This is a genomic window from Frankia sp. CeD (genome assembly GCF_000732115.1).
In the GTDB taxonomy this organism is placed as follows: Bacteria; Actinomycetota; Actinomycetes; order Frankiales; family Frankiaceae; genus Frankia; species Frankia casuarinae.
The window spans coordinates 63,828-121,498 of record NZ_JPGU01000001.1 but is presented as its reverse complement, the minus strand read 5'-3'; the positions used below and the strand labels follow the sequence as shown (position 1 = coordinate 121,498).

At 72.0% G+C, this 57,671-nt stretch carries 30 protein-coding genes and 2 pseudogenes; 20 read left to right on the top strand and 12 right to left on the bottom strand.

Annotated features, from left to right (window positions below):
* The first annotated feature begins 1,078 nt into the window (after positions 1 to 1,078).
* The 7 genes from CED_RS00395 (at position 1,079) to CED_RS00365 (ending at position 20,652) form a co-directional block, all read left to right on the top strand.
* Positions 1,079 to 1,972 (top strand): LuxR C-terminal-related transcriptional regulator, encoded by an 894-nt coding sequence (locus tag CED_RS00395; RefSeq protein WP_035908273.1) that lies wholly within the window; start codon positions 1,079 to 1,081, stop codon positions 1,970 to 1,972.
* A gap of 1,476 nt (positions 1,973 to 3,448) precedes the next feature.
* Positions 3,449 to 10,987: a type I polyketide synthase gene (locus tag CED_RS00390; RefSeq protein ID WP_035908269.1), complete on the top strand. Its 7,539-nt coding sequence runs from the start codon at positions 3,449 to 3,451 to the stop codon at positions 10,985 to 10,987.
* Positions 10,980 to 16,187 (top strand): type I polyketide synthase, encoded by a 5,208-nt coding sequence (locus tag CED_RS00385; protein WP_051868604.1) that lies wholly within the window; start codon positions 10,980 to 10,982, stop codon positions 16,185 to 16,187. Before CED_RS00390 ends, CED_RS00385 begins: the two co-directional genes overlap by 8 nt.
* A 2-nt stretch (positions 16,188 to 16,189) precedes the next feature.
* Entirely contained in the window at positions 16,190 to 16,567 is a 378-nt protein-coding gene (locus CED_RS00380) for an acyl carrier protein (RefSeq protein ID WP_235186826.1), read from the top strand.
* A gap of 6 nt (positions 16,568 to 16,573) precedes the next feature.
* Positions 16,574 to 17,527, top strand: coding sequence for an alpha/beta fold hydrolase (locus CED_RS00375; RefSeq protein ID WP_011435381.1), 954 nt, complete (start codon positions 16,574 to 16,576; stop codon positions 17,525 to 17,527).
* 10 nt (positions 17,528 to 17,537) lie between these two features.
* Positions 17,538 to 18,728 carry a glycosyltransferase gene (locus CED_RS00370; RefSeq protein ID WP_035908265.1) on the top strand — a complete coding sequence of 397 codons (1,191 nt, stop codon included), beginning with the start codon at positions 17,538 to 17,540 and terminating at the stop codon, positions 18,726 to 18,728.
* 61 nt (positions 18,729 to 18,789) lie between these two features.
* Entirely contained in the window at positions 18,790 to 20,652 is a 1,863-nt protein-coding gene (locus CED_RS00365; protein WP_011435383.1) for a class I SAM-dependent methyltransferase, read from the top strand.
* Between the two features lie 77 nt (positions 20,653 to 20,729).
* Here CED_RS00365 and CED_RS00360 read toward each other — a convergent pair whose 3' ends face one another.
* The 3 genes from CED_RS00360 to CED_RS00350 all read right to left on the bottom strand — a co-directional run bounded on the left by CED_RS00360 (position 20,730) and on the right by CED_RS00350 (position 27,648).
* Positions 20,730 to 21,653 carry a type IV toxin-antitoxin system AbiEi family antitoxin domain-containing protein gene (locus CED_RS00360; RefSeq protein WP_235186825.1) on the bottom strand — a complete coding sequence of 308 codons (924 nt, stop codon included), beginning with the start codon at positions 21,651 to 21,653 and terminating at the stop codon, positions 20,730 to 20,732.
* 101 nt (positions 21,654 to 21,754) lie between these two features.
* A complete protein-coding gene (locus tag CED_RS00355; protein ID WP_035908093.1) occupies positions 21,755 to 24,118 on the bottom strand; it encodes a hypothetical protein in 2,364 nt (787 codons plus the stop codon).
* Positions 24,119 to 24,372: 254 nt separating this feature from the next.
* Positions 24,373 to 27,648: an ATP-binding protein gene (locus tag CED_RS00350; protein WP_035908091.1), complete on the bottom strand. Its 3,276-nt coding sequence runs from the start codon at positions 27,646 to 27,648 to the stop codon at positions 24,373 to 24,375.
* Between the two features lie 852 nt (positions 27,649 to 28,500).
* Here CED_RS00350 and CED_RS00345 point away from each other — a divergent pair.
* Complete coding sequence (locus CED_RS00345) at positions 28,501 to 29,154, top strand: L,D-transpeptidase family protein (RefSeq protein ID WP_232234970.1); 654 nt, start codon at positions 28,501 to 28,503, stop codon at positions 29,152 to 29,154.
* 74 nt (positions 29,155 to 29,228) lie between these two features.
* On the opposite strand, the gene gnd is transcribed toward CED_RS00345, so the two are convergent.
* The gene (gene gnd, locus CED_RS00340; protein WP_035908260.1) at positions 29,229 to 30,245 is read right to left on the bottom strand and encodes a phosphogluconate dehydrogenase (NAD(+)-dependent, decarboxylating); all 1,017 of its coding nucleotides are present in this window, start codon (positions 30,243 to 30,245) and stop codon (positions 29,229 to 29,231) included.
* A 294-nt stretch (positions 30,246 to 30,539) separates the two neighbouring features.
* Here gnd and CED_RS00335 point away from each other — a divergent pair, with 294 nt between their 5' ends.
* Positions 30,540 to 32,021 (top strand): NAD(P)/FAD-dependent oxidoreductase, encoded by a 1,482-nt coding sequence (locus tag CED_RS00335; protein ID WP_011435389.1) that lies wholly within the window; start codon positions 30,540 to 30,542, stop codon positions 32,019 to 32,021.
* A 79-nt stretch (positions 32,022 to 32,100) separates the two neighbouring features.
* Here the strand turns inward: CED_RS00335 and CED_RS00330 are convergent, their stop codons facing one another.
* The gene (locus CED_RS00330) at positions 32,101 to 33,888 is read right to left on the bottom strand and encodes a glycerol-3-phosphate dehydrogenase/oxidase (RefSeq protein ID WP_011435390.1); all 1,788 of its coding nucleotides are present in this window, start codon (positions 33,886 to 33,888) and stop codon (positions 32,101 to 32,103) included.
* 261 nt (positions 33,889 to 34,149) lie between these two features.
* Between CED_RS00330 and CED_RS00325 the strand changes: the two genes are divergently transcribed.
* A complete protein-coding gene (locus CED_RS00325) occupies positions 34,150 to 35,328 on the top strand; it encodes an acyl-CoA dehydrogenase family protein (protein WP_011435391.1) in 1,179 nt (392 codons plus the stop codon).
* Between the two features lie 87 nt (positions 35,329 to 35,415).
* The gene (locus tag CED_RS00320) at positions 35,416 to 36,525 is read left to right on the top strand and encodes an acyl-CoA dehydrogenase family protein (protein WP_011435392.1); all 1,110 of its coding nucleotides are present in this window, start codon (positions 35,416 to 35,418) and stop codon (positions 36,523 to 36,525) included.
* Between the two features lie 39 nt (positions 36,526 to 36,564).
* Here the strand turns inward: CED_RS00320 and CED_RS00315 are convergent, their stop codons facing one another.
* Entirely contained in the window at positions 36,565 to 38,232 is a 1,668-nt protein-coding gene (locus CED_RS00315; protein WP_035908089.1) for a glycerol-3-phosphate dehydrogenase/oxidase, read from the bottom strand.
* Positions 38,229 to 38,855 carry a TetR/AcrR family transcriptional regulator gene (locus CED_RS00310; RefSeq protein ID WP_011435394.1) on the bottom strand — a complete coding sequence of 209 codons (627 nt, stop codon included), beginning with the start codon at positions 38,853 to 38,855 and terminating at the stop codon, positions 38,229 to 38,231. Before CED_RS00310 ends, CED_RS00315 begins: the two co-directional genes overlap by 4 nt.
* Positions 38,856 to 39,024: 169 nt before the next feature.
* Between CED_RS00310 and CED_RS00305 the strand changes: the two genes are divergently transcribed.
* From CED_RS00305 to CED_RS00290, 5 genes are all read left to right on the top strand, one after another.
* Positions 39,025 to 40,662, top strand: a complete 1,638-nt coding sequence (locus CED_RS00305; RefSeq protein WP_035908088.1) for an FAD-binding oxidoreductase — start codon at positions 39,025 to 39,027, stop codon at positions 40,660 to 40,662.
* 65 nt (positions 40,663 to 40,727) lie between these two features.
* Complete coding sequence (locus CED_RS24550; protein WP_023841015.1) at positions 40,728 to 40,883, top strand: hypothetical protein; 156 nt, start codon at positions 40,728 to 40,730, stop codon at positions 40,881 to 40,883.
* Positions 40,884 to 40,996: 113 nt separating this feature from the next.
* Positions 40,997 to 41,803, top strand: a complete 807-nt coding sequence (locus tag CED_RS00300; RefSeq protein ID WP_035908259.1) for an SDR family oxidoreductase — start codon at positions 40,997 to 40,999, stop codon at positions 41,801 to 41,803.
* 253 nt (positions 41,804 to 42,056) lie between these two features.
* Positions 42,057 to 43,226, top strand: a complete 1,170-nt coding sequence (locus CED_RS00295; protein ID WP_035908087.1) for a DUF2993 domain-containing protein — start codon at positions 42,057 to 42,059, stop codon at positions 43,224 to 43,226.
* An 810-nt stretch (positions 43,227 to 44,036) separates the two neighbouring features.
* Positions 44,037 to 46,592, top strand: a complete 2,556-nt coding sequence (locus CED_RS00290; RefSeq protein WP_035908086.1) for an ATP-binding cassette domain-containing protein — start codon at positions 44,037 to 44,039, stop codon at positions 46,590 to 46,592.
* A gap of 703 nt (positions 46,593 to 47,295) precedes the next feature.
* Here CED_RS00290 and CED_RS00285 read toward each other — a convergent pair.
* Positions 47,296 to 49,500 carry a protein kinase gene (locus CED_RS00285; protein ID WP_011435400.1) on the bottom strand — a complete coding sequence of 735 codons (2,205 nt, stop codon included), beginning with the start codon at positions 49,498 to 49,500 and terminating at the stop codon, positions 47,296 to 47,298.
* A gap of 643 nt (positions 49,501 to 50,143) precedes the next feature.
* Positions 50,144 to 51,184 (bottom strand): nitroreductase family protein, encoded by a 1,041-nt coding sequence (locus CED_RS00280; protein WP_011435401.1) that lies wholly within the window; start codon positions 51,182 to 51,184, stop codon positions 50,144 to 50,146.
* A 242-nt stretch (positions 51,185 to 51,426) separates the two neighbouring features.
* Between CED_RS00280 and CED_RS00275 the strand changes: the two genes are divergently transcribed.
* The 3 genes from CED_RS00275 to CED_RS00265 all read left to right on the top strand — a co-directional run bounded on the left by CED_RS00275 (position 51,427) and on the right by CED_RS00265 (position 55,664).
* The gene (locus tag CED_RS00275; RefSeq protein ID WP_011435402.1) at positions 51,427 to 52,086 is read left to right on the top strand and encodes a hypothetical protein; all 660 of its coding nucleotides are present in this window, start codon (positions 51,427 to 51,429) and stop codon (positions 52,084 to 52,086) included.
* An 88-nt stretch (positions 52,087 to 52,174) separates the two neighbouring features.
* Complete coding sequence (locus CED_RS00270) at positions 52,175 to 52,744, top strand: type 1 glutamine amidotransferase domain-containing protein (RefSeq protein WP_011435403.1); 570 nt, start codon at positions 52,175 to 52,177, stop codon at positions 52,742 to 52,744.
* Between the two features lie 430 nt (positions 52,745 to 53,174).
* Positions 53,175 to 55,664, top strand: coding sequence for an ATP-binding domain-containing protein (locus tag CED_RS00265; RefSeq protein ID WP_011435404.1), 2,490 nt, complete (start codon positions 53,175 to 53,177; stop codon positions 55,662 to 55,664).
* 73 nt (positions 55,665 to 55,737) lie between these two features.
* Here the strand turns inward: CED_RS00265 and CED_RS24545 are convergent, their stop codons facing one another.
* From CED_RS24545 to CED_RS00255, 3 genes and pseudogenes are all read right to left on the bottom strand, one after another.
* Complete coding sequence (locus tag CED_RS24545) at positions 55,738 to 56,268, bottom strand: IS630 family transposase (protein ID WP_134351426.1); 531 nt, start codon at positions 56,266 to 56,268, stop codon at positions 55,738 to 55,740.
* Positions 56,269 to 56,344: 76 nt separating this feature from the next.
* Positions 56,345 to 56,527, bottom strand: a pseudogene (locus CED_RS25925) (helix-turn-helix domain-containing protein); the annotation flags it as partial.
* Between the two features lie 131 nt (positions 56,528 to 56,658).
* Positions 56,659 to 56,850, bottom strand: coding sequence for a hypothetical protein (locus tag CED_RS00255; RefSeq protein ID WP_035908072.1), 192 nt, complete (start codon positions 56,848 to 56,850; stop codon positions 56,659 to 56,661).
* A gap of 76 nt (positions 56,851 to 56,926) precedes the next feature.
* On the opposite strand from CED_RS00255, the pseudogene CED_RS21960 reads away from it, so the two are divergent.
* Positions 56,927 to 57,671: pseudogene (locus CED_RS21960) on the top strand (hypothetical protein); the annotation flags it as partial.

The window sequence follows — 57,671 nt, the reverse complement described above, 5'->3', positions numbered from 1 at the left end:
AGGCAGATCATCGATGTCACGATCCCCGTGATCATCAGGATCAGACCCAGAACCTGGAGATCCACTCCGGTGGTGTGCCAGGTGAGCGCGTAGCGCAGGATGGCACCCACCACGACCAGGAAGACCGACCGCCCCAAGGTCATCGCCTTCGTACCTCCGCCTCTCTCCTACCGTGGCTTTGGTCTCCTGCTGTGGCTTCGACCTGTGGCTTCGGCCGGTCGATGATCGGTGCATGGCCACATCGCGCCCCGGCCGCGCTCGATGGTGTCCGCGCTCGATGTGTCGTCGTCGTGGAGCGGCACCATGGGATGGGTGGTCCGTGCGGGGAGCGGAGAACTCCACCCCTCCGGGGCGGGCCGCGGACCGCTGGCGAAACCGTGCACTGCCGCCGTGGATACCCTGCGTGACCAATGTTCATGCTGTCGATGTCGGTCGGGATCCAGGGCTCACCCGCGCCGGAGGACGTTTTCCGGCTTCTTTCGCGGCCGCGATCGAGGCCGGGGGAGCCAATCTCGTACTTGTGAGGTAGCCCCGACGGGCGGTGCCAGCGGGAGGGAAAAATCACCTCGAGCCACTGCCGGGGGGCCGCCGGACGCCGTCATCCCAAACGTTTACGTGCGTTAAGGTCGCGTTTTCCCCGGCTGAGCCGAAGATGCGGGGTGAGTGTGATCGGGGGGGCGTGGGCGACTGCTGGCGTAGCGAGGGAGGTGGGCCCTACGCTTGCCGAACCTGTCCAACTTCGCCGGAAATCAACCTGGCGGCATCGTCCCTAGCGGACGAGGCCTGGCGTCGGTTCTGAGTTCTGACCCCCCCGGAGGCACGTGTGACCGACCGAGTTTCCCGCCCGCATGATGTTATCGGTGAGGACGCACTACATCGGCCGCGAATTGGCGTGACCGTCGACACATCCGCCGAGGCCGCTGCGGCGGGCCGGGTCGCGAGGCGTGTCTCCGCGAGCNCNCCCNCNCCGCTGNCCCCGCCGCACCGCTCGCCGGCCACCCGGCATTCCGCCGCCACCGGCGCCGGTGCGGGGCGACCGCTGCACCAGCGCTCCGGCCCGCCGGGGAGCGGCGTGCCGATGGGCGGCTCGCCGATGGGCCGCGGCGACGTGCCGAGCGCCACCGGCCGCGCGGTCCCGGCCGGTGGCCCGCCCGTCCGGTCCGCTCCGGTGGCGCGTACCGCGCCGATGCCGCGGGACCTGGCTCTCGGCGCGGCCGAGCTGCGCGGCATCCTGCGCGTGGTGGAGGACTGCGAGCGGGCGTCGTCGCTGGCATCCTTCCGCGAGCTCGCCCTGGACGGCATGGCCCGGCATCTCGGTTACCGGCATTCCGCCTTCTTCCTGGGCTCCTCGCTCGAGACCGCCTTCCAGGACGCCCGGCCCACCGGTCGCGGGCTGGCGCTTCGACTCGCGGGCCCCTACCTGGAGCGTTACCGGGAGCTGGAGGCCCTCAGCAATCCGGACAGCCTGCGTTCGGTCCGCGAGCGGGGGCTCGCCACCCTTGACGATCTCGGCGTCCCGGAACGCCCGGAGGTGCGGATGCGCCTGGAGCGGTTTCTGNGGGCACACGGCATCCACGCGAAGCTGCTCATCCGCCTGTTCGGTCCGTCGAACGTGGGCGCCGTGGTGTCCCTGCTGGATTCTCGGCCGGGCGCGTTCGGACCGCGGGACCGCGCCGTCGGGGCAGTTCTCGGGCGGCATCTCGGTAATCTCCTGCGTTTCTACATCCGGNCGGACCCGGGCCCGTCGGTCGCGGGCAAGCTGTCGGCGCGCGAGCGCGACGTCGTCCGTCTCGTCGCCGANGGCCGTTCCAACCGCCAGGTCGCCGAGGCGCTGTGCATCAGCATCGACACGGTCAAGCACCATCTCACCCATGCGCTCGTGGCGACGGGGTGCACGAACCGGACCCAGCTGGCGATCGCGTGGCAGCGGGAGACGAGCGCGTTCGCGGCCCCCGGCAACCCGCGGCCCTGAAACTGTGACGTCATAAGGTCATGAGGCCGCTGCCGTGGATGTTCGATCGGTGGGATCCGTGGGATCCGCGGCGGTGCCGATGATCTACGACCTCAGATTCGAGCCGCGAACCCCGGTGCGCCACCGCGCGGGACGCGGTCGCCGGCACCTGATCCTCCGATGACGGCGATCATGATCGACCTCTCCATCGGGGCCGCCGGCATTTCGGCGCGAAGGGATGAGGCGAGAGGCCGGTCCCGATGATCGAGCAGTGGCGGGAACGGACACCCTGCGTGTCCGTTCCCGGTGCCGACGGCCGCGTGCCGATGATCCCACCCGGGTGACAAAGCCGGTCCGTGGTAATCGATCTGGCCTCGCCTGACCGGTCCCGAGGGTCATGTCCTGCACGCCCCGCGACGACTGTCGCTTATTGTGGCTGAAATGTTGCCATTGGCATCCCTATTGAGGTCGTTGCCGGAAAGTTGATCGGATAAGCTTGCGATCGACGGCGCGCTGTGACTAGGTTGGCCGATGTCCCTTCTGGTCCGCATGGGGTCTGAAGGAGTCAGTCTCCGTCCGTCAGCGCCTGACCCGGCCGGCGGCGACCACGATCGATTTTCAGGACGGTGTCCGCCCGTGGTTCCATACCTCCCGGGGCGTCGTCCTCGCATCCGATTTCTCCAGGCCCTGCGCGTGCGGGCGTGTGTTGCCGGAAAGTAGCCACATCTGTTCATCGCCGCATTAGATGATCGATTCTGAAGAGAAACCGCCGCGACCGGCGACCGGGATAGCGACCTGCGTGATACTCATTCGTAACCTCCATCGATGGCCGCAGCGATTGATGACGTCGCCCGGTGCACACCCCTGCGGGCTCTGTGTAATCCCGATCCGCGACATCGTCATCGATGTCCGGCGGTGGGCGAGCCGGCGACTGGATGTCGTCCGAACCTGGTCACGGCGACCGCGCCAGTGGTCCGATGGGCCCACGATCACCGCTGTGGTCCGGCACCGCGCAATGATCCCAACCGAGCCGGCTAGTATTCCGCGCACGTTGGCAATCCCGTGTCGGCTAATCGGATGCGGCCGCCGTGGGACCGGGGGACACCAGTTCCGCGACAGCCTGTTGGGGGTTGGTTCGTTTTTCGCATACTCAGGGCGGATGCGGCTTCCCGGATGTCTGCCGTCCCGACGGCACTGACCAGGAGGTCTGGATGGTGCGGGCGGTCCTGTCGTCCGAAACAAGTCGATCATGCTGGTTCGGTGGGTGAGTTCCATGGCCTCGATGCGCCGCCGCGACGATCGTGCGGCAGCGGACGCGCTGCCGGCCACGGGTCTGCCGGCTGCCCGCCTGCCCTTGAGGTGCCCGCCCACGCGGACCAGCGATTACCCGCCCATCCGGACCAGCGATTGCCCGCCCATGCGGACCAGCACAGCTCCCTCAGCCTCTGCCCCCTCAGCGCCCTGCCTCAGGCGGGGACCGGTCGGGAGGACCAGCCGATGACCACTGCACCCAGCGCGTCACCCGTGGCCTCGCCGGCCAATCCCGCCGACCGCGATCCGCTCGACGCCCGCGAGCTGGTCGTGGTGATCACGCCGTTCGCCGAACCGTCCGCGTCCCTGGTCGCCGCGGTGCAGCGGGCCGGAGGGCTCGGGGTGCTGGATCTCGGGCTGCTGGCCGGACCGGCGCGTGATGCGCTGCGGGACGCCGCGCGGTGGGCGCCGGGCCGGTTCGGGGTGCGGGCTGCCCCCGGCTGCCCCCTCGATCCCGACGAGCTGCCCGCGAGCGTCGGGACCGTCGTACTCGTCGCCCGATCCGGTCCGGATCCCCGATCCGGCCCCGTCGCGTGGGCGGATGCCGGGCCGGGCCCGGGGAGCCGCTGGGACATCGGCGCGCTGACGAGCCGGTGGCGGACGAGCGGGCCGCGTGGAGAGGCGCGGCGCCGGGTCTGGGCGGAGGTCACCTCGGTTGCGCAGGCGCGCGACGCGGTGGCGGCGGGGGTCGAGGGACTGATCGCGCGAGGCAACGAGTCCGGGGGGCCTGTGGGCGACCTCACCACCTTCACCCTCCTGCAACATCTGCTCGCGCAGGCGTTCGTCACCACCGAGGGCGCGCCGCTGCCCGTGTTTGCCGCTGGCGGGATCGGTCCGGCCACCGCGGCGGCCGCGGTGGCCGGCGGCGCGGCCGGTGTGGTCCTGGACTCCCAGCTCGCCCTGGTGCGTGAGATGGAGCTGCCGGCACAGGTCGCGGCGGCGATCCGCGCGATGGACGGCAGCGAGACCACCCNCCTCGCCGGCTNCNGGGTGTACNCCCGCCCCGATCTGCCCGTCGCCGCCATGACGGGCGCCGCCATGGCCGGCGCTGCCACGGCGATCCCGTTCCGGCTGGGTGCGCGTGATCTGCGTAACCAGTTTCTCCCGGTCGGCCAGGACGGAGCGTTCGCCGCCGATCTCGCCGACCGCCACGTGACCGCGGGCGGTGTCGTACGGGCCGTGCGTCAGGGCATCCGCGAGGGCATCGCTGCCGCCGCCCGTACCCGTCCCCTCGCCCCCGGTGCGCCCTTCGCCGCTGCCCGCGGCCTGCGCCACCCGGTCGCGCAGGGACCGATGACGCGGGTCAGCGACCGGGCGGCGTTCGCTCATGCCGTCGCCGACGAGGGCGGGCTGCCTTTCCTCGCCCTGGCGCTGATGAGCGGCGAGGACAGCCGCGCCCTGCTGGAGGAGACCGCGGACCTGCTCGGGGACGCGCCCTGGGGGGTCGGGGTCCTCGGGTTCGCCCCGGCGCCGCTGCGGGCCGCCCAACTCGCCGCCGTGCATGACGTGCGTCCTGCCTGCGCGATCGTCGCCGGAGGTCGCCCGGCACAGGCGGCCCCGCTGGAGGCCGCCGGCATCGACACGTTCCTGCATGTCCCGTCCCCGGGGCTGCTGAACCGTTTCCTGGCCGACGGCGCGCGCAAGTTCGTCTTCGAGGGGCGTGAATGCGGCGGGCACGTCGGGCCGCGGGCGAGCTTCCCGCTGTGGGAGGCGCAGATCGCCGGCCTGCTGGAGTTCGGCACGACCGATCAGGCCGGTCCGGACTTCTTCGCGGGCCTGCATCTGCTGTTCGCCGGGGGCGTGCATGACGCCCGTTCCGCTGCGATGGTCGCCGCGGCGGCCGGGCCGCTCGCCGAGCGGGGCGCGAGCGTCGGCGTGCTGATGGGCACCGCGTACCTGTTCACCGCCGAGGCCGTCGCGTCCGGGGCGATCCTGCCGGGTTTCCAGCAGGCCGCTCTCGACTGCGAGCGCACCGTGCTGCTCGAGACCTCTCCCGGTCATGCCACCCGGTGCGTGGAGTCCGCGTACGTCCACACCTTTCTGGGCCGTCGCCGTGAGCTGATCGCCGCCGGCAACTCCCGCCAGCAGATGTGGGAGGAGCTCGAGGCGCTCAACCTCGGCCGGCTGCGGGTCGCGAGCAAGGGCCTGCGCCGTGAGGGCAGCGAGGTCGTCACGGTCGATCCCGCGACCCAGGCCCGGGACGGCATGTACATGATCGGACAGGTCGCCGCCCTGCGTTCGCGGCGGACGAGCATCGCCGAGCTGCATGACGAGGTCACCGCGCAGGCCACGGCCGGGCTCGCCGCCCGCTCCGCCGAGCTGCGCTCCGCCGAGCCGCGGCCCGCCGACAGGAGCGCGGCGCCCGGCCGCCCGGCCGCCCGGCCGCTCGACATCGCGATCGTCGGGATGTCCGCGATCTTCCCGGACGCCCCGGACCTGGCCAGCTTCTGGGCGAACATCGTCGCCGGCAACGACGCCATCCGCGAGGTCCCGGCCGATCGCTGGGATGCCGAGGTCTACTACCACCCGGACGCGGTGCTCAGGGACGCTGGCCGCAGGACGCCGTCGAGATGGGGCGGTTTCCTCCCGCAGGTGCCGTTCGACGCGCTGGCCTACGGTATCCCGCCGAAGTCGCTGCGCAGTATCGAGACCAGCCAGCTCCTCGCGCTGGAGGTCGCCGCCCGCGCGCTGAGCGGCGCCGGGTACGACGCGGGCCAGAAGGACGTGGGCCAGAAGACCGCCGGCGAGAGTCGGGCGTTCGACCGCTCCCGCACGTCGGTGGTCTTCGGCACGGAGGCCGGGACGGATCTCTCCGGTGCCTACAGCTTCCGCTCCCTGTGGCCGGCGCTGCTCGGGGACCTGCCGGCCGAGCTGGAGGAGTTCCTGCCGGAGCTGGACGAGGACTCGTTCCCGGGCATGCTCGCGAACGTCATCGCTGGCCGGGTCGCCAACCGGCTGGACCTCGGCGGGGTGAACTTCACCGTGGACGCGGCCTGCGCGTCGTCGCTCGCCGCCCTCGACGCCGCCTGCAAGGAGCTCGTCGCGGGCACCTCGGACATGGTGCTGTGCGGCGGCGTGGACACCCACGCGGGCGCCCACGACTTTCTGCTGTTCTCCTCCGTCCATGCGCTGTCTCCGGGCGGTCGGTGCCGCAGCTTCGACGCGGGCGCCGACGGCACCAGCCTCGGTGAGGGGGNGGCCGTCGTCGTGCTCAAGCGGCTCGCGGACGCCGAACGGGACGGCGACCGGATCCACGCCGTCATCCGGGCCGTCGCCGGTTCCTCCGACGGGCGGGCCCTGGGGCTGACCGCGCCGCGCAAGGCCGGCCAGGTGCTCTCCCTGGAACGGGCCTACGGGCGGGCGGGGATCTCGCCCAGCGAGATCGGTCTGCTGGAGGCGCACGCGACCGGAACGGTCGTGGGGGACCGCACCGAGCTCGCCACCCTCACCGAGGTCTTCACCAACCACGGTGCGACGCCGGGCCAGTGCGCGGTGGGTTCGGTGAAGTCGCAGATCGGGCACACGAAGTGTGCGGCGGGCCTGGCCNGTCTGATCAAAATGGCCAAGGCCGTCGAGACCGGGGTACGGCCGCCGACCCTGCACATCGACACGCCGAACGCCTATTGGGACGCCGAGAGCAGCCCGTTCTACTTTGACGACGTCGCCAAGCCGTGGGTTGCCCCGGCCGAGCGGCGCCACGCCGGCGTGTCGGCCTTCGGATTCGGCGGCACCAACTTCCACGTCGTGCTGTCCGCCTATGACGGCGGGCCCGAGCCCGCCCACGGCCTCGACAGCTGGCCCGCGGAGTTGTTCGTCGTCCGCGGCACCGACCGGGTGGCGGCCACCCGGGCGCTGGACCGGCTGGCCGAGCTGATCGTCGCGAACGACGCGGCCGGACGGCCGTTCCGTCTGCGTGACCTCGCCTCCACCGTCTGCGCGGAACGCGGCGGCCCGGTCCAGCTCGCGTTCGTCGCCGGCGACCTCGACGCGCTGCCCACCGCCATCGACCAGGCGCGCACGTTCACGTCGAACCCTCGGGCGGGTCTGTTCGTCCGGGACCAGGACGCGGATCCGGGTGCCACCGCGTTCCTCTTCCCCGGTCAGGGCAGTCAGCGGCCCGGCATGCTCGCCGACCTGTTCATCGCCTTCCCACGGCTGCGGTCCGTGCTGGACCTCGCCCCCCGGTGGGCGGACACGATGTTCCCGCCGGCGGCCTTCTCCCGGGAGCAGAAGGCCGCCCAGGCGGCCGCGATCACCGACACCCGTGCGGCCCAGCCGACGCTGGGGCTCGCCGGGCTTGCCGTCCACGACCTGCTGACCAGCCTCGGGGTGCGCCCGGACCACGTCGCCGGGCACTCCTACGGCGAACTGGTCGCGCTGTGCGCCGCCGGGGCGCTGGACCGGCGGGACCTCATCGGCCTGAGCGAGGCCCGTGCCGCGGCGATCCTGGCAGCCGCTGGCGACGACCCGGGCACGATGGCGGCGGTCTCCGCGTCGGTCGAGCAGGTCCGCGCCGCGCTCGACGGGGCCGTTACGGGTGGGGAGGCCGGACCGGGCCGGGTCGTCGTGGCCAACCACAACGCCCCGCGGCAGAGCGTGATCTCCGGGCCGACGGACGCCGTTGCCGCCGCCGTGGCGGCTCTCGGCCGGGCCGGCATCAGCGCCAAGCCGATCCCGGTCGCGTGCGCCTTCCACAGCCCGGTGGTGACGGAAGCGGCGACGGCGCTGGCCGCCCGGCTCGATGAGGTCGAGGTCGAGGCGCCGACCCTGCCGGTCTGGTCCAACACGACCGCCGGGCCCTACCCCGGCAGCCCGGACGAGGTGCGGGCGACGCTCGCCGGTCAGGTGGCGGCGCCGGTCAGGTTCGTCGAGCAGATCGAGGCGATGTACGCCGCGGGGGTGCGGACCTTCGTCGAGGCCGGGCCCGGCCGCGTCTTGGCGCAACTCGTCGGCAGAATTCTGGCCGGTCGACCGCACCGGGTGGTGGCCACCGACGTCGCCGGCGAGCCGGGGCTGCGCCGGTTGCTGCTGGCCCTCGCCGAGCTCGCCGCCGTCGGTGTCGAGCTCGACCCCTCCGCGCTGTTCACCGGCCGCGACGCCCGGGTGGTCAGCGCGACGGACCTGCCGCGCCGTCCCGGCTGGCTCATCGACGGGGCCTATGTGCGCACGCCCGACGGCCGGTTCCTTCCTGGTGGGCTGCGGCCGCCGACCCGGCTGACGGTGCGGACGACGTCACCCGGGGTCGCCTCCGTGCCCGGGGCCGCATCCGTGCCCGAGATCGTCGGCGTGCGCGGGTTCGTCGAGGACACCGTGGCGCCGGCTCCCCCGTTCGACCGCGCCGGCGTGACCGACCACAGCGAGACGACCGACGACCCTGCGGCGGGGCCCGCCGGACTGGCCGAACTTGGAGGNGACGGACCGGNGGACGCCGTGGNGCTGGAGTTTCTGCGAACCACCCGGGAACTGGTCGCGGCGCAACGTGACGTCGTACTGGGCTACCTGGGCATCGACCCGACCGGCCTGGCCCGGCCCGGCCAGCTCCCCGAGGGGCGGCCGGCGGACCTTGTGCGGCCGCGGCCGGGGGTCGTGTCTGACGACGTGCCGGGCTTCGTGCCGCCGCGGCCGGGGGTCGTGTCTGACGACGTGCCGGGCTTCGTGCCGCCGCGGCCGGGGGTCGTGTCTGACGACGTGCCGGACATGGCTGCCGCGAGTCGGGTGGTGCTGGACCGGGCCGCGGTGTCGGCCGCGGTGGTGGGGGTGATCGGGGAACAGACGGGTTATCCGGTGGAGATGCTGGAGCCCGATCTGGATCTTGAGGCCGACCTGTCGATCGACTCGATCAAGCGGACGGAGATTCTGGGGGAGCTGGCGCAGCGGCTGGGTCTGGTGGATGCCGGGTCGGGGGAGCTGGGCGAGGAGGNCGTCGAGGAGCTGGCGGCGATCAAGACTGTCCGCGGCATCGTCGACTGGATCGNCGCGTCGGTGGATCCGGATGCCGCCGGCGCGACCGAACCGGCCGAGCCCACCGGGCCCGGTCGGTCCGCCGGAGTCGCGAAGTCCGGGGGGGCCGGCTCGACAGCCGCGATCCCGCTACGGCGGTTCGTTGTCGAACCGGAGATCGTCCCCGTGCCCTCGACCCCGGAGCCGGTCGGACGTGCCGGGTCGCTGGCCGGGGCCCGCTTCCTTCTCGNCGAGGGNGGTCTCGGGGTCGGACTCGAGCTCGCCACGTTGCTGGAGCAGGCGGGTGCCGAGGCCCGCATCCTCGCTGCCGNCGACCGGGGCCTGGTCGGTCAGGTTCGAGCCGGCGCCGGCGCGGACGGCCTGGTGTGGATCGCCTCGATCGATCCCGGTGCCGGCGACCACGCCGTTCTTCCTGCCGCGTTCGCGGCACTGCGGGCCGCGGCCCTCGGCGGCAGCCGGCGGATGCTCGTCGCGACCGGGCACGGCGGGCGCTTCGGTCGCCCGTCGCCCCACGGCACCGGAGCGCTCGCCCCGGGCGACGCCGGGGACGAGGGGATCCAGCTGACCCCGGGGATGGGCCTCGCCGGCCTGGTGCGCACGATCGCCTGGGAGGTTCCCGACATCGCGGTCCGCCTCGTCGACGTCGAACCGAAGGACGAACCGCGTCGGATCGCCGAGAGCCTGCTCGTCGAGCTGCTCACCCCCGGCGGGCCGTCCGTGGTGGGTTACCGTGACGGGGTCCGCGCGACCCCGCGGATCCGGCCGGTGGAGCTGGGCGTCGCGGGCGACGTCGGCGACGTGGGTGCGGCGGGCTATGCGGGCGAACTGCCCGCCGAGCTCGGTCCCTCCTCGGTGGTGCTGCTCACCGGTGGCGCGCGGGGTATCACGGCGGCCGTCGCCGTGGAGCTCGCCCGGCGCAGCGGCTGCGCCATCGAGCTGATCGGGCGTACCCCACCGCCCACCGGACCGGAGGATCCGGTGACGGCGGATGCGCTCGACGCCCCGGCGCTGCGCCGCGCGCTTGTCGCCACCGGCGTCCGCCGGCCGGCCGAGATCGAGTCCCAGGTGGCCCGGTTGCTCGCCGAGCGGGAGGTGCGCACCACGCTGGAGGTCCTTGGTCGGCTGGCCTCGTCGGTGCGTTACCACGCGATGGACGTGCGTGACGGCGCCGCCGTTGCCTCGGTCGTGGCCGACGTCTACGCCCGCCACGGTCGCCTCGACGGCGTGGTGCACGGTGCGGGCATCCTGGCGGACCGACTCCTGCGGGACAAGACGCCCGAGTCGTTCGACCAGGTGTACCGAACGAAGATCGACGGTGCCCGGGCGCTGCTGGCGGCGCTGCGGGACGACGTCGGCTTCGTCGCCCTGTTCGGGAGTGTCGCGGGCGTCTTCGGCAACCGCGGCCAGGTCGACTACGCCGCCGCGAACGACGCCCTGGACACGCTCGCCGGTGCCTGTGCGGGCCGCTTCGCCGGCCGGGTGGTCAGCGTCGACTGGGGTCCCTGGGGATCCGCGCGGGACTTCGTGGCACGGGCCGGCGGACCGGCCCCCGCGGTGACCGGGGGCGCGGTGGCCGGTGCGGCCGGTGTGACCGGCGGTGGGATGGTCTCCCCGGAGCTTGCCCGGGAGTACGCGCGCCGTGGCATCGGCCTGATCGATCCCGCCGACGGGGTGGCCGCCCTGCTGCGGGAGCTGGCCGCTCCGGCGGGCACGCCCGCGCAGGTCGTCTACATGTGCGCCTCGGTGGAGTCGTTCGATGCCTGAGCCCGGTGCCGGGCCGGGGGGGCGGTCGGCGTCGGGATCCCGGTCCGCGTCCGGGGGCGGCGCCCCACCCATCGCCCTGGTCGGGATGGCGGCGCTGTTCCCCGGCGCCGGCGACCTCGGCACCTTCTGGGGCAACATCGTCGGGGGTGTCGACGCGATCCGGGAGGTGTCGCCGGAGCGTTTCGACGTTGACGACTACTTCCGCCCCGACCTGTTTCGCCCCGACCCGCCCCGCGGTGACCGTCCCGGCGCCGGACCGGGCGGTGTCGGCAGACCCGGCGGTGTGGGCAGCCCCGGCGGTGCCAGCGACGCCTTCTACTGCCGGCGTGGCGGTTTNGTCGAGGAGTTCGCGTCGTTCGATCCGGCCNCGTTCGGCATCATGCCGCTGGCCGTCGACTGGGCCGAACCCGACCAGCTGCTGTCCCTGCGGCTCGCCGCCGAGGCGATCACGGACGCCGGCGGTCCCGAGCGGTTGGGGGACGCCGAGCGTGTCGGGGTGGTGCTCGGCCGCGGCGGCTACGTCGGTCCCGGGGTCGCCAAGCTCGAACAGCGGGTGCGCACCTCCCGCCAGATTGTCACGACGCTGCGCGAGATCCTGCCCGACCTGCCGGCCGAGGCCGTCGAACGGGTCCGGGAGGCGTTCGTCGCCCAGCTCGGACCGCAGCGCCCCGAGGCGTCCATCGGGCTGGTGCCGANCCTCGCCGCCTCCCGCATCGCCAACCGGCTCGACCTGCGCGGACCCGCCTACACCGTGGACGGGGCCTGCGCGTCATCGCTCATCGCCGTCGACATGGCGATGCGTGACCTCGGGTCCGGCCGGACCGACGCGATGATCGTCGGTGGCGCCCACATCGTGCACGAGGCGTCGTTCTGGAGCGTCTTCACCCTGCTGCGGGCGTTGTCCCCGAGTGAGATCATCCGTCCCTTCGACCGGCGGGCCGACGGCATTCTCATCGGCGAGGGCGTCGGCATGGTCGTCCTCAAGCGGCTTGCCGACGCCGAGCGCGACGGCGATCGGATCTACGCGGTGCTGCGGGGATCGGGCACGTCCAGTGACGGCCGGTCCGCCTCGCTGATGGCCCCGGCCGTCGAAGGCCAGACGCTCGCCGTCCGCCGGGCCTGGGCGGATGCCGGGCTCGACCCGACGGCGCCGGGTGCGATCGGCCTCGTCGAGGCGCACGGCACGGCCACCCCCACCGGCGACGCTGTGGAGCTCGCCACCCTCAGCCGGATCTTTGGCACCGCGTCGGGCGGACCGGCCGGGCCGGGTCGGGCGGACATCGGGATCGGTTCCGTCAAGTCCATGATCGGTCACGCGATNCCGGCCGCGGGCGCGGCCGCTCTGATCAAGACCGCGCTGGCGCTGCACCACCGGGTCCTGCCGCCCACGCTGCACTGCGACGAGCCGCATCCGGCGTTCGTGGGCAGCCGGTTCGCGCCGGTGCGCGCCGTCGTCGAGTGGGACGCCCCGGCCGGCGGCGGTCCCCGCCGAGCGGGGGTCAACGCCTTCGGGTTCGGCGGCATCAACGCCCATCTGGTGCTGGAGGAGGCGCCGGCACCCGCGGCGGTGACGGCGGCCCGTACGTTCGCCGCCCCGGCGGTGNCCACGGTGGACCGGGCAGCCGACCCGGACGTCGGTCCGGACGTCGAACCGGTGCTGCTGTTCGCCGGGGCCGACGCGGCTGACCTGCTGGCCCAGCTCGACGTCCCGGACGCGGAACTGCTCGCCCGCGACGACGCCGCGACCCCGCCGACCGGTGGGCCGTGGCGGCTGGCCCTGGTCGCGCCGACCGCCCGTCGGCTGGCGCTCGCCCGCACCGTCGTCGAGCGCGGCACCCCCTGGCGGGGACGCAACGACCTGTGGTTCACCCCGGCAGGGATGTTCGCCCCCGCGCGGGCGGGTGGGGACTCCCCGGCGCAGACCGCTTTCCTGTTCTGCGGCTTGGAGGACAAGTTCACCCCGCGGATCGACGATGTCTGCGAACACTTCGGGCTGACGAAGCCGACCCTCGACGACACCGGGATGCTCGGCCGGCATGGCGTCGCGAGCGTTGAGGTCGGCCGGATCCTCGATGTGGCGCTGCGGCGGCTCGGGATCATCCCGGACCTCGTCGGCGGCCACAGCATCGGCGAGTGGAACGCGATGATCTCCTGCGGGCTGATCACCGACGAGTACACCGACGACTTCCTCGCCGGCTTCGACCCGACAGCCCTGGAGGTGCCGGGGGTCGTCTTCGGCGCGCTCGGCTGCGGCGCGCAGCGCGCGACGGAGGTCATCGCCGGGCTCGACGAGGTCGTCGTCTCCCACGACAACTGCCCGCATCAGTCGATCATCTGTGGGCGGGAGGACAGCGTGCGTACCACGCTGGACCGGCTGCGCCGCGACGGCGTGCTGGGCCAGATCCTGCCGTTCCGGTCAGGGTTCCACTCCCCGTTCCTCGAACCGTACCTGGACCCGATGCGGGCGCGGCTCGCCCGCACCACGTTCGTCGAGGCGAGCGTGCCGATCTGGTCGGCGACCACGGTGGCGCCCTACCCGAGCGACCACGACGCCATCCGCGCGCTCGCTCTTCGACACCTGGTCGAACCGGTACGCTTCCGCCAGCTCGTCGAGCGGCTGCGCGAGCGCGGGGTGCGTGCCTTCATCCAGGTCGGAGTGGGCAGCGTCGCGGGATTCGTCGACGACACCCTGCCCGGCAACGACCATCTCTCGTTGGTCACGAATACCGTGAAGCGTCCCGGGCTGGACCAGCTGCGGCGGGTCGCGGCGGCGATGTGGGCGGAAGGCGCCGCGCCCCGGATGGACCTGCTGCCCTGCCGGTCGCGACCCGCGCCGGCGGTGCCGCCGCTCCCCCGGGCGGCCAACGGACCGCACCGCGTCGGCGCCCCGGTGCGGTTGAGCCTCGGCACCCCCCTGATCCGCCTCGGCGGCGGGGCCGGCGACCTGCTCAACCCGGGCAGTGCCGATCGGACCCACCGGAACCCGCCGGCCTGGGCCGAAGGTGACGTGCCGACGCATCCGGTGATTGCCGAGCTGCGGGCCGCGCTCGCCGAGGCGGACGCGGTGATGTCCACCGTGGTCGACCGCTGGTCGCATGGGGCGACGCCGGCTCGGGTCCCCCCGCCCGGATCGGGGGGCAGGGCGATCCCGGGCGATGCGATCCCGGGCGGCGTGCGGTCGGGCGGCGTGCGCGGTGGTGCTCGGTTCCGCGCCGACGATGCTCCCCGGGGCGGTGGCACGTCCGGCGGTGCCGGCGGAAACGGCGACGCGGGTTCGACGGGCGTCCCTCCTCGCCGCGGCGCGAGCGCGGCCGACGGCGGGGCGGCCGGTCGGGGCACGGGCGCCGATCGGACGTCCGCGGTGGGCTGGGTACCCGTGCCCCGTGACAGTCCCGAACCCGGGCCGCGGATGTTCCGGCGACGGCTGTCGCTGGCGTCGATGCCGCACATCGTCGACCACTGCTTCTACCGTCAGCCGCCGGGCTGGGCGGACATATCCGATCTGTTCCCGGTCGTGCCGATGACCGAGGTCCTCGAGCTCATGATCGGCGAGGCCGCCGCGCTGCTGCCGGGCCGGGTGCCGGTCGGTGTCCGAGACGTCCGGGCGTTGCGCTGGCTCGCGATCGAGCCGGCGGTGGAGGTGTCCATTGCGCTCGCCCCCGCGGGGCCGGACGCGGTGCGGGTGACCGTGGACGGCTACGCCCGCGGCACGGTGCTGTTCGCGGCGGNCCNCCTGCCGCCGCCCGAGTCAACCGCGATCACCGCCGATCTGTCCGTGGGCCGGACGGGCCCGACGCTGCCCGTCGAGCGGCCCCCGCGGCATCGTGGCAGGGATCTCTACGGGGCCCGGTTCCTCTTCCACGGTCCCGGCTACCAGGGCATCCATCGGATCGAGGCGATCGCCCCGACCGGTATCCGGGGGCGTCTGCGGGTGCCGTCGGCGTCCGGCGCCCTGCTCGACAACGTGGGCCAGCTCTTCGGCTACTGGGCGATGGAGCATCTGTCCGACGACTCCCTCCTGCTCCCGCAGTCCCTGGCCGACGTGCAGTTCCACGGCCCGGCACCGGTGGAGGGCGACCTGGTGGACTGCGTCGTACGGATCCGGCAGGTGGCCGAGCGCACGGTGACCGCGGACATGGAGGTGCGGCGGGCCGACGGACGTGTCTGGGCGGTCATCACCGGGTGGACCGACCGCCGGTTCGCCAACGACGACGTGCTCTGGGCGATGGTGCGTGCGCCGGAGTTGAACACGGTGGCCCAGCCCTCCGGTGAGGGCTGGGTGGTCGCCGTGGACCGCTGGCCCGACGCGGCCTCGCGGGAACTGATCGTGCGCCACTACGCCGATGCCGCCGAGCGTGCCCGGCTCGCCGCGCTCAACCCCAGGGCGGCACGCGGCCGGCTGTTGGGACGGATCGCCGCCCAGGACGCAGTCCGGCGATGGCTGTGGGAACGGGGAGCGGGGCCCGTCTGGGGGATCGAGGTCGGGATCCGTAACGACGACGTGGGTGCCCCGGTCATCACCTCCCTGCCGGCGCGGCCGGGTGTCCCAGCGTTCGACCCCCCGGGGGTGTCGCTCGCCCACAAGCCGGAGCTCGCCGTGGCCTTGGTCGCCGCGGACGGGGAGGTTGGCATCGATCTTGAGCGGATCGTGTCCCGCGCCGCCGGGGTCGAGAAGGCGGCCCTGGCGCCCACCGAACTGCGCCTGCTCGACCGGGTCGCCGGCACCGATCCTCACCGGCGGGCCGTGTGGTTCACCCGGCTGTGGGCGGCGAAGGAGGCGGCGGCGAAGGCCGACGGAACGGGCCTCGCTGGCCGTCCACGTCGGTTCGTCGTGGACGGCCCCCATCCCTTCCCGGGGAAGGCCCATTCCCCGGGAAGGGATGGGCTCGCGTCCTCCCCGGTGGGGGGCACCCCGCCCGACCTGGTCCGGGTCACCGTCTACGGGGATGGTCCCGACGGGTCGGTGCCGGAGCGGACCCGGTGGGTGGCGTTGCGTACGGTGGACGCCGCCGGCCGGATTCAGCCGGAACCGACCGGCCCGGCGCCCCGCGAGGGCGGGGTATCGCCGTCGCGGCGTCAGGACGCTGTGGGCGATGACGTCTCCACCGGAAGAGTCGATATCGCTACCGTCAGTTATGTAGTCGCCTGGACCTCCCCCGAGGTCGAGGCGCATGGTCTCCAGAGCCAGAAGGAGTGTTGATGATGTCTGCGCAGAGCACGACGAGGCAGGGTCCTCCCGGCCCGGATCCGGACGACCGCACCGACGCCGTCACGCGGGCCGAGGCCGAGGCCCGGATCCTCGGCGAGGTCACGGAGCTCCTGCGGGAGGTGATCGGGGAGGAGTACGTCGTGGACATGGAGATCACGATGGCCACCTCGTTCAATCAGGATCTCGAGCTGGAGAGCATCGAGTTCGTGGCGCTGGCCGACCGGCTGCGTGGGCGCTACGGCGAGGCGGTGGACTTCGTCGGCCTCCTTGCCGACATGGACGTCGACCAGGTGATCAACATGCGGGTCGGCGAGGTCGTCCACTTCATCGTCGACAGCCTCCCGACGCTGGCGCCGGCGGGATCGGCCTGAAGGCCCGTGGCTGAGATCATCGCGAACGGGATCCGGCTGCACGTGCAGCGACTGGCGCCCAGGGGCGGAGCGTCCACGGACTCGCCGGTCGTCGTGATGGTGCACGGCATGGTGATGGACAACATCTCCAGCTTCTACTTCACGCTGGGCAACTGCCTCGCCGATGCCGGCTGCGACGTCATCTGCTACGACCTGCGCGGCCATGGGCGCAGCGAGCGGACCCGCGGCGGCTACGAGCTGGCGGACTCGATGGCCGATCTGCTCGGGCTGCTCGACGAGCTCGGGGTGGATCGCCCGGTGCACCTGGTGGGTAACAGTTACGGCGCCACGATGGCGCTGGCTTTCGGGCTGGAGTTCACCTCCCGGGTGGCGAGCCTGACGCTGATCGAGCCGCCGTTCCTGATCGAGGGTCTTGGCGAGGAGATGGCCCGATCGCTGACCCAGATCCTCGTCGCGATGACCGACGAGGAGGTCCAGGAGTGGTTGGACAACGGCGCCGGACGCGTGGCCAGCCGCGCCACCCGGGCCGCGCAGCGGCTGCTGCAGGAGACGACGATCGCCACCGACATGCTGGCGACTCCGCCGTTCTCCACCGAGGCGCTGGCCGCGCTGAACGTCCCGGTGCTCGCGGTGTACGGGGAGAACTCCGACATCATCGGGCAGGCTGCGGGCCTGGCCGCGCTGGTGCCCGAGTGCACCCTGATCGTCCTGGAGCACCACACGCACATGGTGCTGCGGGAGGCCGCGCACTACCTGCGGGACCTGCTGCGGTGGTGGTTGTTCCGCCGCCAGACGCCGCCGCCGCCCTACGTGCGCGCGAACGGCCGGCGCTTCGCCACCCCGGACTGGGTGACGCAGCGGGTGCCGCCGCCCGATCTCAACGCCGAGCGCCGGCCGGCCCCGATCTCGGCCGACGCGGCAGTTGCGGCCGGCGAGGGGCGTGAGGGGCGAGGGGCGTGAGAAGAGTCTGATGAGCCGCGTGCTGTTCGTGGTGCCGCCCCTGACCGGGCATGTCAACCCGGCGGTCGGGGTCGCCGCCGAGCTGGCCGCCCGTGGTCACGAGGTGGCGCTCGCCGGGTACGCGGGCGTCATCGGATCGTTGATCCCGCCGGAGCTGGCCCTGCTGGCGTTACCCGAGGCGGGCCTGGGCGAGAAGTGGTCCCGGATCCAGGACGCGTCTCGGGCGCTGCGGGGGCCGGCGTCGCTGAAGTTCCTGTGGGAGGACTTCCTGCTCCCGCTCGGCTCGATGATGGCCCCGGCGATCGACAGGATCATCGACGACTTCCAGCCCGACCTGCTCGTCATCGACCAGCAGGCGGTGGGCGCCGCGCTCGTCGCCCGTCGCCGGGGCCTGCGCTGGGCGACCCTCGCGGCGACCTCCGCCGAGTTCGACAATCCTTACGGGGTGCTCGCGGGCCTGGGGCAGTGGGTCGTCGACCGCCTGCGGGAGTTCCAGACCGGGCACGGAGTGCCGCCCGACGAGGCTGCCATCGGGGACCTGCGCTTCTCCGAGGCGTTGACCCTCGTCTTCTCCGTCCGGGAAATGCTGCACAATCCCGGGATCCCGGACTACGCGGTCTTCGTCGGCAGCGCGGTCGGGAAACGGGCCGGGGCGGGCGAGTTCCCCTGGGACTGGCTCGNCCCGGCCCGCCGGGCGGTGCTCGTCTCCCTCGGCACGGTGACCCGGGAGGCCGGCGGTCGGTTTCTGCGGGCGGCGGCCGAGGGGCTGCTCGGCCTGCCCGAGCGGGTACAGGCGATCGTCGTCGCCACACCCGGGCTCGTTGACGACCTCGCCGCCGCGGCGCCCGACGATCTGCTGGTCGCGCCGTTCGTGCCGCAGGTCGCGTTACTTCCGCGGTTGTCGGCGGTGGTGTGCCACGCCGGCAACAACACCGTCTGTGAGTCGCTGTCACACGGGGTTCCGCTGGTGGTCGCCCCGGTTCGCGACGATCAGCCGATCATCGGCGAGCAGGTCGTCCGTAACGGGGCCGGGGTGCGCGTCAAGTTCGGTCGGGCCGGACCCACCGCCGTGCGTTCCGCGGTGACGGCCGTGCTGGACGATCCGTCGTACCGGGCCGCCGCCGCCCGGATGCGGGCCGCCTTCGCCGCGGCCGGCGGGGTGGCCGCCGCCGCCGATCACCTTGAGAAGCTGGCGGTCTGATGCTCGGTCTGGCGGTCCGGTGATCGGTCTCGTGGTCTGATGCTCGAACGGTTCTGACGTCGTGCTGACATGGTTGCCGATCCTGGTGTGTGCCGGTCTGGCGATCAACGGTGTGCGGCTGCGCGGTCGGCTGCGTCGTCTCGACACCCTGCCGGCCTCCGGTCGCCCGGTGGACCCCGCGCATGAGTTCCTCGTCGCGACCGGGGTCCGCCTCTCCGACAGCGGCCGACGGGCGGCCAGTTACCACGCCAGCCGGGACCGGCTCGACGTGCTCGACCTCGTCCCGGCGGACCTGACGGCCGAACGGGCGCTCGACCTCGCCCGGATGGTCGACACCCGCACCTACCGGGCCGACCGCTGCGTGCCCGGCCGCGGCGCCTTCCAGGCGCTGCTGGTCCACTCCGAGATTCTCCAGCGGGCTGGGATCACCCGCCGGGACGGTTTCGACCCGGTGGAGCTCGTCGACATCACCGAGCGGCTGAAGACCTTCGCCTCCGGCTCGACGGATCTGGCGGTGCTGCCGGGGCTGCGTGCCGCCCGGGACGACGCGGCGATGCGTGTCCGCGTCCAGCAGCGGGCCTACCGGTTCACCCGGCAGAACCAGCTCTTCCCGTTCGTACCCCAGATCGCCACCGCGATCGGCTTCCATGTGAACCAGCCGTTCGGCCTCGCGGCCATGGCGCTGTTCTGGTTCCAGCCGTTCTTCGTCTGCGCCGGCCGGGTGCCGCTGTCCCCGCGCGATCTCATTCGTTCTCCCATCGTGCGCATCCTCGGCGGGGTGCTGTTCGTGGTCGACTCCGTGCGGGCCGGCCGGGCGCAGGCCGTGAAGGCGGCTGAGGCGAAGGCCGCCGGGCTTCCTCCGGACCCGGTCAAGCATGCGGCCAGGCAGGAGACCGCCGCCAGCCGCGCCTCCTACTCCCAGGACGTCCAGGCCGGCCTCGACCGGTTCCTGCGCCACGACCGGGCCGACTGCCCCTGGTGCGGATCGGTCGAGCTCGCCACCCGGGTGGAGTCGCCGGACCTGCTCCTGCGCAAGCCCGGTTCCTTCCGGCTGGACGGCTGCGAGCGCTGCGGGCATGTCTTCCTCAACCCGTCGTTGAGCCCGGCCGGGCGTGAGTTCTACGACCGGGACCGCTACGACGGCCTGCGCACCGATGTCGCCGAGCAGGTCCTGGCCGCGATCGCCCGCGAGCGGCGCGAGCAGGCTGCCGCCGTCCGACCGTTCGTGGTGCCACGGACCTGGCTGGACGTGGGGGCCCGGTACGGTCACTTCGCCAACGCGGCCCGAGAGGTGTGGCCGAGGACGGTGTTTGACGGGCTCGACACCTTTCCCGGCCTGGCCAAGGGCCTGGCGCGCGGCTGGATCGACCACGCCCACTACGGCCGTTTCTCCGACGTCGTCGACAGCCTCGCCGGCCGGTACGACGTCATCAGCATGTTCGACTACCTGGAACGCCGCGACGACCCGTCGGCGGAGCTCGACGCCGTCGCGAAGGCGTTGCCGCCTGGCGGGCACGTCGTCTGCGAGCTGGCCAACGCCGACTGCCGGCAGGCCCGCTGGCTCGGCCGGTTCTGGCCCGGCTGGGCGGTCCCCGAGCGCGCCCACTTCATCCCCGCGGAGAACCTGATCGCCGCGCTGGAGGACCGGGGGCTGCGGCCGGTCGCGGTGCGCTTCGCCGCGGCGCGCCGTCCCGGTGGGCTGACCGGCGCCCTGCTGCTCGCCGTGGCCATGATCGCGCCACGCCCCATGCCGTGGCTGCCCCAGCAGGCCGGCCCGGTCGGCGCGGCCGGCCGCGTCCTGGTGATGCTTGTGGCCAGCCCCCTACTGGGACTGGCCCGCCTCCTCGACCGCCTTGCCGGCCGGTACGCGCACGACGCCCGGTACGCCGGCACCTACCTGATGATCGCCCGCAAGGAGCTCTGACCTCGGCGGACCGGTNGACCGGAATGTGCGGCGCGGCACAGGGATACGGGACGCGACGAACGAATGTCCCGCGGAGCTCAGGAGGCCAGCGCCCGCGGAGCGCGCGGCACCGACGCCGACCAGCCGCGGTCACGCAGCGCCCCGCCTACGAGGGAAGCCACCTCGGCCGGGGCGTCCCGCGCCAGGCGTGCCGGCAGACGGATGAGGAGCTGGCCGGTCGGCTCGGCGACGACCGTCGGCCCAGGGACCGTCGCCTGGATCTCCACCCGCACGCGCCACGGCTCGTACCAGACGTCGAGGCGCGCCATCGGCTCGTCCGCGGGCCCGTTGACACTCGGGGNCCCTACCGGCAACCCCCACTGGGCCTCGATGCGACGGTACATGATCTCGGTGAGGCGCGGCGCGTCCCGGCCCAGGTCGTCCAACGTCTCGGTGATCAGCGTCCGGCGGCTGATCGGACCACGCCGGGCCAGCGCGATCCGCAGGCTCGCGACGGTGACGAAACGTTGACGGACAGCGTCAACGAGCAGGCCCTGCGCGTCCGCGCGGGTAGCCGCCCACTCGGCCATGTCGATGACGGACCGGGCGGGGGCCGTCCGCCGGGGCAGGCGGAGGGGATCGATCTCGGTGATGTCGAGCCGAGCGCTGTGCCGCAGAAGCACGCCCGGTGGCGCGGCGATCCGGCGTTCGGTGGGCAGGAGAACCGTCACCGGGCCGGTGCCGTAGCCGTCCAGACCCGCGAGCCCCGCCGCGCAGGCGCCCGCGAGCACCGCGTCCGGGCCGACGGCCTGCAGGGCCCCCCACAGCTCCTGCATCCTCGTCACGGGTGTGGCGGTTGTGATCAGCACGCCGCGGAAGGGTTGCTGCCAGCGACCGTCGTTCAACCGTCGGCGGATCTCGTCGCGGGTGATGCCGGCGTTGATCGCATCGCGTATCGTGATCACGCCGGCCTGCATGGTGGCGATCTCCTGCCAGGAGAGTCGGCCAGGGTTATGGGCCATGAGAAGACGATGACGGTTGTCTGTCTGTTGGGCCAGAACCTTTTTCGGGCTGTGGATAACTTTCGGCTGTCTCCTTCCTGACGGCCGCGTTCCGGACCGGGTCAGCCATGCCCCGGGTGGTGGTCCCCGACGCCGGGAACCCATCCCCGCGCCCCCGGGTGAGTGCTCTGGCCGCCGGGACCGCCGGGACTGCCGGGGCCGCTGGGACGCGCCTTGGGCGGGACGAGCCGGTAGACCTCCTCGTCGGCCGGCGGTTGCTGGCCGATGCCCGGAAACCCGACGGGCGGGGCAGGCTCGATCCGACGCTGTTCCTCCGCGCCGGTCCGCGCAGGGCCGGCCTGGTCCGTACCGGCCTGGATCACGTCGGCTCCGGCGGTTCCGACGTGGTGACCCGCCAGGGGCGTGGCGGCCGCGTCAGGTACGGACCAGCGGTCGGCCGCGGAGACCCCAGGCAGCAGGACGGTGCCCGGATTGCAGTCCCCCGGCACCACCCGTCCCGCCCCATCGACCGGGTTGACCAGCAGGAACGCGGTCGCCGGCAGGGTCTGGACGGTGGTCGGCTCCACGGTGAACTCGTATACCCGCTGGGAGGTCGTGCCGTCGGTTGTCGAGTCGCTCACCGACGAGTTTGTCGTGCGCTGCCAGGTCTGCGATCGCGACGCCGTCACCGACTCCTGCCATCCGGCGTTCTTCGACGTGTTCTGCAACCAGGGCAGCAGCCGGGTGCCGTCGTAGGTCCGGCCGGTTCCGCCGCTGGTGCCGGTCGTCTCCGAGGTGCCGTCCTGGTAACCGACGCTGTCGCTGTCGCCGGCCGTGAAACTGCGCCCCACCTGGGCCGTCACCTGAGACATGACGAAGCGGTAACCACGCCCGATGAATTCCGCCGCGGTCGCGGCGTCCTTACCGTTCCCCAATCGCATGATGATCGTCGAGCCTCCCTGGCTGCCCAGCACCCGTTCGGCGTCGTCGGCGAGCCGTTCGAAGAGCAGCACGAGCCGCACCCCGGCGAGCTCGGCGTGGCGGGTCAGCCCGGTCAGGACCGCTCGGCCGAGATGGTCCGCCCCGGCGACGACCAGCATGTCCCGGCCGGTCGGCCCGCCCCGCTGGCGGCAACGGAGCTGGTGGAGCACGGTCTGGACGAGGAGCCGGTCCGTGAGTTCCTTGCGGTGGGCGGACGAGTCCCGGCTCGACGTGGCGAGAACCCGCAGCCCGGGTACCGGCCACCAGGCCGTCAGTGGACGGGGCGCGCTGTCGACCCTGGTCGTCGGCATCCTGGCCGTCGGCATCCTGGCCGTCGGCATCCTGGCCGTCGGCATCCTGGCCGTCGACATATCGGCGGCGGCCGCCAACATATGGGCCTCGACCGTCGCGGCCGGTGCCGTCGCGGCCGGTGCCGTCGCGGCCGTGGCTGGTGGTGGCGGGCTGAGCGCCTCCAGCGAGGAACGCAGGTAGCGCAGCTCGTCGGCGATCCGGTCACCGCGGCCGAACGCGTCCATGTGCGCGGTGAGCTCCCCGGCCTCGGCCGTCGACAGCGACGTGGCCGCGCTGCCGTCGTCGAGACCTTCGAGGACGCGCAGGCCCTCGGCGAGACGGCGAATGCTGAGCCGTTCGTACAGAACGACGGCGACGGTGGTGACCAGGTCCGCGTGCAGGGCGCGTCGGTGCGGATCATCGCCGCTCTCCTGGGACATGCCGAACGCGTCGGCGACGAGCTCGCCGGCCTCCCGCGGCCCGAGGCCGTCGAGGAGCGCCACCTCGTCGAGCTGGCGGGGCAGGTCCCAGGACTCCACCGGCCAGCGCGCCTGGCCGGCGAGGCGTGCCAACCCCCCGCCCACCGCCCGCTCGCTGAGATCGACGAGCAGGATGCCGGTGCCGCCGGTGAGCACCGAGCAGCCCGCGGTGGCCAGCAGGCTCGCCCATCCGTCGCCGGTTCCGCCGAACACGTCGATCCTGGGGGTCGCCGCGGGGGCCGAGACGGGATAGAAGACGGCGGTGGCCTCTCGGCGTCGCAGCTCGGCCCGGTCGTGCGCGTCGACCTCGGTCTGCCAGGACGTCAACGCCTGCAGGTGGCGGGTGTATCCGTCGGCCCGGGCCGACGCGGCCCGGGATCGTGTCCGGCCCAGCCGGTAGTGCAGGATCAGNGGAGGCAGGCACGCGACCACGGCGAGCGCGAGTCCCGCCGGGACGAAGAAGAATCCCCCCTCGCCCGCGAGCAGCATGCCGAACACCACGAAGGCCATCGGCAGGACGAGCCTGGTCAGCAGGGCGCGGACGGCATGGTTTCGCCGGGCCGTGAGCGCGGTCAGATCGGGCGATTCGGGCTCCTGCCAGACCGGTTGACGGTCGGCGAGCGGGCTCGGGGCCGATGGACCGGTGTCGACGAACTCCCAGCCCCAACGCTCCCGTGGAACGAAGAGCCCCTGGATCAGCCGGGCCTCAGTCGTGGTTAGCGTGCCCACCCCCATCGCCGACCCTCCGCCGTCCCACTCGCCTGCTCCCGCGTCGCAGCCCACCGTGCCGCAGCCCCGACGGCCGCAGCCCACCGTGCCGCAGCGACTCCCCGTTCCCGATCATCGTGCACCTGGAAACGATCTCGGCACGCCCGGTGTCAGTACTGGGGCGTTACGTGGCCATTATGGCGCGTGGTGTCCACTCTGTCGCGTTCCGCCGTGCATGTCGGCCCCGCCGTAACGTCCCGACGGTCGACGGGCCCGGGCGCTCAGTCCCGCGCTGTCCCGAACGCGGATGCTGTCCCGATGGACGGGCCGAGGGCGGTGGCCGCCGCGGTGGACTCCGGTGGGGCGCTCCCCGGTCCGCTCGGCGCGGGGCCGACGAGGTCGGAGATCTGGGTGGCCAGCTCGGCCAGTCCCTTGCCGGTGCATGCCTGGTGGAGCGCGTCCGACAGCGAGGTGGCATCCGCCGCGCCGGTGAGTTCCCGGACCGCCACGGTGAGGCCGCTGACCGCCGGATCACCGATGTTGACCTTCTCCCGGCCCGGAGCGTAGAAGGCACCGTTCTTCAGCCGGGTGAGCTGTTCGCCCACGGTCTCGCCCGGCAGGGTCAGGCCGCGCTCGCGCCAGGCCGCGGTGAGCGGATGCGGGCCCGCGCCGGCCCCCCGCCGGCGCACTGCGTCAACCAGCGCCTGCCGGACGTCCTGCCAGCGGTACATGCCCGCGGTCAGGTGCCGGGAGTCGACGGTGTTCGCCGTGTCCGCCGTGTCCGCCGTGTTCGCCGTGTCCGCCGTGTCTGCCGCGTCCGCCGCCTCTGCCGCGTCCGCCGGGGACGGCGGCAGGCCGAGGAGCCGGCGCAGCGTCGCGAGCAGGGCGGCGGTGAAGTCGTCCGGGTCGACGAAGGGGCGCAGCGCGGCGGCGCGGGCGTCCGTCGCCCGGTCGGCGGCATGGGCGAGCGCGCAGTCGAGGATGCGACCCGGCAACGCGGCGAGGGTGGTCCGCAGGGGTTCCGCCGGAGCGAACGGCGCGATCCCGAGCAGATGGGTGAAGCCCATGACCTGGTGCGCGGCCACCGCCTCGACCCACACCACCAGCAGGGGATCGCGGGCCGCGAGGGCGGACGTCTCCGTCTCCTCCAGGGTGCAGGCGGGGCCGGCGACGCAGGCCGCGCCGCAGCCGAGGCTGCGCCGTCCGGCCAGGGGCACCCGGTCGTAGCGCGCGTAGCGCGCGCTCTCCCGGTCGTCTCCGGCGACCATCCGGGCCAGCACGGGACGGTCCATGCCGTCCGCGCTCACCGCCGCCNCCCCCGCCGGCAGCGCGACGACCAGTTCGGACTGATCGTCGCGCAGGTTCATTGTCGCGCCGACGGCTTCTCGGTCGTCGGCGGCCGGGAGCCGGTGCATCACCTTCAGTGCGGTGTTCTTGATAACGTCGGGAAGGATCTTCGCTGGGATCTGCTCCACGACAACGAGCCCCTCGCCGTAGGCGCGGATCTCCGCGAGCAGTGAGGCGAACAGGTCGACGGAGGCCGCGGCCGGGCCGTCGGTGACGTTCTTGAGCAGCCGGTGGGCCTCCTCCAGGACCAGGACGTGGCGCAGTCCGCCCGCGCCCGCGGTGGCGTACCGGACCCGCAGATGCTCCACGACGCGGATCAGGACGGCGCCGAGCAGGAACGCCTTGTCCTGGTCGCTGGTGATGTCCTCCAGCTCGAAGACGACGTTGCGCGCCAGCAGGGCGCCGATATCGATCNGATGCCCGCCCTCGAAGAACCGACCGGGAGAACCCTCTCGCAGGCTACCGATGCGCACGTCGACAAAGCCCCGGACGTCCGCCGTGACCTCCACGCCGTAGCCGATGTTCTCGACCACCCTCGTCGCGGTGCGCTGCAGGTCCCCGAGGGTCGGATATCGCCTGCGCACGTCGACCTTCGGGTCCTCCTCCGGCCCGGTCACCCGGAATCTGGGCCGGTGCGCGGGCTCCGGCCGGTCCAGCACCAGGTTCCATCCCAGGTCCTGGTAACAGACCGTCAGCGCGCGGGCGAGCACCTGGGGGAACGGCTCGTGCGCCTCGAACGCCGCCAGGAACAAGGCCCGGACGAGATCGATGTGGCTCTGCAAGGGAAAGCCGGGCTCGGGTTCCAGCGGGTTCAGTGACGCCGGTGGAGCGTCGAGCCGGCCCGGCCTGATGACGAGCACCTCGGCGAGGCCGGCGAGCCGCCCGGCCATCCGGGCGTACTCGGCCTTGGCCGGCTCCAGGACCAGCCACGGAACGGGCGCCGGAGCACGGGTCAACGACTCCAGCAGCGACCGCACGGTCTGTGACTTCCCGGATCCGGTGGCGCCGCAGACGAAGGCGTGCCGGTTGAGCGTCGCGAGGGAAACCGAGAACGCGCCGGCCGGCATCCAGCCGGCGTCGAGCACGTCGCCGAGCCGAACGGCGCCGGGCGTTCCCCGGGGGTCCGCGGGACCGGACCGGTTCGGACCCTCGGGCGTCACGTCGAAGGCGTGCGGTGTGATCAGGGTGATGCCCGGCAGCTCACGGCCGGGCGGCCGGGCCAGCGCCGCCAGCAGCTCCGCGCTCGCCCGCGGCGAGGACCGCGGTGAGCCGGCCAGCCCGCCGGCTCCGGCTCCGACCCCGGCTCCGACCCCGCCGAGGGCCCCCGCGAACGAGGTGACCGGGCCGGTCGGACGCAACGTGTAGGGCAGCCGGTCGAGATCGCTGGAGCTGCACAGCAGGGCGGCCAGCGAGACCGCGCCGGCCGGGGTCACCCCACCGACCAGGATCTCCACGTCCCACATGCCGCTCGACGCGCCCCGGCCCAGTTCCCGGTAGCGGGCCTCCGCGCGCTCCAAGTCGAGCCGGGCGCCCTGGTCGTTCTCCCGCCGGCGCAGCACGGGGATCGATCGCGCGAGGTCCGCCCGTTCCTCGGCGAGATGCTCGGGGGGCACCGGCCACGCGAGCACAAGCCAGGCGAACGGGCCGACGAGATGCGCGGCGTAGTCGTCGAACGATCCGCGGCGGGTGTCTGGCTGCCGGGCGTCGGTGCCGGGATCGGCGGCCCACAGGGCATCCGGGAGGCCTTCGCACCGCAGCCAGTAGGGGAAGCCGGCGAGCTGGGCGGGTACGGCGTCCGGTGGCAGCGCCACCGCTGTCGATCCCGGGGGGTACAGCAGCGGAACCGCGGTTGCGGCTGGTGTCGACGTGGCTGTTGCGAGCGACGTGGCCGCCGCGGTCGGGTCTGTCGCGGTCGGGTCCGCTGGGAAGAAGGGCCGGCCGCCGGCGAGGAACCGGATGTGCGCCTCACCCGGGCCCCGTAGCCAGGCGACGGCGATTCCCGGCCGGGCTGCTCCCGGCACCGGGTACGGGCCGCCGCGAGTGGACGCACCGGAGGCGGTGGGTTCGTGGCCGGGCCCGAGCGAGGTCAACTGCGCGTGCGCGCCGACGAGGGCGGCGAAGAGCGCGGCCGGTACGGGATCGGGCCGGTCGGGTGTGTCGGGTCGCCGAGGGGCGGNGAGGATGCGGTGGAACCGGAAACCGGCGAGCACGATCGGAGGGGCCTATTCGTGCCGGCCGCGCTGGGAACGGCTGCCGGCCGCCCGTACCACCATGCGGGCTCCTCGTGGTCTTCGTCTCGTCTCTCCGTGAACATACTTCTGATCATCGGTGCCGATGTGGCAATCTATCACCCTCCGCTGGGCATTGGATCCGGATCGTGTCCATCGTTGCTCGAAGTATCCGAATTCCGAGATCGGGGAGGAGTGAAGGTCGAACATGGAGGCATGGACGGCTGTCTTCGATCGTCACGGTCCCGGGCGCATGGACTCCCGTCGCCGTGATCGCGGTCTGCGGGTGTCGTGGGCCGACGCACCGGCGGCTGCCGCGGGATACCTCCCCAGGTCGGGGTACCTCGCCGGGCTGGGCGACCTCGCCAGGCCGGCGTGAATGATACGTATTGTCATCGCCGGTGCATCATGGCCGCAGCCGGATGGCACGGGCGTGGCGGCCGTCGGGGGCGGCAAGGGTCACGGGGGTGGCAAGGGTCACGGGGGTGGCAAGGGTCAACAGCGCGTCGCAGCCTCGCCCGTGGCGTCGTCCCGGAAGTCGGAGGCATGGCCGATCATCGCAGGAATCGCCGCCGGACCGAGACGCGTACGAGCCCCCCGCGGGGTCGCTCGGTCGCGGTCGGTGCCGCCGCGGTGGGTGTGACGTTGGTCGTGGGGGCGGCCAGCGCACTTCATCTCAGCAGTCCCGCTTCGGACCCGGACTCCTCGCATGACCTGTCGGTGTCCGTACCGTCCGGGCCGAGAGGCGCAGCCCGGCTCGGACGCACATCCGGGCTCGGTCCCACCTCCGNAGCACGCCCGTCGGGCGTGGGTGGGCCGGTGAGGACGAGCCGGGTGGCCGGTACCGGCGCGGACGGCAGGGCGGGGCCCGCCTCCGACCTCACCGCGATCCCCGGGGTCGGACCGGTGATGATGACGAAGATTCCGCAGGCCGCCCGGCAGGTGATCGTGGTGAGCGGCATCGACCGGAATGCGAACACCAACAACGTGACGCTGTGGGAACGGGCCGATCCCGGCTCCGCCTGGAAGACCTACGGCGCCCCGCTGATCGGCCGCAACGGCGCCGATGGCTGGACGTACGACCATCGGGAGGGCGATCTGCGCAGCCCGATCGGCGTGTTCAGTCTCACCGCCGCCGGTGGCAAGCTCGCCGATCCGGGCACCGGTCTGCCCTACGAGTATCGCCCGTCGTTCTACCGGGCGACGGGTCCGCGGGGCGAGCCGATGCCCGATGCGTTCAACTATGTGGTCGCCATCGACTACAACCGACTGCCCGGGTATCCGCCGTCGGACCCGACCCGTCCGCTGGGCCCGCAGATCGGCGGGGNCATCTGGCTGCATGTCGACCACAGATCGCCGACGCGGGGCTGCATCGCGGTGGAACAGGACGCCCTCGTGGCCATTCTCCGTTGGCTGACCCCGATGGCCCATCCCATGATCGTTATGGGAGACGTGGCGGATCTCGGCGCCGACAACGTGCGCCCCTGAGCCCCTTTCCTTGCCTATCCAGAGAGATAAATCGAGCACAAAAGCCTCTGGATAGGCAAGGAAGCCGACGAGGCTCAGCCGGCCGGCTTCTCCGCGTGCCCACCGAACTGCTTGCGCATCGCCGACAACAGCTTGTCGGCGAACAGGCCCTCCCCGCGCGAACTGAACCGCTCGTAGAGGGACGCCGTCAGCACATGGGCGGGAACGCCCTCCTCCACGGCGGCCAGTACCGTCCAACGTCCTTCCCCGGAGTCGGACACCCGGCCGCTGAACTCGGTGAGTCCGGGATCCTCCTGCAGCGCGGCGGCGGTGAGGTCGAGCAGCCAGGAACTGACCACGCTGCCCCGCCGCCACACCTCGGCGATCGCGGTGGTGTCGAGGTCGTACTGGTAGTACTCCGGGTTGCCCAGCGGGGCGGTCTCGGCGTTGTGCTCGGCGGACGTCGTGCCGATGTTCGCCTTGTCGAGCACCGCGAACCCCTCGGCGAAGGCGGCCATCATGCCGTACTCGATGCCGTTGTGCACCATCTTGACGANGTGACCGGCGCCGTTCGGGCCGCAGTACAGGTATCCCTTCTCGGCCTGGGTGATCTCGCCGGTCCGGCCCGGGGTCCGCGGGATGGTGCCGACGCCGGGTGCGATCGTCTCGAACAGCGGCTCCAGGCGGGCCACGACCCCCGGTTCGCCGCCGATCATCAGACAGAAGCCGCGTTCCAGCCCGAACACGCCCCCGGAGGTGCCGACGTCGACGTAGTGGATGCCCCGCTCGACGAGCGACGCGGCACGCAGGATGTCATCCCGGTAGTAGGAGTTGCCGCCGTCGATGATCACGTCGTCCGGCGCGAAGTGCTCGGCCAGGGCCGAGACGGTCTCACCGGTCAGCCCGGCGGGCACCATGANCCAGGCAGCCCGGGGTGGACGCAGGGCCGCGGCGAACTCGGCGAGGCTCCGTGTCTCCGTGGCGCCCTCCGCAGCCAGGGCCTTAACGGCCTCGGGGTTGACGTCGTAGACCACGCATTCGTGACCACCGCGGATCAGCCGGCGCACCAGGTTGGCACCCATCCGGCCGAGTCCGATCATCCCGAGCTGCATCTTCATCTCTCCGCTGGTTCGTCTCGATGGCCCGCTCCGGCGTGTCGCCGGGACGGGCCCGGCCTGGCGCTCCTGACGCCATTCTCCGTGCTGCATCCGTGCTTCCCCGTCCGTGGTGCACGTGCTTCTCGTCTCCGAGTCGGCGCCCGCGCCGGACCGGACCGGCCACGGACCGTCCGGACCGGGACCCCGAAAGTTCCCGATGATCTTCAGTTGGCGTGGATCGAGCGGCAGATTGTGACGAGCAGCGACGGAGGGCTTGTGAGCGAGCCGGGTAGGGCAGGGGAGGCGGCCATGGATGCCGACGTGGACGTGATCGTGCTCGGCGCCGGGCCCGCGGGCGAGAACGTCGCCGGCCGCTGTGCCGACGCTGGTCTGTCCGTCATCGTCGTCGAACGCGAGCTCGTCGGCGGGGAGTGCAGCTACTGGGGCTGTATCCCGAGCAAAACCCTCCTGCGGCCGGGGGAGGTGCTGGCGGCGGCCCGCCGCGTTCCCGGCGCGGCGTCGGCGGTCACCGGACCCGTCGACGCCGCCGCGGCGTTCGCCCGGCGAGACTGGATGGTGGGCGACTACTCCGATTCCTCCCAGGTGCCCTGGCTGGTCGACAAGGGCGTCGAGTTGGTGCGCGGGACCGGGCGCCTGGCGGGGCCCGCCGGCCGGGTCGCGGTGACGCTGCTGGACGGCACCCGCCGGGTGCTGACCGCGTCCCGAGCCGTGGTCGTGGCCACCGGGACGCGGGCCACTGTTCCACCGATCCCCGGCCTCGCCGACGCCGAACCGTGGGACAACCGGACCGCGACCGGCGCCTGGAAGGTCCCGCACCGCCTCGTGGTGCTCGGCGGCGGCGCCGTGGGGGTGGAACTGGCCCAGGCCTTCCGCCGGCTCGGTAGCGCGGAGGTGACCTTGATCGAGGGGTCACCCCGGCTGCTCGTCCGGGAGGAGGAGTTCGTCGGCGAGCAGTTGCGGGCCGCCTTCGAGGCGGCCGGCATCACGGTGCGGCTCGGAAGCCGGGCGGTCGAGGTCCGCCGGGCCCGGACGGGACCGGATGGCCCGGCCGGGCCGGTGACCGTCACGGTGGAGCCGGTGGATCCGGCGGATCCGGCGGATCCGGGTGAGCCGGTTGAGCGGCGGCCGCGCCGCGATGCCGTGGTCGCCGACGAGATCCTGGTCGCCGTCGGGCGCACCCCGGCGACCGGCGACCTGGGCCTGGAGACCGTGGGCCTGCAACCCGGGCGGTTCATCGAGGTCGACGACCGGCTCCGCGCGGTCGGCGTGGCGGGGGACTGGCTCTACGCGGTCGGCGACGTCTGCGGCCGCGCGCTGCTCACCCACATGGGCAAGTACCAGGCCCGGCTGGCGGCCGACGTCATCACCGGCCGCCGGGACCTCGCCGGCGCTCCCGTGCGCGACCTGGCCGACCCGGCGGCCGTCCCGCGGGTGACCTTCACCGATCCGCAGGTCAGCGCGGTCGGACTGACCGAGCGGGCCGCGCGGGAGGCCGGGATCGCCGTGCGGGCCGTGAGCGTGCCGACCGGATCGGTGGCCGGCGCGTCGGTGCGGGGGGAGGAGATCACGGGCACGTCGAAGATTGTCGTGGACGAGGCCCGCCGGGTGCTCGTGGGAGCGACCTTCACCGGTCCGGACACCCAGGAGATGGTGCACGCGGCCACGATCGCGATCGTCGGAGAGGTGCCGTTGGAGCGGCTGTGGCACGCGGTCCCGTCGTTCCCGACAGTCAGCGAGGTCTGGCTGCGACTGTTGGAGGTATACGGATGACGTCGTTCCGTGGACGTCGTTGCGCGGACCGCGGCACCGAACCGCCTGGGCGGGGCCGCGGATCGGGTTGGCCGAGCCTTCAGGACGGTCCGCCGGTCGCCGCCGGGGCGCGGTGGTCCGTCCGGCCCAGCCGGCGCACGTCGGGCGCGCCGAGCCGGGCCGCGTCGGCGGTCGCGTCGTCGGCTTGCCGCTGCGAGGCCCGTTCGGCCTCCACCCGGGCGAGGTAGTGCGCGACCTCGCGGGCGCGGGTCACCTGGTCCCAGCCGAGCACGGGGGCGATGAGATCGGCCACGTGCTCGGCGGCCTCCACCCCCCGGTCGATGGTCTCGATCGAGACGCGGGTCCGCCGGGTGAGCACGTCCTCCAGGTGCAGCGCCCCCTCGTGGGAGGCCGCGTACACCGCCTCCGCGGCCAGGTAGGTCGATGCCCCGCGCAGCGGCTGGGCGAGATCCGGTCGCGTCTCGATGAGGTCCAGAAGCTCCTCGGTGAGGGTGCCGTAGCGGTGCAGGAGGTGCTCGATCCAGCCGACGTGCAGCCCCGCGCGGCGGGCGAGGGTCTCCCGGGCGTTCCACAGCGCGGGGAACCCGTCCGCGCCGAGCAGCGGGATCTTCTCGGTGCACGACGGCGGCACCGCCCGGTTCATGCCGTGCACGGCCGCGTCGACGGCGTCGGCGGCCATCACCCGGTAGGTCGTGTACTTCCCGCCGGCGACCATCGTCAGCCCGGAGACGGGGCTGACCACGGCATGCTCGCGGGACAGCCGCGAGGTGTCCTCGGACTCCCCGGCGAGCAGCGGGCGCAGCCCGGCGTACACCCCGGTGATGTCCGCCGCCGTGAGCGGCGTGCGCAGCACCCGGTTGACCGTGTCGAGCAGGTAGTCGATGTCGGCGCTGCTGGCCGCCGGATGGGCGAGGTCGAGGCTCCAGTCGGTGTCGGTGGTGCCGATGATCCAGTGGCTGCCCCACGGGATGACGAACAGCACGCTCTTCTCGGTGCGCAGGATCAGGCCGGTGACGCCATGGATGCGGTCGCGGGGCACGACGATGTGCACTCCCTTGGAGGCTCGGACCGACAGCTGGCCACGCCCGCCTACCATCGCCTGGATCTCGTCGGTCCACACCCCGGCGGCGTTGATCGTCTGGCGGGCCCGCAGCTCGATCTCGGCGCCCGACTCGAGGTCACGCACCCGCACGCCGGCGACCCGGTCGCCCTCCCGCAGGAAGCCGGTGACCCGCGCGCTGGTCGCGATGAGCGCCCCGTAGCGAGCAGCGGTCCGCGCGACGAACACGGTGTGCCGCGCGTCGTCGACCTGGCCGTCCCAGTACTGGATCGCGCCGACGAGGGCGTCCGGGCGCAGCGACGGGAACTCCCGCAGCGCCGCCTTGCGGGTCAGGTGCCGGTGATGGGGCATGGTGGCGTCGCCGCCCGGCCCGACGCGGGCCAGCCCCTGCCCGAGGGTGTCGTAGAGCAGCACACCACTGCCGATGTAGGCACGTTCCCAACCGTGGCGGGTCAACGGCAGCAGGAACGGGATGGCCCGGACCAGATGGGGCGCGAGCGTGTCCAGCATGAGGGACCGCTCCCGCAGCGCCTCCCGGACCAGCGGGGCGTTGAGCTGCTCGAGATACCGCAGCCCGCCGTGGATGAGCTTGCTCGACCGGCTGGACGTGCCGGCGGCGAGGTCGCGCGCCTCGACCAGGGCGACGGACAGGCCCCGGGTCACCGCGTCCAGCGCCACCCCCGTACCGGTGACCCCGCCGCCGATCACGGCCACATCCACCGGATCCGCTCCCATCCGGCGCAGTGCCTCGGCGCGGCCGACCTGGTCGAGTCGGGCGGTCGGGGTTCCGTGTCTGGTCGGCGTCATCGCCAGTTGCTTCCTCTCCTGCGAACGTCCTCGCGTCCCGTCGTCGTGATCGCCCGGGACGCTCCGGCGGCTCGCCACCCATCGTGCCGGCTGTCGGTGTCCGGTGTCCGGCGCCCGGGCGCGGGATCGTTGAACGTCCATGAACGTCTGTGAACGTCCGGCCGGGGCGTGGTGGGATGCGAGTGCGACCGTCCCGGGATCCCGCGTAAGGCGACCAGATGGGCGACCAGATGGAGGTCAACACCAGATGGAGGTCAACGCATGGACCTGACCCACCCGCCGGCCGAGGAACGGTTCCGTGCCGAGTTGCGGGCCTGGCTCGCCGAGAACATCCCCGCAGCCTGGACGGAGCCCGGGTTCTGGGCCGGCGTGGGGGAGGCCGAGGGCTTCGACCTGCGGCGGGACTGGGAGCGGCGCAAGGCGCTCGCGGGCTTCGCCGGGATCGACTGGCCGGTGGAGTACGGCGGCCGGGGNGGNACCCCGGGGATGAGGGCCATCTACGACCAGGAGACGCAGCTCGCCCGGGCGCCGCGCTCGGTCAACACGCTGGGCCTGGCCTTCCTCGCGCCGACGGTGATGGCGGTCGGGACGCCCGAGCAGAAGCGCGACATCCTCGGGCCGATGCTGCGCAACGAGGTGATCTGGTGCCAGGGCTTCTCGGAACCCGGCGCGGGCTCCGACCTCGCGGCGCTGCGTACGTCCGGGGTACTCGACGGGGACGAGTACGTGGTCAACGGGCAGAAGGTCTGGACGACGTTCGCGAACCGCGGAGACAAGATCTTCACCCTGGTCCGGACCGAGCCCGGCAGCCGGCGCCATCACGGCATCTCGCTGCTGCTCATCGACATGCACGCTCCCGGGGTGGAGGTCCGGCCGATCCGGCAGATGAGCGGCGTCAGCGAGTTCGGCGAGGTCTTCCTCACCGACGTGCGGGTGGCGGCGTCGGAGTGCCTGGGCGGGATCGGCAACGGCTGGGCGACGGCGATGCTTCTGCTGTCGTTCGAGCGCGGCGCGTCCGGGATCAGCCAGTACACCGGATTCCGGCGCAGCTACGACGAGATCGTCCGGGTCGCCCGGGCGCTCGGGCGCGACACCGACCCGGTGCTGCGCCAGGAGCTGGGCCGGCGCATGGTCGAGCTCGAATGCCTGCGCTACCACTCGATGCACGTCCTCACCCAGGTAGAGCAGGGCCGTGACCTGGGGGCCGAGTCGTCGATCACCAAACTGCAGTGGTCGGAGACGTACCAGGACCTGTTCGAGACCTTTGATGCGCTGCTCGGCGCCGATGTGGCGCTCACCCACCCCACCGCGGACCTCGATCTGACGACGCTGCGGCAGGAGAGCTTCTGGACCCGCTCCGTCACCATCTGGGGTGGATCCTCGCAGGTACAGCGCACGATCGTCGCGGAGCGGGTCCTCGGCCTGCCACGCGGATCATGATTATGGTCGCGATTCGGGCCTGTGCCTGTGCCCGGGCCTGTTCATCTCGCTGATCCCGCCTCGCCCCGCCTCCGGAGGTCCGAGCCCGTGTTCTTCGCCCTCACCGACGAGCAGCGCGCGCTCGCCGCCACCGTCCGGGACTTCCTGGCCGACCGCTTCGATCTGACCGCCGTCCGCGCGGTCTTCACCGATCCCGACGGTGACGGGCACCCCCCCGAGCTGTGGAAGGCGATCGGCGAACAGGGCTGGCTCGCGGTGTGCGTGCCCGCGCGGTTCGACGGTCTCGGGCTCGGGTTGCTCGACGCACAGATCATCGCGCGGGCGTTCGGAGCGGGGGTGATCCCGGGGCCCTGGCTGCCGACCGTGCTCGCGGGCGAGGCGGTGCGGCTCGCCGGCTCGGCGGACCAGGCGGCGGCGGTGCTCGCCCCCCTCGCCGCCGGTGACCTGGTGGCCACCGTGGCGCTGCGGGGCCCGGGCGGGGGATACGACCATACCGGCATCGCGGTCCGCGCGACCGCGGGCGGTCGGCTGGGCGGTGTCGCGTCCGGCGTCGAGTATCTCGAGGTCGCCGGGCTCGTGGTGGTCGCCGCCGTCGGCCCCGCCGGGGTCGGGCTCTATCTGCTCGATCCGCGTGGCCCGGGGGTGACGGTCACCACCCAGCGCGGCTTCGACGGCACCACCCGGCTGGCCTCGCTGTCTCTGGCCGACGCGGCCGCGACCCGGCTGCCGGCCTCCGACGCCGCGGTCGCCGCGGACCTGGTCCGTCGTGGCGCCCTGCTCACGGCCGCGGACCTCGTCGGTGTCGCGCGGGCCGCGCTGACCCGGACCGTCGCCCACGACATCGATCGGGTGCAGTTCGGCCGGCCGGTCGGTTCGTTCCAGGCGCTCGCGCACCATCTCGCCGATCTGCATGTCGCTGTCACGATGGCCGAGCATGCGGTGCTGTACGCGGCGCACGCGCTCGACACTGCCCTGCCCGACGCGGAGCTGGCGCTCGCGGTGGCGAAGAGCAAGGCCAACCAGGCCGCCGGGGACGCCACCGCGGCGATGATCCAGTACCACGGGGGGATCGGCTACACCTGGGAACATGACGCGCACTTCTTTTACAAGCGGGCCAAACGCCAGATTCCTGCTTTTGGTGACACCCCTGCGCATCTGGAGCGCATCGCGGTGCTGACCGTCGACGCATTGCCCTGACCGCCCCCGATCCCGCAGCACTCGCAGCGGTGCTGGTCCTTAGCGCGTCAGCGTATGGTCGAACAGCTGCCGGGCCGGGCCCAGGGCCGCCCGGCGGTCGGCGGGAGCCAGCCCGATGCGCGTCCGGCGATCCAGCAGGTCCGCCGGGTCGAGCGCGCCTTCGTCCCGCACCGCGAACAGCAGCTCCGCGCCGGTGACCGGCGTCCCCTCGGCGACGGGTGCCAGCAGGTCGGGGTCGCCGTCGGCCAGGGCCAGCACCCTCGGTGCCTCCGTCCCGTACCGCTCGACCAGACGGCGCGGCGCGGCCACCGTGGCGAGGACCGATCGAGGTGCCGCACCGACCAGGCCGAGTCGCCGGGTACGGCAGGGGCCGGCGTCGAGGTCGCCCACCGCGACGGCGGCGTCCACCGCGTCTGCGGCCATCCGTCGATAGGTCGTCAGTTTGCCGCCGACCACCGTGACCAGGCCGCCCGGGTCGGTCCGCACCAGGTGCCGTCGGGAGAGATCGGCGGTGCGGGCGGCGCTGGTACGGGNGGCGGCGCTGTGGGGAACGACGGTGTGGTCGGTGCCGGTGTGGTCGGTGCCGGTGTCGAGCAGTGGGCGCAGGCCGGCGAAGGCGCCCAGCCGGTCCGCCGGGTCGATGGGGGTGGCCAGCACGTTCGAGACGATGCCCAGCAGCTGCGCGATCTCGTCCTCGTCGGGCACCGGGACGTCGACGACCTCCTCGACCGGCACGTCGGTCAACCCGACGTAGACGCGGCCGTCGTCCTGGGGCAGCACCAGCGCGAACCGGTTCCGTTCACCCGGCATCGGCAGGGACAGCGCCGCGCGGGTCCCGGCCAGGACGGTGGAGCGCAGCACGAGGTGGGTGCCGCGGCTCGGCCGCAGCCGGATCCCCGGAGCCAGGGCCGGCGCCCACACGCCGGTGGCGTTGACCACCGTCCGCGCACGCAGGGTGATCCGGGTACCGGTGAGGGTGTCCACCGCGGTCGCCTCGATCCCACGACAACCGTGCCGGCTCGGGCCGCGGGGTCCGCCGTCGAGGCCGCCGCCGTCGAGGCCGGTCACCCGCAGCCGGGTCAGGATCCGGGCGCCGAATCCGGCTGCGGTCCGGGCCAGCGCGACTACGAGACGGGCGTCGTCGACGAGCCGGCCGTCCCAGTGCAGCACCCCGCCGCGCAGTCCGGCTTCCCGGAGCGCGGGAGCCACCCCGAGCGTCTCCACGGCGGTCAGCCGGCGTGGGCCGGGCAGGACCGCGCGGGGCGTGCCCGCGCCGCGGCGCAGCAGGTCGCCGAGCCACACCCCGGCCTGGACCAGCGCGGCGTTCGACCGCGGTACTCCCGGGGTCAGCGGGGTGAGCATGGGCAGCGCCCGCACGAGATGGGGCGCGGTGTGCCGCATCAGGATGTCGCGCTCGACGGCGCTCTCCCGCGCCAGCGCCACATCTCCGGTGGCCAGGTAACGCAGCCCGCCGTGAACGAGCTTGGAACTCCATCGGCTCGTGCCGAAGGCGAGATCGTGCGCCTCGGCGAGGACGACGGACAGGCCGCGGGAGGCGGCGTCCAGGGCCACCCCAGCCCCGGTGACCCCACCGCCGATCACCAGCAGGTCCACCGGGCCGCCAGCCGCGACGGCGGCCAGCTCCCGTTCCCGCCGCCCGGCGTTCAACGAGGTCGCCGTGGTCGGCGGGAGCGTCAGAACCGTCATGGTGATCCCCCAATGCTCTCCTTGACCGGTTCCGGCGCGAGGTAGCCGCGCAGGAGCCGGCGCAGTTCGGCGGTCCGGGTCGCCGCGGGGACACCGCAGCCGAGGGCCTCGGCGGACAGGACGAAGGACTGCACGACGAGCAGGACCATGAGGGCCAGCGCCGACGGGTCCTCGGGCCGCACGGCGCCGTTCGCCTCGGCGGTGCGGAACTGGCTCGTCAGCAGGTCCAGGATCATCTGTTGGGTGGCGCCACGTCGCTCGATCAGGTACGGGATCAGCAGCTCGGGATCCGTCTCGATGATCCGCAGATAGAGCGGGTTGGTGCGGAACGCCTCCACCGTCGCGATGATGTGCTCGACGAGATCGTCGACCAGCCCGCCGTCCGGAGGCCCGCCGTCCGGCCCGGCCTGGGCCATGGCCGACGCGGCCGTCACAACCTGGGTCCACTCGCGCGTCATCACATCACCGACCAGCGAGCGCAGGTCCGGCCAGCGTCGATAGAGGGTCATTCGGCTCACTCCGGCGCGGCGCGCTACCTCGGTCAGGGTGGTCCGCCGGACCCCGACCGCCAGCAGGGACGCCTTGGCCGCGTCGAGGACGGCCTCCTCGCCGGCGAGAGCCATCCGGCAGCCCTTCCTCCCGCCCGTCGCCACGGGCGCGGGGAGCGGCGCCGCCGCGCGGGATGTGTCATCGTAGGACGAGACCTTGTGACAATGTGACGTTGGCTGTCACACTGTCTCGTAGGAGATTCTACCGAGGCACCACCGGATCGGACAGGCGGTACGCACGCCGATGACGAGCACCGACGAGGCCCACGAGAAAGCCCGTGAGATCGTCCTGGCCGAATCCGTCTGGTGGGGCTGGGGCCCCGCCGAGGCGCATGACCCACTGCCCGATTCCACCCGCCTGCTGCTGGCTCGGCTCGGCATTCCCGCCCGTCCTCGCCCGCCCGTCCCGCTCGCCGAGGTACGCCTGCCCGCGTCGCGGCTGCCGGATCCGGCCCGGGCCGCGCTCGCGGCGGTCGTTGGGGACGGCGAGGTCCGGGTGGACGATGTCGCGCGCATCCGGCACTGCCGGGGCCGCTCGACGACCGATCTGTTGCGCCTGCGGGCCGGGGACGCCTCCGCCGCGCCCGACGCGGTCATCCGGCCCGCCGATCATGACGAGGTGCTCGGCGTGCTGCGGGTCGCGACCAGAGAGCACCTCGTGGTCGTGCCGTTCGGGGGCGGTACCTCGGTCGTCGGCGGCCTTGCGCCGCCCGAGCGTGGCGACCGTGCCGTCGTCGCCCTCGACCTCGCCCGGCTGGACCGGCTCGGCCGGGTGGATCCCGACTCCGGCACCGCGGAGCTCGGCGCCGGGCTGCGGGGCCCTCGGGCCGAGGCGTTGCTGGCCGAGCACGGTCTCACGCTCGGGCACGTCCCCCAGTCCTGGGAGTACGCCACCATCGGTGGCTACGCGGCGACCAGGTCCAGCGGCCAGGCGTCCGGGGGCTACGGCCGGTTCGACGAACTGGTCGTCGGCCTGCGGGTGGCCACGCCGGTGGGTGGCTGGGAGCTCGGCCGCGCCCCGGCGTCGGCTGCTGGACCGGACCTGCGGGAGCTGCTACTCGGCTCCGAGGGCGCCTTCGGGGTGATCACCCAGGTCGTGGTCAGGGTCCGGCCGCTGCCGGCCCGGCGCGGCTACGAGGCCTGGTCGGTGCCCGACTTCGCGACCGGCACCCGGCTGCTGCGTTCACTCGCCGCCGGCGACCTGCGGCCGACGGTATGCCGGTTGTCCGACGAGACGGAGACCGTCGCGGGGCTCGCGCNGCCGACCCGGTCGGGCGGCGAGCGCGGGGGCGGCGCCGTCGGCTGCTACCTGGTGACCGGCTACGAAGGCGACGATCGCGCGGTGGAACAGCGTTCCGCGGCGGTCGCCGCTGTTCTGCTCGCCGGGGGCGCCAGGCGGCTCGGCGCGGCGGCCGGCCAGGACTGGGAGCAGGGTCGGTTCCGGGCGCCCTACCTGCGCGACGCGCTGCTGGACCAGGGCATCTTCGCCGAGACCCTGGAAACGGCGGGATTCTGGACGGCGCTGCCCGGGCTGTACGCGGCCGTCCGAGACGCGCTTACCACGACGCTGGCCGCCGCCGGCCTGGCACCGGTCGTCNTGTGCCACATTTCTCATCTGTACGCCACGGGGGCTTCGCTCTACTTCACCGTCGTCTGCGGCGAGGGCGACGACCCGATCGGGAGCTGGCGGGCGGCCAAGGCCGCGGCCACGGACGCGGTCGTCGCCACGGGCGGCACGATCACCCACCACCACGCGGTCGGAACGGAGCACCGGCCCTGGCTCGACGCCGAGATCGGCGATCTCGGCGTCGAGGTGCTCCGGGCGGTCAAACGGACGCTGGACCCGGCCGGCATCCTCAACCCCGGGGTTCTCGTCGCCTGAGGGCACTACCGGGCGCACCGGGTCGACCCGGGTCGACCCGAGGGGAGCCCGGGTAGACCAAGGGTGTGGAGACCATTGCCGCCTGTGTGGTTGTCCTGCTCTTCCTGCTGATCCCGGCGGTCATCGTCGGTGCGGCCCTGGGCTGGGCCTACCACCGTTGCGCGCCGCTGCGGGCCCGGGCAGCCGTCGAGGCCGCCCGGGAGCAGCGGGCCCACCCCTGAAGACCGGGGGCGCGGCGGCTCGGAGCGGCCGACCGGCTCCGCCCGGCCCGATCAGGCCGGGCGGAGCGTCGATCCCCGGGATGTCCGGACAGCGTCTCCGTCAGGATGAGGCCATGAGCACCGGACCGTGCGAGCCGGCTCCGGGTCACCCCGGCGGGCCGGGCGGTGGCGTCGACCGTGATCGTGACCATGCCGGGGACCGTGCTGGGGACCCGGAGTTCGCCCCGGCGACCCGCGGCCTCGTCGTCGTGGGACCGGGGGCGAGCTTCGGTTCCGACCTGTTGCGCCGGTTCGGCCGGGAGGGGTTCGCCCTGGGGGTCGTCTCCCGGTCTGCCGACACGCTGACCCGGGTGAGGGACGAGCTCGCCGAGGACGGCCTGGCGGTGCACGGCGCCGTCGCCGACGTCACCGACCAGCCGGCCCTCACCACGGTCATCCAGCGGGTGGCGGCCGACGTCGGGGGGCTGACGGTGCTCGTCTACAACGCCAAGCTCAGCATCCGCGGCGGCGCCCTCACGGTGAAGGCCGAGACGATGAACCAGACCCTTGCGGTGAACGTCACGGGCGCGCTCACCGCGGTGCAGGTGGCGGCAGACCTCCTCGTGGACCGGCCGGCCGCGACCATCCTGTTGACCACGGCCGGATCGCGCACCGAGCCGGTGGCCGGCCGGTTCGCGCTGGCGATCGGCAAGGCAGGCCTCGCCGCCCTCGCCGATGCGGTACGGCCGATGCTGGCCGCGCGGGGTGTCCGGCTGCGCACGGTGGTTCTCGACGGCAGGGTGGACGCCGCGGGCCCGCTACGTCCGGGGGTGGTCGCGGACCACTTCTGGCAGGCGTTCGCCGCCCCGCGGGGCGACGTTTTCCGGCTCGCACCGGCCAGACGGGCCACTCCGGTGGCGCAGCTCCCGCTGGAGGTGTGAGCTGGTGGCGGCTGGCGGCGGCTGGCGGCTGGCGGATCATGCTCCGGGCGGCGACCGATGGTATCTGGTTTGCCCGGTCTGGTCGGTCAAGTCGGTAATCCGACACCGATGTCGCACGGATAGATCGGACCCGCGGCCGTGCGGAAAGCACGGAGCATGCGACGATCCGGCAGGGCCAGGCACAGGACAACCGCCAGGCGGACATCGACAGGGCGACGGCGTGCTCCGGCGCAGCATGGCAGGAGATGGACCGGTGAACGACGGACGTGACGGTGACGGGCAGCAGCCTACGGACAGCACCCATGGGATGCCTCCGGACGGTGATGGGACGCGGCCCGCGAACCAGAACAGGCCGGCCCGTCCGGGCGCCCCGGTGGGACCACCGCCGCCCGCGGACTCGTTCCGGCCGGCGCGGCCGGTCGCGCCGACCCGGAGGGGCGACCGGCCTGCCGGTTATGAGCCGCCGGCCGGTTATGAGCCGTGGGCCGGCTCCGGCGCTCAGGGTGGCTACGACGGCACCACGGTCCTGGGCGCGACGCCCGGGACCATGGGGATGGGGAACATCACCGCCCGCGAGGGCGGCGGACCCCACGATCGGCTGCCCGGCGCCGTCGGCGGGGGNGGNAAAGGCCCGGAGGGATTCGCCGGGGCGCCAAGCGGCGGCACGCCCGCCGTGCCCGCCAAGCCGCGTCGCCGGCGCCGGAAACTGCTCATCGCGCTGGTCGCCCTGATCGTCCTGTTCGTCGTGGGCGACCGGGTTAGCGTGGTGATAGCCAAGGATCAGATGCGCAAGCAGGTCGAGGCCGGCGTAGCCGAGAACATCAAGCCGGGTGATCCTGTCCCGACGGTCAAGAGCGTGAGCATCGGCGGATTCCCGTTCCTTACCCAGGTCCTGTTCGGAAAGTTCACCAACATCGGAGTAGAGATCGAGGGCATCCCGACGCCGGGCCCGAAGATCTCGTCGGTGAAGGCCAATCTGAAGGGTGTACACGTACCGCTCGGTGATGCCATCACCGACAATGTCGGACAGGTGCCCGTCGATCGCGTGCGGGCCACTGTGGGCATGACCTACAACGACCTCAACGCCTACNTCGCCGGGCAGCAGGTGCAGGTGGAGCCGGTCGACGGAGGAAAGAAGATCGAGGTGACTGGCACCGTCAACGTGCCGGTGCTGGGTACCCAGCAGGTCGGTGGGATCACGACGTTCGAGGTCCGGAACAACATGCTCACCCTGGTGCCGAGCGAGGTGAAGCTCACCGGAGCTGTGAACCTCGGATTCAGCGTCCCCGGAGAACTCCTGCCGTCCATCCCGATCCCGATCTCCGGTCTGCCATTCAACCTCCGCATCGTCGAGGCATCCACGAACGCGACCGGTCTCTCACTCACNGCAACTGCCGAGGACGTGGTGCTCCCGGCGTCCTGAGTCCTGAGTGGCGACCCTGAGCCCTGACATGATTTCCGCCACAGTTGTGCCGGTCCGGAATGCCTCGCGCGCGGTGGTCGAGCCGTACCGACCGCACTCCCCCCGGCCGGGGCCCGGATCGGATCCGGTCGAGGCCGCCCGTGGCCCCTCTCTTCCCGGACTACGTCCTTCCCGGAGTGCGTCGACCTGTCGACGATCGTTCGACGCGCGGCACCTCCCGGCGTTTCATCAGCCGATTTCTGGTGGTCGTCCGTTGGCTGATCGTCCGCTTTCGTGGCGTGCGTCCCGGGTGCCGCCGAGGCCTGCGGTCGCTGGTCGGATCGGCGACAGATGCCACTGTCGGGGACCGTCGGCCGTCATTCTCATAGGGTGCCGGACGGGGGACATGCGTCATCGTCGTCACTTCCGGGGCACGGTCACCGNGCTTTCGCGGCACGGTCACCGAGACGATCTGATCACCCAGGGTGACGCAGCCCGGAAGGTTTCGAGCAGGGCAACCGGTAAATCGACCGATCATGAGGCGGCAGGAACCCGAGAGATGCCCGGAAGTCGACGCGACGGCAACGATCGCCGTTCAGCTGGTGGTAAATCGTCACCCGGGGTGGATCAAGGTCATCCCTCGACGCTACGATCGGGCATCCGGCGTGATCGGGCGGCCCGAGTGGCCGCGCGACGTGGTGACCCGGCACGCCATGGTGGCACCGCAGTACCTGGTAAAACCGCACAACGTAGTGACACCGCACAACGTAGTGACAAGGTGGAGTTCGGCGGGACATCCCGGCCAGCGTCCCGTCGCGAAGGGGGAAACACGTGCAGACGACCTTCCTGAGAGTCGTCACCGAGGCCGGTGCGGCCACCGTGCCGGCCGAGGCGCAGTTCATCGTCGGCCGTGCCCGGACCGCCGACTACGTCATAGCGGACAGCCGGGTCTCCCGTCGCCATCTCCTCCTTGAGCAGACCGGCAGCGGGTGGGTTGTTCGGGACATCAGTTCCAACGGCACCTGGATCGACGGGCAGCGCATGCCCGAGACCGTCCCGGTGCACGGTGAGGTGCGGCTTCGTCTCGGCACTCCGACCGGGCCCGAGGTCGTCATCCATCCCCAGGTGCCGGAAGGCCGCAGGCCGCTGGACGAGCCGGAGTACGACCCCGGTTACGACATGCAGACGATGCTGCCCAATGCCGCCGGTTACTCTCCGCCACGGCCCACGGGCTCCTCGCGAGGTGGGCGCGGGACCTCGCATCAGGGGCCGACCGATCCGTCCCAGCGCGGGCACGACTACGACGACCAGGACCAGGGCGAACGGGTGAGTGGCGTCACCAGCCTCGAGCAGGAGCACGAGCGGCGAACCACCTATCGGCTGCGCCCGGGCACGATGTCGATCGGCCGTGCCCGCGACAATGACATCGTCATTACCGACCTGCTCGCCTCCCGCCGGCACGCCGAGCTCTACATCGGCCGGTCCGGCCTGCAGATCGCCGACCTCGACTCCGCCAACGGCGTGTTCGTCAACGGTCGTCGGATCAACCGGGCGTCCGTCGGCCAGGGCGACGTCATCGCCGTCGGTCACCACGTCTTCCAGCTTGAGGGCGACCAACTCGTCGAGTACATCGACTCCGGTGACGTCAGCTTCGAGGCCGACGCCCTGAACGTCTGGGCCGGTCAGAAGCAGCTCATGCACGACATGACGTTCAAGCTGCCCGGCCGGGCGCTGCTGGGCGTCGTCGGGCCGTCCGGGGCGGGCAAGTCGACGCTGCTCAACGCGCTCACCGGCTTCCGCCCCGCGGACAAGGGCACCGTGCGCTACGCCGGCCGGGACCTCTACTCCGAGTACGACGAACTGCGGCGCCGGATCGGCTACGTGCCGCAGGAGGACCTGCTGCACACCTCGCTCACCGTCCGCAAGGCGCTCGAGTTCGGCGCCGAGCTGCGCTTCCCGCCGGACGTCACGAAGGCGGAGCGGCGCACCCGGGTCGATGAGGTGCTCGCCGAGCTGGGCCTCACCCAGCACGCCAACACCCAGGTCTCCCGGCTGTCCGGCGGCCAGCGCAAGCGGACCTCGGTGGCCTTGGAGCTGCTGACCCGGCCGACCCTGCTCTACCTCGACGAGCCGACCTCCGGCCTCGACCCGGGCATGGACAAGAACGTCATGGAGTCGCTGCGCAAGCTCGCGGACGACGGCCGGACGGTCATCGTGGTCACCCACAGCGTCGCCCAACTCGATCTGTGCGACTACATCCTCGTCCTCGCTCCCGGCGGCTATGTGGCCTACTTCGGTCCGCCGCAGGACGCGCTGCCCTTCTTCGGTAAGCGGGACTACCCGGACGTCTTCCTCACCCTGGAGGCGACGCCCGGGGCCGAGTCGGCAGCCAAGTTCCGCAACTCGCGCTACTACGTGCCCGCCTCGATCACCGCTCCGTCGGCCCGGCCGGCTCCCGAGGAGCTGCCGTCCCTGCGGCAGCAGTCGGTGATCTCGCAGCTCGTGACGCTGAGCCGACGAACAATGGCGGTCGTCGCATCCGATAAGTCATACCTGCGGCTCATCATCGCTTTCCCGTTCCTGCTCGGGCTGATACCCAGGGCCATCGGCGGGAACTTTNATNTCACGGCCGAACAGGCCAAACAGTTCTCGCCGAACTCGGATGCCCCGACAGTTCTTTTGATCATGGTTCTCTGTGCCTGTTTCATGGGCATGGCGAACTCGGTCAGAGAGATCGTCAAGGAACGGGCGATCTATCGAAGAGAGAGAGCCATCGGTCTGTCCCGGACCGCGTATGTCGGTTCGAAGATCCTCGTTCTTATCGTGNTCACTGTCGCCCAGGCGATCCCGTTCACGTTGATCGGTCTTGCCGGGCGAACGCCGGACAGGGGCGTCGTGCTCGGGAACGCCCTGCTCGAACTGCTCATCGCCGTGATCGTGGTCTCGCTTGCGTCGGCCATGCTCGGGCTGGTGATCTCGGCGATGGTCGACAACGCGGACAAGACCATGCCGCTCCTGGTGTTGATCACCATGGCCCAGCTCATCTTCAGCGGTGGCATCGTGCCGGTGAAGGGCACGCCCGGTCTGGAGCAGATCAGCTACATCGCGCCGGCCCGCTGGGGCTTCGCGTCGATGGCCTCGGTCGGTGACCTGAACCGCATCACCCTGGCCGGCGTGCTGCGGCCGGACAACCAGAAGCCGGTGAACCCGAAGGTCGTTGACGACCCCTTCTTCGACCACAGCGCTTCGGCGTACCTCACCGACATCGTCGCCGGTCTCGTCGTCGGCGTCTTCCTCGTGATCATCACCTCCCTCCTGATTCGCCGGATGGACCCGAAGACCGTCAAACGCGCCGCCGCCGCACCGGTCAGCGGCCCACCCCGCTAGGCCCCTTGCCTATCCAGAGGTATAAATCAGGCACAAAAGCCTCTGGACAGGCAAGGAAGCCGGGAGCCTCGGGCGTCCGTCCCGGGTTCCCGGGCCGGCCGGCGGGGATTCACACTTCGGCAGGGCCACCCGCGCGGGCTCGGAGAAGTGCCATCCGGACGACTTTCGTCGTCCTCGCCGCTCCCGTCGTGACATCGCGCCAGACGCTGACGAAGTCCCCCTTCGCCGGGCAGCACGACATCGACGGGTTCGTCGGGCCGCCAGCGGGAGAGGGCGGGAAGGCCGTGCAGTCGGGCCGCGGTACGTCCGCAGATCGTCCCTGCCACGATCGACAGCGCCGCTCGGGCAGGGCTCGGGTTTCGTCCCGAACGGGCGGCACGGGCAACGTGCCCCGCACCGGGGAGGTCCAGCCGTGCCTGCGTCTACGAACGTTGATCGCTTGGTCCGACATCCCGAGCTGCCGGGCATGCCGACGGGTGATCATGCCTGCATGCATGCATGCATGCATGCCTGCCTGCCTGCCTGCCTGCGGGCGAGTGCGACGGCCTTCTCATGGGACTGGGTCACGTCCCCAGCGTCGATCACGGTTCGAGTATCCTGCCGGGCTCGTCCGCGATCTGTGCATAACCGACTCCTCTCGCCGGCTTCCTTGCCTGTCCAGAGGCTTTTGTGCCTGATGTATCCCGCTGGATGGGCAAGGAGCTCAGCCGGCGTTCCAACGGGCGTGGCCGTTGAACCCGCCGGTAGTGGTGAGCTTGCGGTCACCATCGTTCAGATCGTCCGGATTCAGAACGTAGAGCTGCCGGTCATCGGGGTTCGTGGGATTGCGCTGCCCGCTGAAGGCGATGCGACCGTCCGGCGCGTAGGCCGGGTCCTGGTCGTCCCCGCGCACCCGGGTGAGCTGCCGGGCGTCGGTGCCGTCCGAGTTCATCTCGAAGATCTCCAGATCGCCGTTCTTCGCTCGGGTGAAAGCGATCTTTCTGCTGTCCGGGGACCAGACCGGGTCCGAGTCCCCGTTACCCTGATCCTGCGTGATCGGGGTCGGCTGGGCATCCGGTTGGGTCGGGATCACCACGATGAAGCCGCGGTTGCCACCGGTACTGTTCGACCAGTAGGCGATCCGCTCGCCATCCGGCGACCAGGCGGGGTCGGTCGCCTGTGGCTTCGCGTTGAGCCGTCGCACGCTCGAGCCGTCCAGTTTCACCACATACAGGCCGGGGTTCAGCGTTCCGGTCTGATCCGTGGTGGAACGGATGACCAGGAAGCCGCCGTCGGGGGAGAGCGAGGGCCGGGCGTCGTCCGCGATCGTCAGCTTGGCGGCCGGGCCCAAGGTGAACAGCTGTACCGGTTTCCCGGAGCCATCGGCGGCGATCGCCTGCAGCGTATTCGGGCTGCCCTTCTTGAAGTAGACGATCGTCTTGCGATCGCTGCTGATCGCGGGCAGCATCTCCTGGTCCGGACCGGTGACGATCGGCTTGTCGTTCGCGAGCGGCCCGTTGTCCGTGACCTGCCCGGTGAACAGGTCGTAGTTGCCGTTGCGGTTGGACGCGTAGACGAGGGTGTCCTTGCCAAGCGGCTGGGCCGCCCTGGGCAGCGTGAAGGCCGCCGATTGGGCCGATTGGGTCGATGTGGCCGGAGCCCCGGAGACGGTGGCCGGATTGGCCGCGTCGGTCCCGGAGCCGCCGTCACCACCCGCGCTGAGGGCGAATACTCCCGCGAGGATCGCGCCGACGACCACGACACCTCCACCGACGAGCAGCGGGGTGCGGTTCCTGCTCCTGCCCGTGCCGCCCTGCCGGCCGGGGCCATCGGCTCCACCGCCCCCGGGACCCCCGGGACCCCCGGCGCTGGCGGGTAGCCGGGTCGGGGCGTCCTGGTCGACGGTGTAACCGCTGCTGACGGGGGCCGCTGCCGGCGCGGGGAATCCGGCCCCGTGGGGCCCGGTGCTGCCTGTGGCAGGGGTGCCTGTGGCCGGGGCGCCTGGGCCGGGCACCGGCAGCTTCCAGCCCTGCAGGACGTTCGTGACGTCCTGCGGGTTGACGGCGGCGGCGGCGTCCGGGCCGGTGCCCGACGGGTCGCCGAGCAGGCGCAGCATGAGCTGCTGGGCGCTCGGGCGGGTACTCGGGTCCTTGCGCATCGCGTGCCAGACGATCGGGCGCAGCGCCGGGTCGACGTCGTCGAGTTGCGGTTCCTCGTGTAGGGCGCGGTAGAGCAGCACCTGCGCCGAGGCCTCACCGAAGGGGTAGTGCCCGGTGGCGGCGAAGGCGACGAGGCCACCCCATGCCCAGATGTCGACCGCCGAGGTGATCGGCCGGCTCTCGATCTGCTCCGGGGACATGAACGCCGGCGTCCCGAGCTGCTGGAGATCGCCGGTGAGGTTGCTGCCGGCGTCCACTGCCCGGGCGATACCGAAGTCGATCACNCGAGGGCCGAACGGTGAGAGGATGACGTTCGCGGGCTTGAGGTCGCGGTGCACGATCCCGGCGCTGTGGATGGCGGTGAGCGCCGCGGCCACGCCGACCGCGAGTTGTTCGAGGTTGGCATCGGCGAGCGGGCCGTTGCGCTGGACGTACCGGGCGAGGGTCTCGCCCTCGATGAACTCGGTGACCAGGTAGGGCCACTCGGCGTCCGGATCGGCGTCGAGCACCTCGGCGGTGCAGACCCGGGCGACTCGCCGGGCGGTCTCGGCCTCCAGCCGGAACCGGGCTCGGAACTCGGGGTTTCCGACGGCCTCGTTCCGGATCACCTTGATGGCGACGAGCCGGCCCTTCCCGGAGCGGCCCAGATAGACCATGCCCATTCCNCCCTGGCCGAGTTTGCCCAGCAGCGTGTACGAGCCGAGCTCGTGGGGGTCGTCCGGGCCAAGGGGGGCGGATCGTGCCGCCACACCCGCATCCGATGACATCATCGACCTGTNCCCCCNCCCGCCGCGTGCCGACCGCGGCCTCGCCCGGGAACGCCGCGCAGGTCGCGGGCCCGCCGGTGGACGCGCACCGACTCTTGATCCATCATGGAATTTCCCGATCAACCATTACGGTCAACCGCTGGGAAAATCTTAGGCGAGAGTGACCGGGCACCGGGCCGTCGGGGCCCCGATAGCCCCCGCCACCTCGATGTCAATGCAGCGACAGGCATTCGGCACCCGCGTGGCTTCCGTCCTCCGGTCACGTCCTGCCNCCTCGTCGGCCGGGGGCCGACCAGGGTACGGTCGGGATCTGACCGGGGCCGACCGGGGCTGGCCAAGGTCCGGGCGGGGGAGTCTCCCGGGAACGCCGCGTCGCGTCCCCGGGAGACTCCCCGAGTCACGGCCGAGCCGTCGCGGACCTCGCGGCATCTCCGATTGCCGGTCGGTCCACCGGCGACCCGGTCTGGTCCCGATCAAAGCGGCTGGCGGCCCACGCAACCCCGTATCTGTGCGGCCTTCGCCAAATGTGTCAGGAAGGGACGCTGAACGGCTGAACGTGAACGGCTGAACGTGAACGGCTGACCGCGCACGGCCGGCCATGGGTGGTCAGCCGTGCACGGTCGGTCTCGAACGGAGCCGAACGGTGCTACGCCCGATCATTCGACCCGACGACCTCCAGGACCTCGTCAACGTCCCGGCGGGGAGTGGGGCCGAGCGGTTGCGCACCCGGCTCGGGATAGCCGGCCCGCAGGATCATCTGGACGTGCCCGAGACCGCTGGTGGTGCCGCGGAACTGCTCCCGCATGCCCTCGACGTCGATCGCCTGCGACATCGGCGACGAGGCGAGACCGAGCAAGGTGGCGGTGAGCAGCACACGTTGCATCGCCTGCCCGGCGCGCAGCCGGTCGGCGGTCGTGTCCGTATCGGTGCCGATGATCAGGATGCCGGGCCGTTCCACATCCGTCTCGTCCAGCACGGTCCCCGCCTCGCCGACCACGTCGAGGTCCCGCATCGGAAACTCGGACTGGCGCGGGGCGTCGGTGTGGACGACTGCGCTGCGCGGGATGCCGTCGGCCGACGTGGACCCCGTTCGACTCCACGAGGCCAGTTCCTCCCGGTAGGCCGCGTTGTGCGCCTCGATCCAGTCCGCCCGGGACAGCAGGACGCTGACCTGGACGCGCAGCTCCGGGTCGATCGGCGCGGTAAGCCAGCAGCCCTCCGCCTCGGCCGCGGCACGCAGGCGGCTGATTACCTCGGTCGGCAACGGCTGGTCGTCGAACGGCCGGCGATCGGTGTGCCGCCGCGGGATGGCATCGGCCAACGCCCGCTCGTCGTCCTCGGCAGGCTGATGGCCGATCACCGAGATGGTGGCGAGCGGAGCGGAGCGGAAGTCGTCAACGCCGTCGGGTAGCGGCTCCACCACGGGGACCTCGCCGCGGGCCCGCAGCGCCAGCCGGGCGTTGAACAGCGCCGCTCCGCAGCTCAACAGCATCTGCCGGCCCTCGGGATCGGCGACCTTGAGCTGGCGGGTGCTGTCGGCGAGAAGGGTGAGCCGGCCTGCCTCCAGGCGCCAGCGCCACGGCTGCGTGTTATGGATGGACGGCGCTGCGGCGGATGCGGCGACCACCTCCCGAGCCAGGTCGGGAGTCAGGGGAACCAGCGCGGACCGTGCTGCTTTGGTGGACATCTCAGCCTCCCTTCTCTCAAGTGTCTACCCCCAGCCTGCCCTCCCGACCGGGTAGAGGGCATGTGCCGAGGGGAACAGCCGGGGGTGGACCAACGGCCGGCAGGCGGAAGTCGGGCGTCGGGTAGCGAGGCGTCGGGTAGCGGGCCCGAGACACCGCCGCGGACGTGGTGGGTGGGTACCGCCCCGCCGGGGCGGCATGGCCGGGGCGGAGTGATGGCGGGNATCGCGGGNAGTCCCACTGCATGGCTGGAACCGACACAGAAGCGGTGCTCGCCGAACTGCTCGCCCGGCATGGGCGGACCTACGCCGACGAGATCGGCGCCGACGTGCCGGCTGACACCGCGGAGGCGATGTTCAAGATGATCGTCTTTGCCCTGCTCGCGAGCGCGCGGATCCGCACGTCGATCGCGGTCGCCGCCTGCCGTTCCCTGATGGACGCCGGCTGGACCGACGCCGCCGCCATGGCCGAGGCGACCTGGGAGGACCGTACCCGGGTGCTGAACAGCAGCGGGTACGCGCGCTACGACGAGAGCACCTCTCGGATGTTGGAGGCGGCCTGCCGTTCCCTGATGGACACCTACGACGGTGATGTCCGCCGGCTGCGGGATGCCGCCGAGCACTCCCCGGACCGGGAGCGAGAGCTGCTACAGAAGATAAAGGGGATCGGGCCGGTCGGTGCCGACATCTTCCTGCGCGAGGCGCAGGCCGGATGGGACGAGCTGGTGCCCTACCTCGACGAACGCACCCGGAGAACGGCCGGAGCGCTCGGGCTGCCGACCGACCCGGCGAGGCTCGCCGCGCTGGTTGGCCGGCAGGACTTCCCGCGGCTGGTCGCCGCGCTGGTGCGGGCGCGTCTCGAGCACGACGTCACCGACCTGCGGGAGGCGGCGAGCAGGCCCTGACGCCAGTCCGGTCCCGACCCCAACCGGCGAGGCAGCAGGCAGGCAGGAGTCAGATAGGCAGGCAGGAGTCAGGTAGGAGGACGTGTCGATGACGACGCACGACGACAGGATTCAACGCAAGATCGCGTTTCTGGTGGCGCCGGAGGGCGTCGAGCAGGTCGAACTCACCGAGCCGTGGAAGGCCATCGAGCAGGCCGGCCTGAGTCCGGTGCTGGTGTCGACGGAGGGAGGCAGGGTGCAGGCGTTCCGGCACCTGAACCCCGCGGACACCTTCCCGGTCGACATCACGGTCGCCGAGGCGGATCCCGCGGACTTCGACGCGCTGGTGCTGCCCGGCGGAGTCGCCAATCCGGACGAGCTGCGGTGGCAGCCGGGTGTTGTCGAGTTTGTCCGGTACTTCTTCGACGCCGGCCGCCCGGTGGCGTCGATCTGCCACGCTCCGTGGACCCTGATCGAGGCGGACGTGGTCCGCGGACGGCGGATCACGAGCTGGCCGAGCCTGCGCACCGATCTGCGCAACGCCGGGGCCGAGGTCGTGGACGAGCAGGTCGTCATCTGCCGGTCCGGGCCGAACACGCTGATCAGCAGCCGCAGGCCGGACGATCTGCCGGCCTTCGACAGCGCCCTGGTGGAGCATCTCACCTCGGTGGGCGTCTGATCACCTCGGTGGACGCCCCAGCTCGGGATGCCGTTCACCGTGGATGCGAAGGAACCGCCGGAAACGGCTCCTTCGCCCGGGCTGCTCGCTACCTCGGATCAGGTGGGTCGCTACCCCGCACCAGGTGGATCATTGCGGGGTATCCCGTCGCCGGACATCCGTAACCTGGAACAGCGATGATGCGGCATTCCGGCCGCCGTGCCGGATGGCGCGGGCCGGCTCGCCGGGGTCGCCGTGGTCGTTCGTGGACACGCCGTCGTTGTCGTGGACATGTCATTACCAGGGTGGGGTCACCAGAGCCGGGTCACCGGGCGGGTCGGAAGATCTGCGGGGGAGGGGCTGTTACCCTTCCTGGCTCACCTGACGGCGTTGGCTCGCAGCCCGGGAAGCCGCAATCCAAGAATCCGACCGCGACCGGGAGGGAGAGCCGGTGCCGACCACGCAGGACGTCGAGCGCGCCCGTGAACAGGCGTACCTGGACACGCTGTACATCCGGTTGGACGAGGTCCGCGAGATCACCCGTGGGCAGCTGCGCCGGGTCCTGCTGGAAAGTGGCACGGGCACCCCCCAATCACTCGTGGAACGGGACGTGTTCGCGGCGACCCACGCCGACCGGCTCGCCCGCCTCGACGCCGCCGAAGGGCGGCTGTGTTTCGGCGCGATGGACTACGCCGACGGGCGCCGGACGTACATCGGCCGGATCGGCCTGTCCGACAGCGGGCAGGAACCGATCCTGGTGGACTGGCGGGCCCCGGTGGCCACCGCCTTCTACCGGGCGACGCTGGCCGATCCGCATGGTCTGGTGCGCCGGCGTCATCTGCGGACCAAGGGCCGGGAGGTCACCGGCATCGCCGACGACCCGTTGAGCCTGCCGGTCGACATGGCCACCGGCACCGGTAGCGGCACGGCCACGGGCAAGTCCGGCGGGGTGACGGCGTCCGGCGACACGATGCTGCTCGAGGCGCTGGCAGCGCCCAGGACCGGGCGCATGCACGACATCATCGCCACGCTGCAGGCCGAGCAGGACCGTATCATCCGGGCGCGGGCGAACGGCGTGCTCGTTGTCGACGGCGGACCGGGGACCGGTAAGACCGCGGTGGCGCTGCACCGTGCCGCCTATCTGCTCTACAACGACCGGGCTCGGCTCGACCAGTCCGGCGTGCTGGTCGTGGGGCCGAGTCCGGTGTTCCTGCGCTACATCGACCAGGTGCTGCCCTCCCTCGGGGAGACCGGGGTGATCTTCGCCACGCCGGGACGGCTCTTTCCCGGGGTCGACGCGCACGGCGTCGAGGACGTCGCGACCGCGGCGCTCAAGGGTGATCCGAGGATGGTCGAGGTCATCGCCGCCGCCGTCAGGGACCGGCAGCGGCTGCCGCGGCGAGAGGTGCTCATCCCCTACGACGATCGCATGCTGCGCCTCGGTCGCGACACGGTCGCGCGGGCCCGCACCCGGGCGCGGCGCAGCCGCCGCCCGCACAACTCGGCCCGTCGGATCTTCCTGCGCGAGCTGTTGGCTGAGCTGACCACCCAGGTGGTGAACCAGATCCCGGGCGGGCTGCTCGACGCCGACGAACGTGGCCAGATCACCCGGGACCTGTGGTCGGAGGAGGGGGTCCGTACGGCGCTCGACGGCCTCTGGCCGCTGCTGACCCCCCAGCGGCTCCTCGGGGAGCTCTTCGCCGATCCGGCGGCCCTGGCGCGCGCGGCGGGTAGCCGGCTCACCCCGGCGGAACGATCCCTGCTCGAGGACCGGCGGACGGCCGCGGCGTCCGCCCGGATCCCGGTGCAGCGCGACGGCGCGGGTACGGCGGGTACAGCGGCCGTCGATCGGGCCGATCGGGCGTGGACTCCGGCCGATGTGCCGCTGCTCGACGAGGCCGCCGAGCTGCTCGGCGACCCGGACGAGGAGACCGGCCGCGAGACCGCCCGCCGTGCCGAGCGGGAACGCGAGGAGGAGCGCGAGTACGCCCGGGGCGTGGTGGACATGCTCGGACTCGAGGGGCAGGTCGACGCCGAGGCGCTCGCCGAGCGGTGGAGCGGGCCGCGGGCGCGGCGCAGTGCCGCCGACCATGCCCGCGAGGACCGTACCTGGACCTTCGGTCACCTGATCGTCGACGAGGCCCAGGAGGTCTCGCCGATGTTGTGGCGGCTGCTGTGGCGGCGCTGCCCGGGACGCACGGCGACCCTCGTCGGTGACCTGGCCCAGACCGCCCGGCCGGGCGCGCCGGCGTCCTGGGGGGAGCTGCTGGGGCCCGCGGTCGGCGACCGGTTCACGGTCGAGCGGCTCAGCGTCAACTACCGCACACCTCAGGAGATCATGGATGTCGCCGCCGACGTCCTGCGGGCGCAGGACCCGACGGTCTCCGTTCCCCTCTCGGTGCGTTCGGTGGGCTGTGCCCCGACGGCGGTGCGCGTGGGCGACGTGACGGCCGACGAAGTCTCGGGCCTCGTCGGTCTGCTCGGGACTGGTCTGCTCGAGACTGGTCCGCTGGAGGACAGGCGGACCGTCGCCCAGGCGCATCCCGGGGACCTCGTCGCCGCCGTGGTGTACGCGGCGAGCCGGGCCGCGAGCGAGGTCGGTGACGGGCGGGTCGCCGTGATCTGCCGCCCGCAGGACATCCCGGGGTTGCGCGGCGCCCTCATGGCAGCCCTCCCGGATTTGGCGGTCGCGGCGGACTCCGTCGACCCCGCCAGCGCCGTCGGCAATGCTCTCGACGCGCCGGTGGCGGTGCTGAGCGTGGCGGAGAGCAAGGGTCTCGAGTTCGACGCGGTGGTGCTGGTGGAACCGGCCGCGCTGCTGGCCGGGCCGACCCGGGGGCTTGCCGACCTCTACGTCGCGCTGACCCGGGCCACCCGTTTCCTGACCGTGGTGTATTCCGGCGAGCTTCCGCCGGTGCTGGGCCGGCTTGCCCCGCGGTGACNTGCCCGCCTGCGGACGGGTTCCGGATCCGTCCGCAGGTAACAGCTGGCGGAGCATGATTCTGATTCCTTTGTCAGCCGTTGTTGGCAACCAACTTCTTGATGTTGGTCTCGACGAGTTCGACCTTGGCCAGAATCTCCCCGGCTGTCGCGGTCCAGACGAACGGCTCCGCAGTGGAGTTCCAGTGCTCGATGTAGTCCCGGATCTGTTTGATCAGCACCTTGACCGAGCTGAAGGTGCCCCGCCGGATCGGCTGCTTGGTGATGATACCGAACCAGTTCTCGATCTGATTGATCCACGACGATCCTTTGGGAGTGAAGTGGAACGTGATTCTGGGGTTCTCCTCGAGCCACTTCATCGCGTCGGGCGTCGTGTGTGTGGAGAGATTGTCGAGGATGATGTGGATCTCTTTGTCTCTGTGAGGATCAACGGCTTTCTTGATGAACTTCAGGAAGTCGTCGCCCGTGCGGGTGGGGTAGCATTCACCGAAAACCTTGCCCGTGCCCACATCGAGGGCCGCGAGCAGGTTGGTGGTGCCATGGCGGACATAGTCGTGGGTTCGCTTCTCGGTGGCGACGAAGTGCCAGGAGGCCGAGACTCCGATGGTGCGGGTGACGTACTTCCGCCATCTGTCGGGACGACCAGTGCCTCAGGCCCGTCTCCACCGGTGGAGTAGAGCGTGTGAGAGCGAGGACACGGCTGCGGATGTTCGCGGGGATCTGCTCTCGCGGTGCGGCGCGTGAACGGTCAAGGAGCCCGGCGCTTCCCTCGGATCCGTACCGCGAGATCCACAGGTTTACAGTCGGCAGCGAGACGCCGGCAAGTCTGACTATTTCCTCTTGGGTCGATGCTCGGCATGCCACGGAACGATTCGCGCCCGTGTTGCAACGTTCGCAGGAACGTCGCGATCATTGATCATGCCTCGGAGTTCCGCGATCTCTTCCGTCGAGAGTTCCACGCTGCCATTACATTGCAGTGGGTAGCCTATCGTCGATCATTTTCGGCGGCTAACATGTCGCCAGTCCGACCCGGTCTGGGCACGCAGCGCCTCGATCTCCCTGTTCGCCCGCTCCAGCGCGGCCTCGGTCCCGGCCAGCCTCGCCAGCGCCTCGGCGAGCGCCGTGGCCTGTGTAACGACCAGCGCCGCGAGCTCGTCGTACGACGGCGCGGACGGATCTTCGGGCACCANCGGGCGATGTGCGTCGTGCCTTCCGGTTCGCCGCTCGAGGCGCCGCTCATGCCGGTCGGCCTACGCTTGCGGCATGCCAGGCCATCCACCTCGATCCACCACTAGGGGCAGTACTTATGCGTGTCTTATGCGTCTCCTCTCCCTACTGCTCGTGCTGTGCATCGAGGGTGGGCTGACCGAACTGAGGCTGTACTCCGACCTTGTCCACCAGGCCCAGCAGCGAGCGCTTACGATCTCGCGTGCCGTGGCATCCGACCCGCGCGTGGCCCGGGCGGTCATCGCGAGGGACCCCGAGGGGGAGGTGCAGGCCCTCGCCGAACACGACCGGCGACTCACAGAAGCGCAGTTCGTGGTCGTCACCGACAGCCGGGGTATCCGCTGCTCCCATCCCGATCCGAAGAACATCGGCAAACCGGTCAGCACCGACCCCTCGGACGCCCTCCACGGACGGGAGACTGTCAGTTTCGAGTCCGGGAGTCTGGGGCTGTCCGCTCGCGGCAAGGCTCCGCTGCGCGACGCCGACGGTGTGATCGTCGGTGAGGTCAGCACCGGCTTCAGTGCGAAGGATCTGCACCACCAGTTGCTCGCGCAGCTGCCCAGCGTCGCGGAGAATCTGGGCCTGCAACTGGTCGCCGGCACCATCGGTATCGTGATGATCACGCTACATCACCGGGTCGAACTCAAAAAACTTGCCCGCGAAATCGACGTTCTCCGGGGTCTTCTCAGGGACCGGCCGCGCGCCAGTGAAGGGCACCAGACGCCTCCGAGCAGCGATCGACAGCCCGACCAGCCCGCGGCGCCCGACCAGCCCGCGGCGC

Coding starts and splice junctions, on each gene's coding strand:
- CED_RS00380 (WP_235186826.1), top strand. CDS start 16,190: ATGTCTGCGCAGAGCACGACGAGGCAGGGTCCTCCCGGCCCGGATCCG.
- CED_RS00335 (WP_011435389.1), top strand. CDS start 30,540: ATGGATGCCGACGTGGACGTGATCGTGCTCGGCGCCGGGCCCGCGGGC.
- CED_RS00330 (WP_011435390.1), bottom strand. CDS start 33,888: ATGACGCCGACCAGACACGGAACCCCGACCGCCCGACTCGACCAGGTC.
- CED_RS00310 (WP_011435394.1), bottom strand. CDS start 38,855: ATGGCTCTCGCCGGCGAGGAGGCCGTCCTCGACGCGGCCAAGGCGTCC.
- CED_RS00300 (WP_035908259.1), top strand. CDS start 40,997: ATGAGCACCGGACCGTGCGAGCCGGCTCCGGGTCACCCCGGCGGGCCG.
- CED_RS00280 (WP_011435401.1), bottom strand. CDS start 51,184: ATGTCCACCAAAGCAGCACGGTCCGCGCTGGTTCCCCTGACTCCCGAC.
- CED_RS00275 (WP_011435402.1), top strand. CDS start 51,427: ATGGCTGGAACCGACACAGAAGCGGTGCTCGCCGAACTGCTCGCCCGG.
- CED_RS00270 (WP_011435403.1), top strand. CDS start 52,175: ATGACGACGCACGACGACAGGATTCAACGCAAGATCGCGTTTCTGGTG.